Origin of the sequence: Massilia cellulosiltytica, assembly GCF_047325105.1 — a bacterium.
In the GTDB taxonomy this organism is placed as follows: Bacteria; Pseudomonadota; Gammaproteobacteria; order Burkholderiales; family Burkholderiaceae_D; genus Telluria; species Telluria orientalis.
Genome location: NZ_CP168562.1, coordinates 5,547,316 through 5,602,810, shown reverse-complemented (window position 1 = coordinate 5,602,810; position 55,495 = coordinate 5,547,316). Strand labels below are relative to the sequence as shown.

53 protein-coding genes and 2 tRNA genes (2 of these 55 running past the window's edge) are annotated in these 55,495 nt (G+C 66.5%); 31 read left to right on the top strand and 24 right to left on the bottom strand.

The window, feature by feature from the left end; genetic code table 11:
• On the bottom strand, nt 1-475 hold the 5' portion of the coding sequence (locus tag ACEN9H_RS24455) for a LysR substrate-binding domain-containing protein (protein ID WP_056123089.1). The gene continues 464 nt to the left of window position 1, outside the view; the window shows 475 of its 939 coding nt (coding positions 1-475); the start codon lies at nt 473-475; its stop codon lies off the left edge, out of view.
• Nucleotides 476-595: 120 nt separating this feature from the next.
• Between ACEN9H_RS24455 and ACEN9H_RS24450 the strand changes: the two genes are divergently transcribed.
• A complete protein-coding gene (locus ACEN9H_RS24450) occupies nt 596-1,798 on the top strand; it encodes a urate hydroxylase PuuD (protein ID WP_413672395.1) in 1,203 nt (400 codons plus the stop codon).
• Nucleotides 1,799-1,889: 91 nt separating this feature from the next.
• Here ACEN9H_RS24450 and ACEN9H_RS24445 read toward each other — a convergent pair whose 3' ends face one another.
• The 3 genes from ACEN9H_RS24445 to ACEN9H_RS24435 form a co-directional block, all read right to left on the bottom strand.
• Complete coding sequence (locus ACEN9H_RS24445; protein ID WP_413675631.1) at nt 1,890-4,250, bottom strand: prolyl oligopeptidase family serine peptidase; 2,361 nt, start codon at nt 4,248-4,250, stop codon at nt 1,890-1,892.
• Between the two features lie 217 nt (nt 4,251-4,467).
• Nucleotides 4,468-4,638 (bottom strand): hypothetical protein, encoded by a 171-nt coding sequence (locus tag ACEN9H_RS24440; RefSeq protein WP_156403645.1) that lies wholly within the window; start codon nt 4,636-4,638, stop codon nt 4,468-4,470.
• 20 nt (nt 4,639-4,658) lie between these two features.
• Nucleotides 4,659-4,916: a hypothetical protein gene (locus ACEN9H_RS24435; protein ID WP_413672394.1), complete on the bottom strand. Its 258-nt coding sequence runs from the start codon at nt 4,914-4,916 to the stop codon at nt 4,659-4,661.
• A gap of 197 nt (nt 4,917-5,113) precedes the next feature.
• Between ACEN9H_RS24435 and ACEN9H_RS24430 the strand changes: the two genes are divergently transcribed.
• The 7 genes from ACEN9H_RS24430 (at nt 5,114) to ACEN9H_RS24400 (ending at nt 15,513) form a co-directional block, all read left to right on the top strand.
• Nucleotides 5,114-5,755, top strand: a complete 642-nt coding sequence (locus tag ACEN9H_RS24430; protein WP_056123095.1) for an ANTAR domain-containing response regulator — start codon at nt 5,114-5,116, stop codon at nt 5,753-5,755.
• 16 nt (nt 5,756-5,771) lie between these two features.
• A complete protein-coding gene (locus tag ACEN9H_RS24425; protein WP_413672393.1) occupies nt 5,772-6,947 on the top strand; it encodes a CmpA/NrtA family ABC transporter substrate-binding protein in 1,176 nt (391 codons plus the stop codon).
• 412 nt (nt 6,948-7,359) lie between these two features.
• Nucleotides 7,360-8,655, top strand: coding sequence for an MFS transporter (locus tag ACEN9H_RS24420; protein WP_056123101.1), 1,296 nt, complete (start codon nt 7,360-7,362; stop codon nt 8,653-8,655).
• Nucleotides 8,656-8,684: 29 nt separating this feature from the next.
• Nucleotides 8,685-11,222 carry a nitrite reductase large subunit NirB gene (gene nirB, locus ACEN9H_RS24415; RefSeq protein ID WP_413672392.1) on the top strand — a complete coding sequence of 846 codons (2,538 nt, stop codon included), beginning with the start codon at nt 8,685-8,687 and terminating at the stop codon, nt 11,220-11,222.
• A 27-nt stretch (nt 11,223-11,249) separates the two neighbouring features.
• Nucleotides 11,250-11,597, top strand: coding sequence for a nitrite reductase small subunit NirD (gene nirD / locus ACEN9H_RS24410; RefSeq protein ID WP_160409591.1), 348 nt, complete (start codon nt 11,250-11,252; stop codon nt 11,595-11,597).
• Nucleotides 11,598-12,803: an NAD(P)/FAD-dependent oxidoreductase gene (locus ACEN9H_RS24405; RefSeq protein ID WP_413672391.1), complete on the top strand. Its 1,206-nt coding sequence runs from the start codon at nt 11,598-11,600 to the stop codon at nt 12,801-12,803.
• Between the two features lie 13 nt (nt 12,804-12,816).
• Complete coding sequence (locus tag ACEN9H_RS24400; protein ID WP_413672390.1) at nt 12,817-15,513, top strand: molybdopterin-dependent oxidoreductase; 2,697 nt, start codon at nt 12,817-12,819, stop codon at nt 15,511-15,513.
• Nucleotides 15,514-15,608: 95 nt separating this feature from the next.
• On the opposite strand, the gene ACEN9H_RS24395 is transcribed toward ACEN9H_RS24400, so the two are convergent.
• Nucleotides 15,609-16,547: a LysR family transcriptional regulator gene (locus tag ACEN9H_RS24395; protein ID WP_413672389.1), complete on the bottom strand. Its 939-nt coding sequence runs from the start codon at nt 16,545-16,547 to the stop codon at nt 15,609-15,611.
• 141 nt (nt 16,548-16,688) lie between these two features.
• Here ACEN9H_RS24395 and ACEN9H_RS24390 point away from each other — a divergent pair, with 141 nt between their 5' ends.
• Nucleotides 16,689-17,903: an MFS transporter gene (locus tag ACEN9H_RS24390; RefSeq protein ID WP_413672388.1), complete on the top strand. Its 1,215-nt coding sequence runs from the start codon at nt 16,689-16,691 to the stop codon at nt 17,901-17,903.
• 6 nt (nt 17,904-17,909) lie between these two features.
• Here ACEN9H_RS24390 and ACEN9H_RS24385 read toward each other — a convergent pair whose 3' ends face one another.
• Both ACEN9H_RS24385 and ACEN9H_RS24380 read right to left on the bottom strand, forming a co-directional pair.
• The gene (locus tag ACEN9H_RS24385; protein ID WP_413672387.1) at nt 17,910-18,980 is read right to left on the bottom strand and encodes a hypothetical protein; all 1,071 of its coding nucleotides are present in this window, start codon (nt 18,978-18,980) and stop codon (nt 17,910-17,912) included.
• A gap of 120 nt (nt 18,981-19,100) precedes the next feature.
• Nucleotides 19,101-20,000: a LysR family transcriptional regulator gene (locus ACEN9H_RS24380; protein ID WP_413672386.1), complete on the bottom strand. Its 900-nt coding sequence runs from the start codon at nt 19,998-20,000 to the stop codon at nt 19,101-19,103.
• A gap of 77 nt (nt 20,001-20,077) precedes the next feature.
• Between ACEN9H_RS24380 and ACEN9H_RS24375 the strand changes: the two genes are divergently transcribed.
• Both ACEN9H_RS24375 and ACEN9H_RS24370 read left to right on the top strand, forming a co-directional pair.
• A complete protein-coding gene (locus tag ACEN9H_RS24375; protein WP_413672385.1) occupies nt 20,078-20,761 on the top strand; it encodes a glutathione S-transferase family protein in 684 nt (227 codons plus the stop codon).
• Nucleotides 20,762-20,915: 154 nt separating this feature from the next.
• Nucleotides 20,916-23,003 carry a beta-galactosidase gene (locus tag ACEN9H_RS24370; RefSeq protein ID WP_413672384.1) on the top strand — a complete coding sequence of 696 codons (2,088 nt, stop codon included), beginning with the start codon at nt 20,916-20,918 and terminating at the stop codon, nt 23,001-23,003.
• Nucleotides 23,004-23,053: 50 nt separating this feature from the next.
• On the opposite strand, the gene ACEN9H_RS24365 is transcribed toward ACEN9H_RS24370, so the two are convergent.
• From ACEN9H_RS24365 to ispB, 3 genes are all read right to left on the bottom strand, one after another.
• Nucleotides 23,054-23,130, bottom strand: a tRNA-Pro gene (locus ACEN9H_RS24365).
• 34 nt (nt 23,131-23,164) lie between these two features.
• Nucleotides 23,165-23,241: transfer RNA gene (locus ACEN9H_RS24360), tRNA-Pro, on the bottom strand.
• 52 nt (nt 23,242-23,293) lie between these two features.
• A complete protein-coding gene (gene ispB / locus ACEN9H_RS24355) occupies nt 23,294-24,283 on the bottom strand; it encodes an octaprenyl diphosphate synthase (protein WP_371763630.1) in 990 nt (329 codons plus the stop codon).
• 230 nt (nt 24,284-24,513) lie between these two features.
• On the opposite strand from ispB, the gene rplU reads away from it, so the two are divergent.
• From rplU to proB, 5 genes are all read left to right on the top strand, one after another.
• Nucleotides 24,514-24,825, top strand: a complete 312-nt coding sequence (gene rplU, locus ACEN9H_RS24350) for a 50S ribosomal protein L21 (RefSeq protein WP_036230184.1) — start codon at nt 24,514-24,516, stop codon at nt 24,823-24,825.
• Nucleotides 24,826-24,867: 42 nt separating this feature from the next.
• Complete coding sequence (rpmA, locus tag ACEN9H_RS24345) at nt 24,868-25,140, top strand: 50S ribosomal protein L27 (protein WP_056123130.1); 273 nt, start codon at nt 24,868-24,870, stop codon at nt 25,138-25,140.
• 210 nt (nt 25,141-25,350) lie between these two features.
• Nucleotides 25,351-26,463, top strand: coding sequence for an Obg family GTPase CgtA (cgtA, locus tag ACEN9H_RS24340; RefSeq protein ID WP_056123132.1), 1,113 nt, complete (start codon nt 25,351-25,353; stop codon nt 26,461-26,463).
• Between the two features lie 4 nt (nt 26,464-26,467).
• On the top strand, nt 26,468-26,908 hold the full coding sequence (locus ACEN9H_RS24335; RefSeq protein WP_160409586.1) for a hypothetical protein: 441 nt from the start codon (nt 26,468-26,470) through the stop codon (nt 26,906-26,908).
• Complete coding sequence (gene proB, locus ACEN9H_RS24330) at nt 26,905-28,023, top strand: glutamate 5-kinase (RefSeq protein WP_413672383.1); 1,119 nt, start codon at nt 26,905-26,907, stop codon at nt 28,021-28,023. Before ACEN9H_RS24335 ends, proB begins: the two co-directional genes overlap by 4 nt.
• A 1-nt stretch (nt 28,024) precedes the next feature.
• Here the strand turns inward: proB and ACEN9H_RS24325 are convergent, their stop codons facing one another.
• Together ACEN9H_RS24325 and ACEN9H_RS24320 are read right to left on the bottom strand one after the other, a co-directional pair.
• The gene (locus ACEN9H_RS24325; RefSeq protein ID WP_056123139.1) at nt 28,025-28,639 is read right to left on the bottom strand and encodes a LysE family translocator; all 615 of its coding nucleotides are present in this window, start codon (nt 28,637-28,639) and stop codon (nt 28,025-28,027) included.
• A 12-nt stretch (nt 28,640-28,651) separates the two neighbouring features.
• Nucleotides 28,652-29,044 carry a VOC family protein gene (locus tag ACEN9H_RS24320; protein ID WP_413675630.1) on the bottom strand — a complete coding sequence of 131 codons (393 nt, stop codon included), beginning with the start codon at nt 29,042-29,044 and terminating at the stop codon, nt 28,652-28,654.
• Nucleotides 29,045-29,233: 189 nt separating this feature from the next.
• Here ACEN9H_RS24320 and ACEN9H_RS24315 point away from each other — a divergent pair, with 189 nt between their 5' ends.
• The 3 genes from ACEN9H_RS24315 to ACEN9H_RS24305 are packed head-to-tail and all read left to right on the top strand — an operon-like array spanning nt 29,234 to nt 31,777.
• On the top strand, nt 29,234-29,935 hold the full coding sequence (locus ACEN9H_RS24315; protein ID WP_413672382.1) for a MotA/TolQ/ExbB proton channel family protein: 702 nt from the start codon (nt 29,234-29,236) through the stop codon (nt 29,933-29,935).
• Nucleotides 29,925-30,344: an ExbD/TolR family protein gene (locus tag ACEN9H_RS24310; protein WP_413672381.1), complete on the top strand. Its 420-nt coding sequence runs from the start codon at nt 29,925-29,927 to the stop codon at nt 30,342-30,344. The genes ACEN9H_RS24315 and ACEN9H_RS24310 overlap by 11 nt, the downstream gene beginning before the upstream one ends.
• 2 nt (nt 30,345-30,346) lie before the next feature.
• A complete protein-coding gene (locus tag ACEN9H_RS24305; protein WP_413672380.1) occupies nt 30,347-31,777 on the top strand; it encodes a hypothetical protein in 1,431 nt (476 codons plus the stop codon).
• Here ACEN9H_RS24305 and ACEN9H_RS24300 read toward each other — a convergent pair.
• Nucleotides 31,767-32,579, bottom strand: a complete 813-nt coding sequence (locus tag ACEN9H_RS24300; protein WP_413672379.1) for an AraC family ligand binding domain-containing protein — start codon at nt 32,577-32,579, stop codon at nt 31,767-31,769. The two genes, ACEN9H_RS24305 and ACEN9H_RS24300, sit on opposite strands and share 11 nt — an antisense overlap.
• A gap of 64 nt (nt 32,580-32,643) precedes the next feature.
• On the opposite strand from ACEN9H_RS24300, the gene ACEN9H_RS24295 reads away from it, so the two are divergent.
• Nucleotides 32,644-33,000 (top strand): cupin domain-containing protein, encoded by a 357-nt coding sequence (locus ACEN9H_RS24295; protein WP_413672378.1) that lies wholly within the window; start codon nt 32,644-32,646, stop codon nt 32,998-33,000.
• Here ACEN9H_RS24295 and ACEN9H_RS24290 read toward each other — a convergent pair.
• Complete coding sequence (locus tag ACEN9H_RS24290) at nt 32,993-34,552, bottom strand: MFS transporter (protein WP_413672377.1); 1,560 nt, start codon at nt 34,550-34,552, stop codon at nt 32,993-32,995. The genes ACEN9H_RS24295 and ACEN9H_RS24290 overlap by 8 nt on opposite strands.
• A gap of 130 nt (nt 34,553-34,682) precedes the next feature.
• On the opposite strand from ACEN9H_RS24290, the gene ACEN9H_RS24285 reads away from it, so the two are divergent.
• Nucleotides 34,683-35,570, top strand: a complete 888-nt coding sequence (locus tag ACEN9H_RS24285) for a LysR family transcriptional regulator (protein WP_413672376.1) — start codon at nt 34,683-34,685, stop codon at nt 35,568-35,570.
• A 20-nt stretch (nt 35,571-35,590) separates the two neighbouring features.
• On the opposite strand, the gene nth is transcribed toward ACEN9H_RS24285, so the two are convergent.
• Nucleotides 35,591-36,238 carry an endonuclease III gene (gene nth, locus ACEN9H_RS24280; protein ID WP_259448886.1) on the bottom strand — a complete coding sequence of 216 codons (648 nt, stop codon included), beginning with the start codon at nt 36,236-36,238 and terminating at the stop codon, nt 35,591-35,593.
• Between the two features lie 7 nt (nt 36,239-36,245).
• Complete coding sequence (gene rsxB / locus ACEN9H_RS24275; protein WP_413672375.1) at nt 36,246-36,932, bottom strand: electron transport complex subunit RsxB; 687 nt, start codon at nt 36,930-36,932, stop codon at nt 36,246-36,248.
• Between the two features lie 169 nt (nt 36,933-37,101).
• Between rsxB and ACEN9H_RS24270 the strand changes: the two genes are divergently transcribed.
• Together ACEN9H_RS24270 and ACEN9H_RS24265 are read left to right on the top strand one after the other, a co-directional pair.
• Nucleotides 37,102-37,560 (top strand): RcnB family protein, encoded by a 459-nt coding sequence (locus tag ACEN9H_RS24270; protein ID WP_413672374.1) that lies wholly within the window; start codon nt 37,102-37,104, stop codon nt 37,558-37,560.
• 166 nt (nt 37,561-37,726) lie between these two features.
• Nucleotides 37,727-38,140, top strand: coding sequence for a VOC family protein (locus ACEN9H_RS24265; protein WP_371768598.1), 414 nt, complete (start codon nt 37,727-37,729; stop codon nt 38,138-38,140).
• Nucleotides 38,141-38,189: 49 nt separating this feature from the next.
• Here the strand turns inward: ACEN9H_RS24265 and ACEN9H_RS24260 are convergent, their stop codons facing one another.
• The 4 genes from ACEN9H_RS24260 to ACEN9H_RS24245 form a co-directional block, all read right to left on the bottom strand.
• Nucleotides 38,190-39,425, bottom strand: a complete 1,236-nt coding sequence (locus ACEN9H_RS24260; protein WP_413672373.1) for a polyhydroxyalkanoate depolymerase — start codon at nt 39,423-39,425, stop codon at nt 38,190-38,192.
• Nucleotides 39,426-39,660: 235 nt separating this feature from the next.
• The gene (locus ACEN9H_RS24255) at nt 39,661-40,752 is read right to left on the bottom strand and encodes an NAD(P)/FAD-dependent oxidoreductase (protein WP_056123168.1); all 1,092 of its coding nucleotides are present in this window, start codon (nt 40,750-40,752) and stop codon (nt 39,661-39,663) included.
• Between the two features lie 121 nt (nt 40,753-40,873).
• Nucleotides 40,874-41,197: a ferredoxin FdxA gene (fdxA, locus tag ACEN9H_RS24250; RefSeq protein WP_056123170.1), complete on the bottom strand. Its 324-nt coding sequence runs from the start codon at nt 41,195-41,197 to the stop codon at nt 40,874-40,876.
• Nucleotides 41,198-41,369: 172 nt separating this feature from the next.
• A complete protein-coding gene (locus ACEN9H_RS24245; protein ID WP_413672372.1) occupies nt 41,370-42,905 on the bottom strand; it encodes a hypothetical protein in 1,536 nt (511 codons plus the stop codon).
• Nucleotides 42,906-43,060: 155 nt separating this feature from the next.
• On the opposite strand from ACEN9H_RS24245, the gene ACEN9H_RS24240 reads away from it, so the two are divergent.
• Nucleotides 43,061-43,339: a polyhydroxyalkanoic acid system family protein gene (locus ACEN9H_RS24240; protein WP_371763644.1), complete on the top strand. Its 279-nt coding sequence runs from the start codon at nt 43,061-43,063 to the stop codon at nt 43,337-43,339.
• 12 nt (nt 43,340-43,351) lie between these two features.
• On the opposite strand, the gene ACEN9H_RS24235 is transcribed toward ACEN9H_RS24240, so the two are convergent.
• Both ACEN9H_RS24235 and ACEN9H_RS24230 read right to left on the bottom strand, forming a co-directional pair.
• Nucleotides 43,352-43,603: an acyl-CoA-binding protein gene (locus ACEN9H_RS24235; RefSeq protein ID WP_056123177.1), complete on the bottom strand. Its 252-nt coding sequence runs from the start codon at nt 43,601-43,603 to the stop codon at nt 43,352-43,354.
• Between the two features lie 84 nt (nt 43,604-43,687).
• Nucleotides 43,688-44,044, bottom strand: coding sequence for an FKBP-type peptidyl-prolyl cis-trans isomerase (locus ACEN9H_RS24230; protein WP_413672371.1), 357 nt, complete (start codon nt 44,042-44,044; stop codon nt 43,688-43,690).
• A 186-nt stretch (nt 44,045-44,230) separates the two neighbouring features.
• Here ACEN9H_RS24230 and ACEN9H_RS24225 point away from each other — a divergent pair, with 186 nt between their 5' ends.
• From ACEN9H_RS24225 to ACEN9H_RS24210, 4 genes are read left to right on the top strand one after another with little or no spacing between them, the layout of a single operon-like run.
• Complete coding sequence (locus ACEN9H_RS24225) at nt 44,231-45,202, top strand: cytochrome D1 domain-containing protein (RefSeq protein WP_056123179.1); 972 nt, start codon at nt 44,231-44,233, stop codon at nt 45,200-45,202.
• Nucleotides 45,202-45,960, top strand: coding sequence for a polysaccharide deacetylase family protein (locus ACEN9H_RS24220; protein WP_413672370.1), 759 nt, complete (start codon nt 45,202-45,204; stop codon nt 45,958-45,960). The genes ACEN9H_RS24225 and ACEN9H_RS24220 overlap by 1 nt, the downstream gene beginning before the upstream one ends.
• A 21-nt stretch (nt 45,961-45,981) precedes the next feature.
• Nucleotides 45,982-46,977, top strand: a complete 996-nt coding sequence (locus ACEN9H_RS24215; RefSeq protein WP_056123182.1) for a sterol desaturase family protein — start codon at nt 45,982-45,984, stop codon at nt 46,975-46,977.
• Nucleotides 46,974-47,792: an EI24 domain-containing protein gene (locus ACEN9H_RS24210; protein ID WP_371768592.1), complete on the top strand. Its 819-nt coding sequence runs from the start codon at nt 46,974-46,976 to the stop codon at nt 47,790-47,792. Before ACEN9H_RS24215 ends, ACEN9H_RS24210 begins: the two co-directional genes overlap by 4 nt.
• Before the next feature lie 6 nt (nt 47,793-47,798).
• On the opposite strand, the gene ACEN9H_RS24205 is transcribed toward ACEN9H_RS24210, so the two are convergent.
• Nucleotides 47,799-49,031 (bottom strand): WD40/YVTN/BNR-like repeat-containing protein, encoded by a 1,233-nt coding sequence (locus ACEN9H_RS24205; protein WP_413672369.1) that lies wholly within the window; start codon nt 49,029-49,031, stop codon nt 47,799-47,801.
• A 178-nt stretch (nt 49,032-49,209) separates the two neighbouring features.
• Here ACEN9H_RS24205 and ACEN9H_RS24200 point away from each other — a divergent pair, with 178 nt between their 5' ends.
• The 3 genes from ACEN9H_RS24200 to ACEN9H_RS24190 all read left to right on the top strand — a co-directional run bounded on the left by ACEN9H_RS24200 (nt 49,210) and on the right by ACEN9H_RS24190 (nt 55,231).
• The gene (locus ACEN9H_RS24200) at nt 49,210-50,010 is read left to right on the top strand and encodes a competence/damage-inducible protein A (protein WP_413672368.1); all 801 of its coding nucleotides are present in this window, start codon (nt 49,210-49,212) and stop codon (nt 50,008-50,010) included.
• Nucleotides 50,011-50,499: 489 nt separating this feature from the next.
• On the top strand, nt 50,500-53,862 hold the full coding sequence (locus ACEN9H_RS24195; RefSeq protein WP_413675629.1) for a transglycosylase domain-containing protein: 3,363 nt from the start codon (nt 50,500-50,502) through the stop codon (nt 53,860-53,862).
• A 10-nt stretch (nt 53,863-53,872) separates the two neighbouring features.
• A complete protein-coding gene (locus ACEN9H_RS24190) occupies nt 53,873-55,231 on the top strand; it encodes a TAXI family TRAP transporter solute-binding subunit (protein ID WP_413672367.1) in 1,359 nt (452 codons plus the stop codon).
• Here the strand turns inward: ACEN9H_RS24190 and ACEN9H_RS24185 are convergent, their stop codons facing one another.
• A protein-coding gene (locus ACEN9H_RS24185) for a hypothetical protein (RefSeq protein ID WP_413672366.1) crosses the window boundary here: on the bottom strand, nt 55,232-55,495 show its end. It continues 825 nt past the right edge of the window; only the last 264 of its 1,089 coding nucleotides appear in the window; its start codon lies beyond the right edge, outside the window — the gene reads right to left on this strand; its stop codon occupies nt 55,232-55,234. It lies immediately after the preceding gene.

The following is a 55,495-nucleotide window of genomic DNA, read 5'->3' as shown; positions in this document are numbered from 1 at the left end:
CGTCCCAGTTGGCGATGACGAGGTCCATCTCGCCGTCCGACAGCATGCGCAGGTAGTCCGTGCCCGGCCCCAGGTGGTGGATGGTCACGCGGCTGTTCGGCGCGCCGCGCCGGATCGACGCGACGACGCCCGGCAGGAACTGCGTGTCGAGGTAGTCGGGCGCGGCGATGTGGAACGTGCGGTCGGCCTGTTCCGGCACGAACGGCGTCTTGCGGACAAAGAGGCTCTCCGTCTCGTCGAGGATGCGCTTGGCCGGCTTGAGCAGGCTTTCGCCGTGCTGCGTCGGCACCATGCCGCGCGCGCCGCGCACGAGCAGCGGGTCGCCCGTCAGCTCGCGCAGCTTGCGCAGCGACGCCGAGATCGACGGTTGCGGCTGGTTCAGCTTGAGGGCGACGCGCGAGACGTTCTTCTCGACGAGCAGCAGATAAAGGATGCGGATCAGGTGCAGGTCGAGGTGCTGGGGCAGGCTGGACATGGGAAGGTTTTTTTATAGGATTGTTATATACGTAGTCTGATTTTAAATATACGATATTTTTCATGTTCCAGAAAATATATCGACGGCGGTGTCGCCTGCCGGTCACGCTGAGGAGTCTCGATGGAATACCTGGTCCCTTACGTTCTCGAATGGATGAACATGCTGGTGCGCTGGCTGCACGTCATCACCGGCATCGCCTGGATCGGCGCGTCGTTCTACTTTGTCTGGCTGGACAATTCGCTGCGTCCGCCGGCGGCCGGTTCCGATCTCGCGAAGAAGGGCGTGGCGGGCGAGCTGTGGGCCGTGCACGGCGGCGGTTTCTACAATCCGCAGAAATACCTCGTCGCGCCGGCCGAGCTGCCGGCGGAGCTGCACTGGTTCAAATGGGAAGCGTATTCGACGTGGTTGTCGGGCTTTGCGCTGCTCGTCATCGTGTACTGGCTGAATGCGCAGGCGATGATGGTCGACCGGTCAGTGGCCGATTTGTCGAGCTGGCAGGCGATCGGTCTCGGGCTCGGGAGCCTCGTCGCCGGCTGGGTCGCGTACGACCTGCTGTGCCGCTCGCCGCTCGGCAAGCACGATCTCGCGTTCGGCGTCGTGGTGTTCGCGCTGCTGGTCGGCGCGGCCTGGGTGCTCACGCACTTCCTCAGCGGCCGCGCGGCCTACATCCACGTGGGCGCGATGATCGGCACGATCATGGTCGCGAACGTGGCGATGGTGATCATTCCGGGGCAGCGCAAGATGGTCGAAGCGATGCGCGCGGGCTCGACGCCGGATCCCGTCCACGGTATCCGCGGCAAGCAGCGCAGCGTCCACAATAACTACTTCACGTTGCCGGTGCTGTTCATCATGATCAGCAACCACTTCGCGATGACCTACCGCCACCCGCACGCGTGGGCCGTGCTGGGCACCATCATGGCGGCCGGCGTCTTCATCCGCCACTTCTTCAACCTGCGCCACAAGGGCCGCGTGGAGTGGGTGTATCCGGCGATCGGCGTGGCGCTGCTGCTGGGGCTCGCCGTGGTGCTGGCGCCGCCGCGGCCGAACGTGTCGGCGGGGACGGTGCCGTTTGCGCGGGTGGAGACGATCCTGCGCGCGCGCTGCGTGTCATGCCACGCGGCGCATCCGACGCAGCCCGGGTTCGCGAGCGCGCCGGCCGGGGTGATGCTGGACGACGCGCATGGCATCGCGCAGAACGCGCCCCGCATCTATCAGCAGGCCGTGCAGCTCAAGGCGATGCCGCTCGCGAACATGACCAATATGACGGACGCGGAACGCGCCGAGTTGGGCGCGTGGTTCGAAGCCGGGGCGAAGACCGACTGATGAATCGTCATTCCCGCGCAAGCGGGAATCCATGCTGAGTGTCCGCAGTCAGCTCGGCATGGGTCCCCGCTTCCGCGGGGACGACAGGGGGTTACTTCAACGTCCGCTCGAACAGCTGGTAGATGCGCCGATACTCGTCATACCACGCCTCCGGCTGCACGAACGAATGCCGCTCCAGCGGGTACGGCGCCAGCTCCCAGTGATCCTTCTTCAATTCGATCAGCCGTTGGGCCATGCGTACGGAGTCCTGGAAGAACACGTTATCGTCGACCATGCCGTGCGCGATCAAGAGGTGGCCCTTCAGGTTCTGCGCGTACTCGATCGGCGACGACGTTTTATAGGCTTCCGGATCCAGGTCCGGCGTATTCAGGATGTTGGCCGTGTACTCGTGGTTGTACGTGGTCCAGTCGGACACGGGACGGAGCGCGGCGCCGGCCTTGAAGACGTCCGGTGCACGCAGCATGGCCATCAGGGTCATGAAGCCGCCGTAGCTGCCGCCGTAGACGCCCACGCGGGCCGCGTCACCCTGCTGGTTCGCGATCATCCAGTTCACGCCGTCCAGGTAATCGTCCAGTTCCGGATGCCCCATCTGGCGGTAGATCGCCGTGCGCCATTTGACGCCATATCCCTTCGACGCGCGGTAGTCCATGTCGAGGACGACGTAGCCGTTCTGCACGAGCAGGTTATGGAACATCTGCTCGCGGAAGTAGGGCGTGTAGCGCTGCGTGACGTTCTGCAGGTAGCCCGCGCCGTGCACGAACATCACCACCGGATATTTTTTGCCCGGCTCCAGCTGCGCGGGGCGGTACAGCTTGGCCCAGATCGGATCGGCGCCATGCGTCGACGGGATCGTCACGAACTGCGGCTGGATCCACTCGCGCGCCTTGAACTCGGGCGTGCGCGTGTCCGTCAGCCTGACGGCCTCGCCGCCGTGCGACGGCACCGTCGCGAGCTGCGCCGGCAGGTAAGGGCCGGAATAATGGACGAGCAGCTTGTTCTGGTCCGGCGACAGGCGGAAGTCCTGCACGCCCGCGAGGCTGCTGACTTCGCGCGTGGCGCCGTTCGCCGCGTCGACGGCGCAGACCTCGTACGTGTGCGGCGCCTTGCGGTTGCACAGCAGCCAGGCCGTGCGGCCGTCCGCCGACCATGCGACGTCGCCCGCTTCCCAACGCCCTTGCGTGAGCGCGCGCGTGCGGCCGCCCGCGTCGCGCACGTACAGGTGCGCGTAGCCGCTTTCTTCCGACAGGTACCACAGGGTCGAGCCGTCCGGCAGCCAGCCGAATTCATTGTTGTCGTAGTTGACCCACGCGTCGTCCGTCAGGCGGTGCACCGGCTGGAGCGACGCGCGCGGCAGGTCGACCGTGGCGATCCAGCGGTCCTTGTTGTCCACGGAGCGGAACATGACGGCCACGTTGGCGCCGTTCTGGCTCCACGTGATCGCTTCGCCGTCGAAGCCGATCATCACCGGACGGTTGCCCTTGAGCGGGTCGAGCTTGTGCTCCGCGCGCTGTTTGGCCAGCGGGTCGACCGCGATGCCGGGCAGGGCGTCCAGCGCCAGGTCCTTCACCTCGCGCGTCGCGAGGTTCACGAGTTTCAGGCCGTGGCCCGCGGGGTTGTTGCGGCCCACGCGCGTGCGCTCTTCCGAGAATTCCTCGTAGCCGCTTTCCGTCACGTATCGGGGCATCTTGCCGGCGCGGCCCTTGTCCGCGTTCTTCGCACCCGTGACGACGAGCAGCCAGCGGCCGTCCGGCGACAGCGCGCTGTTCAGGATCGCGACCTTGTCGCCCAGGTAGATCGGCGCGGGCGCGCGGGTCGGATCGGCGCGGCGCAGTTCCTCGGCCTGCGCGCGGGTGGCGTCGCGCTCGTCCTTCTGGCGCTTCAGGATCGTCGACAGGCGCAGCTGCATGTCGCGCAGCGCGTCGGCCTCGGTCACGTTCGGATCCTTGGCGGCGCGCGGCAGGGCGACGGGGCCGGTCACGCGGTCGTTGCGGTCCCACGCGAACCAGTCGTCGCCGATGCGGTACTGCACGCCGCGCTCGTCGGCCGTGTACTGGACGGCCTGGATCGCCACGCCGCTGCCGCGCGTGATCTGCACGAGGGCGCCCGACTTGAGGTCGCGCTCGAACAGGTCGCCGTTGCGCACGATGACGGCGCGGGTGCGGCCGCGGTTGTACAGCATTTCCGGGCTGTCCAGCTTCGCCTGCTCGGCGTCCGTCACCTGTACCGGCGTGCCGGCCTTCGCCGCGTTCACGCGGTAGGTGTCCCGTAGGGGCGACCCGGCGCGCTTCTGCTTGTAGATGACCTGCTTGCCGTCCCAGTTCCACCACGCCGCTTCCACGGGAGGTCCGATCCAGTCGGGGTTGGCCATGGCCTGGTCGAGGGTCACGGGTGTGGAGGCGGCAGCGGGTAGCGCCAGCAGTGCGGCAAGAACGGTAAGGACAGGAAGTCGCATCATCAGTCGGGTGGATAAATGAAGAACAAGAATGCTTTTCTTGGTCAGAAATTGCAAAAAAGCATTCTAGCGCAGCCGACTATGGTGCTGTGTGGATTCGCTGGCGGGAGTGGCGCGCGTGCGTAAGTACGTCGGCGACCTTAAGGAATATTGCGGCGCACAAAAGACAACGCCCGGCCAATGCCAGGCGTGTGGAGACGATGTGGTCAGTCAGCTATTACGCGGCTGCCTTCGGCTTCGCGTACTCGCCCATCCACAGTTCGGTCGGCTCTTGCGCCAGCCACAGTTCGGACGGTGCGGTCAGCGACGGGTTGCGCACGAACATCACGATACGGGTGACGACGGCGGCGGCTGCGATGGCGACGGTGAGGTATTCGAACGGGGTCATGATCTGTATCCTTGGCTTGATTAGTTGTTCGGCGTTTCGCGGACGGCTTCCGGCGCCAGCGCGGCTGCGCAGAACGGGCCCAGGATGATGATGCCAGCCTGCTGCTGCATCTTGCGGCGGGCGAGGGCGCCGCTGCCCGGCTGGGCGGCGTCCGGCACGATCAGGCCGCCGTGCGCTTCATACAGTTCGATCGCGAGGTTGCGGATCTTGCCCAGGGTGTCGGCAATGTGCTGGCGCAGAGTCTTGTTCTGTGCCTGGTTGATCGTTGCGGTGTTCATGGTCATCTCCGGTGAGAAATCTGTCGTGTTGCGATGCAGTATAGGGACAACCGCGTCATAAATGAACTTTTGATTTGTGATGCTCCCCATGCGTTTCGTGAATATTTTCTGTGCGACAACTAATGTTGATTCGCACTCCTGAAATACGGAACATGAATATCTGGTTGGCTGGCCCGGAACTTGCATATCCAAAGGGCATGAAACTGCCGTCCAAGGTCCAGCGCACCCTGCGCATCGTCGTCGTCAACACCGCGTCCAGCGATGCCGCGGACGAGGCCACGCTCGCCGCGCAGGCAAGACGCAACACGGCGCTGCGCATCGGCTTGCTGGAATCAGGCTACGACATCGTCGCTTCGCTCCCCGCCGACATCTTCCTGCCGGAGCGGATCGCCCAGATCCAGCCGGACATGATCATCATCGACAGCGAATCGGACGCGCGCGACGTCCTCGAACACATCGTGATCGCCACGCGCGACGAGCCGCGGCCCATCGTCCTGTTCACGGACGACCAGACGTCCTCCAGCATGGATGCCGCGATCGAGGCGGGCGTCACCGCGTACATCGTGGCCGGGCTGCAGGCCGAGCGCGTGAAGCCCGTGCTGGATGTGGCGATGAAGCGGTTCAACCGCGAACAGAAGCTGCTGGACGAGTTGTCCGACACGCGCCGCCAGCTCGCCGACCGCAAGCTGATCGAACGGGCCAAGGGCGTGCTCATGGCGCGCAACCGGCTGACGGAGGAAGAGGCCTACCAGCGGCTGCGCAGCATGGCGATGAACAAGAAGCTCAAGCTGGCCGAAGTCGCCCAGCGCATCCTCGACGTCGAGGATCTACTCGGCTAAAACAGCAAAGGAAACGATGGCTCACGCATTCATCGCCGGCTCGGACCGGCCGGAAAAGACCGTGATCAGGGCCGGCTTCATGCCCCTGACGGATTGCGCGTCCCTCGTGATGGCGTCCGTGCTCGGGCTGGACGACAAATACGGCATCAAGCTCGAACTCGCGCGCCAGCATTCGTGGTCGGGCATGCGCGACCGCCTGCTGCAGGGCGAGATCGACGCGGCGCATGTTCTATATGGTTTGCTTTACGGCGTGGAAAACGGCATCGGGAGTCCCCCCACGCGCATGGCCGTGCTGATGAACTTGTCGCGCAATGGCCAAGCGATTACCCTGTCGCGCGCACTGGCCAGCCAGGGCGTGACGGACCTCGGCACGCTGGCCGCCGCGATGCGCAAGGGCACGCGCCGCTACACGTTCGCGCACACGTTCCCGACCGGGAACCACGCGCTGTTCCTCTATTACTGGCTGGCGGCGGGCGGCATCGATCCGGTGCGCGATGCGCAGGTGGTGACCGTCCCGCCCAGCCAGATGGCCGTGAACCTGGCGGCCGGCCACATGGACGGCTTTTGCGCCGGCGAACCGTGGAGCGCCCGCGCCCAGCTGGACGGCAGCGGCTTCACCGTCGCGACGAGCCAGGACATCTGGCGCGACCATCCCGGCAAGGCGCTCGGCGCGACGGCCGCCTTCGTCGACGCGAACCCGCACGCGTGCCGCTCCCTGATCGCGGCCGTGCTGGAGGCGGGGCGCTGGCTCGATGAATCGCCGGCGCACCGCGACGTGGCGGCCGAGGTCCTGTCCAGCCCCGCCTACGTGAACGCGGACCGCCGCGCCATCGCCGCGCGCCTGCATGGCGACTATGACAACGGCCTGGGCAAGCGCTGGATCGATCCCGATCCGGTGCGCTTCCACGACGAGGGCGAGGCCAATTTCCCTTACCTGTCCGACGCGATGTGGTTCATGACCCAGCACCGGCGCTGGGGCCTGCTGCGCGACGACGTCGATTACGCGGCCGTGGCCGCGCGCGTGAACCGCGTGGGCCTGTACCGCGAGGCGGCCGTGCTGGCGGGCGTGCCGGCGTCGGCCAGCCTGATGCGCCGCTCCGTGCTCATGGACGGCAAGGTCTGGGACGGCCTCGAGCCCGACGCGTACATCTCATCCTTTCCCATCCGCCGCACGGCACTGGCCGGTGCGTAAAAGCCGGCTCGTCGTTCCCGCGGAGGCGGGAACCTAAGTTATTTGCAAGCCACTCGCGGCAAACGTAGTCGGTCTGCAAACAAATTGGGTTCCCGCCTCCGCGGGAACGACGTTCCATCAACTCCCGGATCGCGGTAATGCTTCATTTACGTGCGTCATAAGCGTGCATGGTGCACTGCAATGAAGCGTGCAGGGCCCGGTAAATACGATCTTCCCCCTGAAAACCATCTGGCACGGGTCTTGCAAATACGGAGGTAAAGGATCAACGGCGATCCCTGAGTAAAAAAGAGCCGGTCCAACGAAGGGCCGGCAACAGGACAACGGCGTCCGCTGCACCCGCATTCACGATTTCTGGAATCGTCTTCGCGGTCAGGCAGCGGGCGCCTTTTCGTTTTCAAGAAGGGAATAACAAATGGCCGGCAAAGCAAACAGTATCAAGCTATTTTCTTTTGATACGCCCCAGATGCGCGCGTTCCACCTGACCTGGGTGGCCTTCTTCGTCTGCTTCTTCGCCTGGTTTGCCTGCGCACCGCTGATGCCGGTGATCAAGGGCGAGTTCCACCTGTCGGTCAGCCAGATCGCCGACATCAACATCGCGGCCGTCGCCATCACCATCGTCGTGCGCCTGATCATCGGCCCGCTGTGCGACCGCTTCGGTCCGCGCAAGGCCTACACCGGCTTGCTGGCGCTGGGCGCGATCCCCGTGCTGGGCGTCGCCATGGCCCAGAGCTATGAAAGCTTCCTGCTGTTCCGCCTCGGCATCGGCGCCGTCGGCGCCAGCTTCGTGATCACCCAGTATCACACCTCCGTCATGTTCGGCCCGAAGGTCGTCGGCACCGCCAACGCGGCCTCGGCCGGCTGGGGCAACAGCGGCGGCGGCGTCGCGCAGGCCACGATGCCGCTGATCATGGGCGCCATGGTCATGCTGGGCGTGAACGAGACGATGGGCTGGCGTGCCGCCCTGGTCGTGCCGGGCGTGCTGATGCTCATCATGGCCGTCGTCTACTACAAGTTCACCCAGGATTGCCCGGAAGGTAACTTCACCGAACTGCGCGCCGCCGGCGTGCCGTTCGAAGCGGGCGGCAAGGGCGGCTGGGCGAGCTTCTTCGAAGCCTGCCGCAACTACCGCGCCTGGCTGCTGTTCATTACCTACGGCGCCTGCTTCGGCATCGAACTGTTCATCCACAACGTCGCCGCCACGTACTACGTCGACCACTTCGGCCTGTCGCTGAAACAGGCCGGCATGGCCGCCGGCAGCTTCGGCCTGCTGGCCCTGTTCGCCCGTGCCCTGGGCGGCTGGATCTCGGACAAGGTCGCGGCCCGCGGTGACCTGAATTCCCGCGTGAACCTGCTGTTCGTCCTGATGCTGGGCGAGGGCCTGGGCCTGCTGTGGTTCTCGCAGACCACGAGCGTCACGCTGGCCATCGTCGCCATGCTCGCCTTCGGCCTGTGCACCCACATGGCGTGCGGTTCGACCTACGCCCTGGTGCCGTTCGTGAGCCGCAAGGCGCTGGGCGGCGTGGCCGGCATCGTCGGCGCGGGCGGCAACGTCGGCGCGGTGCTGGCCGGCTTCCTGATGAAGGGCACGGGCGACGTGCGCCAGACCCTGATGATCCTCGGCGGCGCCGTCCTCGTCGCGGCGCTGTGCGCCATCGGCGTGCGCTTCACGCTGACCGTCCCCGAAACGCCGGCACCCGCCGCCGCCTGAACACGTTATTGCAGCATAGGAGTCGCAACATGAAACTGATCGTCATCGGCCACGGCATGGTAGGCCACAAATTCCTCGAAACCCTGTTCGCGGAAGCCAAGCAGGATGCCCATTTCCACGTCACCGTGCTGTGCGAGGAACCGCGCCCGGCCTACGACCGCGTGCACCTGTCCTCGTTCTTCTCCGGCACCACTGCCGACCAGCTGTCGCTCGTCGCACCGGGCTTCTTCGAACAGCACGCCGGCCAGGTCGACCTGAAGCTGAACGCGCAGGCCGTCGCCGTCGATCGCGACGCCAAGACCGTCACCTTGGCCGATGGCGCCGTGCTCTCGTATGACAAGCTGGTGTTCGCGACGGGTTCCTACCCGTTCGTGCCGCCGGTCCCGGGCAAGGAGCGCGACGACATCTTCGTCTACCGCACCATCGAAGACCTGGAAAAAATGACGGAATGCGGCGCCCGTTCGAAATCCGGCGTCGTCGTCGGCGGCGGCCTGCTGGGCCTCGAATGCGCCAAGGCGCTGCGCGACATGCACCTCGACACGCACGTCGTCGAATTCGCGCCGCGCCTGATGGCCGTGCAGGTCGACGACCTGGGCGGCCGCGTGCTGCGCAGGAAAATCGAAGAACTGGGCGTCAACGTCCACACGCAAAAGAACACGCTGCAGATCGTCGCCGGCGAGTCGGCCACGCACCGCATGGAATTCGCGGACGGCAGCTTCCTCGAAGCGGACATGATCGTGTTCTCGGCCGGCATCCGCCCGCGCGACGAACTGGCCAAGGCCGCCGGCCTGGTACTGGGCCCGCGCGGCGGCATCGCCATCGACGACGCCTGCCTCGCCTCCGACCCGCACATCTACGCCATCGGCGAATGCGCCTCGTGGGGCGGCCAGACGTTCGGCCTCGTCGCACCGGGCTATGAAATGGCCCGCATCGTCGCACGCGCGCTGATCGGCCAGGAAGCCGCCTTCGCCGGCGCCGACATGAGCACCAAGCTGAAACTGATGGGCGTGGACGTCGCATCGATCGGCGACGCCCACGGCAACACGCCGGGCTCGCGCAGCTTCCAGTTCACGGACGAGCGCAAGCAGGTCTACAAGAAAATCGTCGTCTCCGACTGCGGCAAGAAGCTGCTGGGCGCCGTGCTGATCGGCGACGCGGCCGAATACGGCAGCCTGCTGCAGATGATGCTGAACGATATGGAGCTGCCGGAGTCGCCGGAATTCCTGATCCTGCCGCAGCTCGAGGGCGGTGCGCGTCCGGCGCTGGGCGTCGACGCGCTGCCGGCAAGCGCGCAGGTCTGCTCGTGCAACGCCGTCACCAAGGGCACCATCGCCGACGCGGTGGCAGGCGGCGCATGCGACATCGGCGCGATCAAGTCGTGCACGAACGCCGGCACGTCGTGCGGCGGCTGCGTGCCGCTCGTCACGCAGATCATGAAGTCCGAGATGGCGAAGGCCGGCATGGCCGTCAACAACCACCTGTGCGAACACTTCCCGTACTCGCGCCAGGAACTGCACCACCTGATCCGCGTGGGCGGAATCAAGAGTTTTTCCGAACTGCTGCACAAGCACGGCACGGGCCTGGGCTGCGACATCTGCAAGCCGGTCGCCGCCAACATCCTCGCGTCGACGTGGAACGACTTCGTGCTGAAGCCGCAGCACGCGAGCCTGCAGGATTCGAACGACTACTTCCTCGGCAACATCCAGAAGGACGGCACGTATTCCGTCGTGCCGCGCATGCCGGGCGGCGAAGTGACCCCGGACGGCCTGATCGCCGTGGGCGCGGTCGCGAAGAAGTACGGCCTGTACACCAAGATCACGGGCGGCCAGCGCGTCGACCTGTTCGGCGCCCGCGTGGACCAGCTGCCGGCGATCTGGGAAGAGCTGATCGCGGCCGGTTTCGAATCGGGCCACGCCTACGGCAAGTCGCTGCGTACCGTGAAATCGTGCGTGGGCTCGACGTGGTGCCGCTACGGCGTGGGCGATTCCGTCGGCTTCGCCATCGCGCTGGAAAACCGCTACAAGGGCCTGCGCGCGCCGCACAAGATCAAGTTCGGCGTCTCCGGCTGCACCCGCGAATGCGCCGAGGCGCAGGGCAAGGACGTGGGCCTGATCGCCACCGAGAAGGGCTGGAACCTGTACGTGTGCGGCAACGGCGGCATGAAGCCTCGTCACGCGGAACTGATCGCGTCGGACCTGGATGAAGCGACCGTCGTGAAACTCGTCGACCGCTTCCTGATGTTCTACGTGCGCACCGCCGACCGCCTGCAGCGCACCAGCACGTGGCGCGAGAACCTGGAAGGTGGCCTGGATTACCTGAAGCAGGTCGTCGTCGACGACAAGCTGGGCATCGCCGCCGAACTGGAAGCCGACATGCAGCGCGTCGTCGACACCTACGCCGACGAGTGGAAGAACGCCGTCGAAGACCCGGCCGTGCGCCAGCGCTTCCGCAGCTTCGTCAACACCGAGGGCACGGACGACAACGTCGTGTTCATGGCGGAGCGCGGCCAGATCCGTCCGGCCACCATCGAAGAACGCCGCCGCACCATTCCGATCGCCGTCGCCTGATTTATTGAAACGAACAAGGAGAACACCATGCATCGCGATATCCAACTGAACCAGTGGAATGCCGTCTGCTCGCTCGACCAGATCGTCCCGGACACGGGCGTCGCGGCCCTGCTGAACGGCCGCCAGGTGGCCGTGTTCCGTGTGGGCGCCGAGGAACCGCGCCTGTTCGCCATCGATAACTACGATCCGAACTCGGACGCCGCCGTCCTGTCGCGCGGCCTGGTCGGCAGCATCGGCGAGCGCATCGTCGTCGCGTCGCCGATCTACAAGCAGCACTTCGACCTGCAGACCGGCGAATGCCTGGAAGCGCCGCACCACTCGGTGTCGAGCTACCCGGTGCGCGTCGAGGATGGCAAGGTCTGGGTGGGTGCGTAAATGAAGACCCATCCGCGCCTGGTCGTCATCGGCAACGGCATGGCGGGCATGCGCACGGTCGAGGAGCTGCTGAAGCTCGCGCCCGACATGTACCGCATCACCGTGTTCGGCGCGGAGCCGCACGGGAATTACAACCGCATCCTGCTGTCGCCCGTGCTGGCCGGCGAGAAGACCGTCGACGACATCATGCTCAACACGCGTGAATGGTACGACGCCAACGGCATCACGCTGCACGCGGGCGACCCGGTCGTGCGCATCGACCGCAAGAAGCGCGTCGTGCATGCCGCGTCCGGCCTCGTGGTGCCGTACGACCGCCTGCTGATCGCCACCGGTTCGAAGCCGTTCATCGTGCCGGTGCCGGGCCACCAGCTGCCGGGCGTGATCGGCTTTCGCGACATCAGCGACGTCGACACGATGCTGGACGCCGCGCGCGCGGGCGGGAAGGCCGTCGTCATCGGCGGCGGCCTGCTCGGCCTGGAGGCGGCCAATGGCCTGCTGCGCCAGGGCATGGAAGTCGCCGTCGTGCACGTGACGGGCAGCCTGATGAACCAGCAGCTCGACCCGCCCGCCGCGGAACTGCTGCGCGCGAGCCTGGAACAGCGCGGCCTGCGCATCCTGCTGAACCGCCAGACCGTCGCCATCGAGGGCGAGGACCGCGTGCTTTCGGTGCGCTTCGAGGGTGGCGAGACCGTGGACGCCGACCTCGTCGTGATGGCCGCCGGCGTGCGTCCGAACGTCGAGCTGGCGAAGGCCGCGGGCCTGCATTGCGAGCGCGCGATCGTCGTCGACGACACGCTGCAAACCTACGACCCGCGCGTGTACGCCGTCGGCGAATGCGTACAGCACCGCCGCGCCACGTTCGGCCTCGTGGCGCCGATCTGGGACCAGGCGCGCGTCGCCGCCGCCCACCTCGCAGGCTCGGGGCACCGCCGCTACGTGCAGCAGGCCACCGCGACGAAGCTGAAGGTGACGGGCGTGGACCTGTACTCGGCCGGCGACATCGTCGGCGGAGAGGGCAGCGAAGACCTCGTGCTGCGCGACCGCCGCGGCGGCATCTATAAACGCCTCGTCGTCGCGGGCAACCGCCTGACGGGCGCCGTGTTGTACGGGGACGTCGCGGACGGCCCCTGGTACTTCGACCTGATTCAACAGCGGACGGACATCTCGTCCATCCGCGACCAGTTGCTGTTCGGCCGAGCGGCCTGACGAGGAGTTTCACATGAAGTTGTCCGCCATCCCCACCACTGTCAAAACGACGTGCCCTTACTGCGGCGTCGGCTGCGGCGTCAGCGCCCAGGTCGGGCAGGACGGCACGCTCGCGATCGCGGGCGACGCGGCGCACCCCGCAAGCCAGGGGCGCCTGTGCGTGAAGGGTTCCGCATTGGGCGAGACGCTCGGCAACCGCGGCCGCCTGCTCGCGCCGATGCTGCGCGAAGAAGGCGCGCTGCGCGAAGCGTCGTGGGACGAGGCGCTGGACAAGGTGGCCTCGGGCTTTTCCCGCATCATCGCGGAACACGGCCCGGACGCGGTGGCGCTGTACGTCTCCGGCCAGCTGCTGACCGAGGACTACTACGTCGCCAACAAGTTCATGAAGGGCTATGTCGGCAGCGCGAACATCGACACGAACTCGCGCCTGTGCATGTCGTCCGCGGTGGCCGGCCACAAGCGCGCGTTCGGCGAGGACATCGTGCCGGGCTGCTACGAAGACTTCGAGCAGGCCGACCTGATCGTGCTCGTCGGCTCGAACGCCGCATGGTGCCATCCGACGCTGTACCAGCGCATCGCGCGCGCGAAGCAGGACCGGCCGGACCTGAAGGTGGTCGTCGTCGACCCGCGCCGCACGGCCACGTGCGACATCGCCGACCTGCACCTGCCCGTCAAGCCGGGCACGGACGTGTGGCTGTTCGACGGCCTGCTGGGCCATCTCGCCCAGCACGCGGCGGACGACAGCTTCATCGAAGCCCATACGACGGGCGTGGCCGATGCACTGGACGCGGCTGGCAAGGCGGGCACGCTGGCAGAAGTGGCGAAAGCCTGCCGCCTCGACCCGCGCGACCTGGAACGCTTCTACGACCTGTTCGCGAACACGGAGAAGGTGGTGACGGCGTTCACGATGGGCGTGAACCAGTCCACCGCCGGCGCCGACAAGGTCAACGCGATCATCAACTGCCACCTGATCACCGGCCGCATCGGCCGTCCCGGCATGGGGCCGTTCTCGCTGACTGGCCAGCCGAATGCGATGGGCGGACGCGAAGTGGGCGGCCTCGCGAACATGCTGGCCGCGCACATGGACCTCGACGATGCCGCGCAACGCGCCGCGCTGCAGGAGTTCTGGGGTTCGCCGACGGTGGCCGGCAAGCCGGGCCTGAAGGCCGTCGACCTGTTCCGCGCCATCGAGGACGGCAAGGTGAAGGCCGTGTGGATCATGGCGACGAATCCGCTCGTGAGCCTGCCCGATGCCGACCAGGCCCGGCGCGCGCTGGAAAAGTGCGAGCTGGTCGTCGCTTCCGACGTCGTGCTCGGCACCGACACGAACGACGCGGCCCACGTGCTGCTGCCGGCCCTCGGCTGGGGCGAGAAGGACGGCACCGTCACCAATTCCGAGCGCTGCATCTCGCGCCAGCGCGCGTTCCTGTCCGCGCCGGGCAGTGCGCGCGCCGACTGGGACATCATGTGCGACGTCGCGCGCCGCATGGGTTTCAAGGGCTTCGATTTCACGTCGCCGCACGAGATCTTCGATGAGCATGCGCGCCTGTCCGGATGGAAGAACGGTACCGAGGGCCAGCGCCGCCGCCTGTTCGACGTCAAAGGCCTCGCGGGCATGACGCGCGCCGACTACGATGCGCTCGACCCCGTGCAGTGGCCGGTGCGTACGCCGGAAGAGCGGACCGCACGCCTGTTCGGCGACGGCCGCTTCGCGCATGGCGACGGTCGTGCGCGCTTCGTGCCGACGGTGCCGCGCGCGCCGGCGCACCTGCCGGGCGGCGAATATCCGCTCGTGCTGAACACGGGCCGCGTGCGCGACCAGTGGCACACGATGACGCGCACGGGCCGCTCGCAGAAACTGGCCGAGCACATCCCGGAGCCGTACATCGACATGCACCCGCAGGATGCGCTGCTGTGCGGCGTGAAGGCGGGCGAACTGGCGCGCGTGACGAGCGACTGGGGCGCCGTCGTGGCGCGCGTGCAGCACGGCGGCGGCATCGCGCGCGGCAGCGTGTTCATGCCGATCCACTGGAGCGGCCAGACGGCGTCGGACGCGCGCGTGGGCACCGTCGTCAACCCGGCCGTCGACCCGGTGTCGGGCGAGCCGGAATTCAAGCACACGCCGGTGCGCATCGAACCGTTCGGCGTCACCTGGTTCGGTTTCATCCTGTCGCGCACGGAGCTGCCGCTGCGCGAGGCGTCCAACTGGACGCGCGTGCAGGGCAAGGACTTCGTCCGCTATGAACTGGCGGGCCGCAAGCCGTTCGCCGCCGCGCACGACTGGGCGCGCAAACTGCTGGACGTGCACGACGACGACGCGGACTGGATCGAAGTCGAGGACAAGAACGGCGGCATGTACCGCGCCGTGCACCTCGTCGACGGCCGCATCGAAGCGTGCCTGTTCGTGGCGCAGCGCACCGACCTGCCGGCCCGCACCTGGCTCGCCAGCATGTTCGACAAGGAGCAGTTGGAGCCGGCCGACCGTATCAGCCTCCTGGCGGGCCGCGCGAAAGAGCCGGGCATCGATCCCGGACCGACCGTGTGCTCGTGCTTCGGCGTGGGGCGCAAGACCATCGAGATTGCGATCCGCCAGAACAATCTGTGCGATGCGGCGGGCGTGACGGCGTGCACCAAGGCCGGTGGCAATTGCGGGTCGTGCATTCCCGAGATCCGGTCGTTGCTGGTCGAAGCGCAGGTGGCGGAAGCGTAAAACGTCGTTCCCGCGGAAGCGGGAACCCATGCCGAGCCCCCCGAGTCAGATCCGATAGACATACCGCACGGTCTCCGGATACCGAATTCTGTTGCTCAGTATGGTTCCCCGCTTTCGCGAGGACGACGGGTATCTGGCGGCGCCACCACGCCGTACGCCTGCGGCACCGCCACGCGCATGATGTCGATGAAGCGCCGCAGCCGGGCCGGATAGAAGCGCGCCGGCGGGTAGATCAGCCAGATCGGCAGCGGTGACGCCTGCCAGTCCGGCACGAGCTGCACGAGCCGGCCCGCGTCCAGTTCCTCGCGCAACGCCCAGCGCGACCCCAGCGCCGCGCCCACGCCCAGCGTGACGGCGCTGCGCATCGCATACAGGTTGTCCGTGTAGAGGCGCGGCTGGACGGGCACGCGCACCGTGTCGCCCGTCCGCGCATGGGTCAGGGCCACCTCGTCGCGGTAATAATGGCTGACGGCGATCCAGGGCAGCGCCGCCAGTTCATCCGGATGGGCGGGCAGGGCGCGGCCGTCGAACAGGCCGGGCGTCGCGATGACGATGCGCGGCACGTCGCCCAGCCGGATCGCTACCATCGACGGATCGGGCACCTCGCCAACGCGGATCGCACAATCGATGCCTTCGCCGATGAAGTCCGGCGTGCGGTCGTGCAGGACCCAGTCCACCGTCATGCGCGGATAGCGCGCGAGATACGCCGCGAGCGGCGCGACCAGTTGCTGCTGGCCGAACGCGTGCGGCGCGACGACGCGCAGCATCCCCACCGGTTCGTCCACGGCGCCCCGGATCTCGCTCTCGAATTCCTGCCACCCCGCGATGAGCTCTTTTGCGCGCGCATAGCAGCGCATGCCGTCGTCCGTCAGCTTCATCGCATGCGTGGACCGCTGCAGCAGGCGCACGCCCAGCGATTTTTCCAACGACTTCAAACGCCGGCTGATCGTCGGCTGCGTCGTCGCGAGTGCGCGCGCGGCGGCGGACAGGCTGCCGGCATCCACAATGCGGACGAAGGTTTCGACCAGCATCATACGGTCGGCAGATGGATTGATCGTCGAAAAGTCCGTGCTCATACGTGTGGAGTATAACAGTTCGACGTTCGCCGGTGCTACACAGCCATGTTTTGGCTCTCCATAATGCACTGCAACAACGCACCCACCATGGAGTCCAACATGAGCATCGCACACACGACGGCGACTGTCATACCGATCCGCACGACGCTGACCTCGCCCCTGATCTTCCTGCTGGCCGCAAGCACGGGCCTGTCCGTCGCCGCCCTGTACTACAGCCAGCCCACGCTGGGCGTGCTGGCGACCGACCTGCACGCCAGCAACCAGGCCGTCGGCTGGATCCCGACGCTGACGCAATTCGGCTACGCCCTCGGCCTGCTGTTCCTCGCGCCGCTGGGCGACCGTTTCGATCGCCGCACCATCATCGTCGTGAAATCGCTGCTGCTGGCCATGGCGCTGCTGGCCATCGCCGCCGCGCCGAGCCTGTCCGTGCTGCTGGGCGCCAGCCTCGCCGTCGGCCTGCTGGCCACCGTCGCCCAGGACATCGTCCCGGCCGCCGCAACGCTGGCCCCGGCCGCGCACCGCGGCCGCATCGTCGGCACCGTCATGACCGGGCTGTTGCTGGGTATCCTGCTGTCGCGCGTCGTGGGTGGACTTGTGGCGGAAGCGCTCGGCTGGCGCGCCGTGTTCGGCGGCGCGGCAGTCGTCGCGGCCTTCACGACGGCGATCCTCGTCCGCGGCCTGCCGAGCTTCAAGCCGACGAGCACCAGCCCGTATCCGGCCCTGTTGGGCTCGCTGTTCGCGCTGTGGAAAGAACACCGCGCGCTGCGCCTTGCCGCCATGGCCCAGGGCCTGCTGTCGATCGGCTTCTCGGCCTTCTGGTCGACGCTGGCCGTGATGTTGCACGGCGCCCCGTTCCACCTGGGTTCGGCCGCCGCCGGTTCGTTCGGCCTGGCCGGTGCCGTCGGCGCGCTGGCTGCCCCGTTTGCCGGCCGCCTGGCCGACCGCCGCGGTCCGCAGTTCGTGACCCGGCTCGGCGCCGGCCTGAGCGTCGCATCGTTCGGCATCATGTTCGCCATGCCGCACCTGTCGACCGGCGCGCAGCTGGTGCTGCTGGCCCTCGCCACCGTCGGCTTCGACCTGGGCGTGCAGGCGACGATGATCGCCCACCAGACCATCGTCTACGGCATCGCGCCGGAAGCCCGCAGCCGCCTGAATGCGATCTTCATGACCACGATGTTCGTCGGCATGGCAGCGGGCGGCGCGCTGGGTGCCCAGGCGCTGGCCGCATGGGGCTGGAACGGCATCGTGCTGCTCGCCGTCGCATCCAGCCTGGCCGCGCTGGCGGTACGGATCCGGGCTGCGTCGGCGCAATAACAGACATCAGGAATGACCAGCGCCAGGCCACGGCAACGCGGCCTGGCGCTGTGCTTTTCCCGGCCGCGCCGTCCGGGCGACGAGCACCGTCGTGCCCACGCAGGCGGCGGCGACGGCGACGAACGCGCCGTAGCGTGCCGGCGTCGGCTGCTGCATCAGCGCCTGGCCGGGCAGCGTCGTGCCGATTCCGACGAGCAGCATCATGACCGGGAAGTGGAAGAAGAAGGTGAACGCGGGGGCCGGGTCGTCGGGCACCGTCGTGTGCTGCGCGCCGGGCGGAGCCAGGGCCCAGGCGATGGCGGCGAAGCTCCACCCCACGAGCAGGAATTTGCAGTCGGCGAGCCAGGCGCCGAACGCCGGCGGCCCGTGTACGCCGGCACCGAGGAAGCGGGACAGCAGCAGCGTGGCGAGAAAGCCGACGATGGCGACGGGCAGCGACGGCCTGGCGCTGTGCAGCGCGCCCATGTGCGCCACCGCGACGCCGGTCAGCCAGATGGCCGACCAGATCAGGAACAGGGGCGGCGCCAGCACCACCACGGCCGTCAGCAGCACGACCCGGCCGGCGCGCGTGGCGCGCAGGAAGACGTCCAGCAGGATGGTCGACCAGAACAGGAACGACAGCAAGTACAGCATGCCGTTGCTGCCGAACGTGGGCACGACGAAGGGCTGCAGCATGAACATGTTGCCCAGCAGAGAGGCATAGCCGAGCGTGAGCGTGCTGAACGCGGGGTAGGCCGTGTACAGGGCGGACCCGTTGAAGAACCGGACGCCCGCGACGTCGGCGGCGGCCCCGAGGATCAGGCCTGGCAGGAGGAGCCCGTACAGCGCGACGGCACGCCGGCCCGGGATGGTGCCAGCCCGCAGCGCGCGTCCCGTCAGGATGCCGTCGAGGACGAGAAAGACGGCGAACGATTCATGGCCGAGTCCCGTCAGGAAATAAAAGACGTTCGTCAGCCACGTTTTCGCGTGCACGTGTTCGTAGTCGACGAACAGCAGGAAGCGGACGTGGTACATCAGCGCCACGATGACGCTGGCCCAGCGTGTCACGAGCAGGAACGACAGGTAAGGGGTGCGCATGATTACAAACAATGTCCTTGCGAACAATGCTGAAAGACATTGAGCCAGTTCAGCGGTCGGATTGCCCGTCAATGGTAGGGAACCGACGTTCAGCGGATTTGAGACTGCGCAGCCGTGGGGCTATTTTGAAGGAAGGTGGATTTCCTGCGCGAGGTACTGCAGTACCGTTGCGACGCGCCTGAGATGACGGCTTTCCGGATGTGTGAGCAACCACAGCTGAGTCACGCATTCCTCGATCTCCGGACCGACCTGACGCAGGTCCGCGCGCGGCGCCGCGAGAAACAACGGCAGCACCGCCACGCCCAGCCCGAGCGCGACGCACTCCGCCGCCGACAGGATGCTGCTCACCCGATACGCCGGTGCGATCTTCGGAAAGTGCCGGCGCCGCCACAGCACCGACGGATGGTCGGGTAGCGCATCGTCCGGCGCGACCCACGCCACGCCGCGCTCGACCGCGTCCTCGATCGAGCGCAGCCGGCTCCTGCGCGGTGCGAACAACGCGACGCGGATCGGTCCGAGCGGCCGCCCGACCAGGTGCTCGGGCGGTTCGCGCGTCGCGCGGATCGCGATGTCGGCATCGCGCCTGCCCAGGTTGACCGGGGTGTTGCTGGCATCGAGGTCGAAGTCCAGCAGCGGATGGCGCGCGCGCAGCGTCTTCAGCGACGGCGCGACCAGGGCGTGCAGGATGGTGTCCGTGGTGGTGATGCGGACCTGCCCGGAGACCTGGTCCGGCCGGGTCTGCACCAGCGAGCGTGCCGCCTCGAGCTCGCTTTCCTGCCGCTCCGCATGGCGCGCGAGGTTCAGCGCGAGTTCGCCCGGCAGGTACCCGGAACGCGTGCGCTCGAACAGCGCCTGGCCCAGGCCGCGCTCGATGCGCTGCAGGTTGCGGAAGACCGTCGAGCCGTCGACGCCCAGGCGTTCGCCGGCCTGCGCGAGGGTGCCGGCGCGGACGAGGGCCAGCACGGTCTCCAGATCGGCGCTGCCGATGCGGTAGGACGGCGATTGCGTTTTTGCAGTCATGGTTTGCAAGTGCGCGTATTCCCATTGTAATCACGCAATCATAGACTGCGCTCTCCCACCCATCAAGGAGAGTCGTCGTGAGTAATTCTTTCGTTCTCGTCAGCCACGCCCTGTGTCCCTATGTGCAGCGCGCCGCCATCGTCCTGCACGAGAAGGGCGTCCCGTTCGAGCGGCGCGACGTCGACCTGGCGGACAAGCCGGACTGGTTCCTGCGCGTATCGCCGCTCGGCAAGACCCCGGTGCTGCTGGCCGCCGGCGAAGCGATCTTCGAGTCGGCCGTGATCTGCGAATACCTCGATGAGACGACTGCGCCGCGCCTGCATCCGCTCGACCCGCTGCGGCGCGCGCGCCACCGGAGCTGGATGGAATTCGGCTCGGCGCTGCTGAACGCCATCGCCGTGTTCTACAACGCGCCCGACGATGCGGCCCTGCTGCGCGCGGTCGACGACATCCACCGGCGCTTGCGGCAGGTGGAGGAGGTGCTGCACGCGCCGCCGTACTTCGACGGCGAGCGCTTCGGCATCGTCGACGCGGTGTTCGCGCCGGTCTTCCGCTATCTCGACGTGTTCGAGCGCATCGGCGACTTCGGCATGCTGGCGGGACTGACCAAGGTGCAGGCATGGCGCGCGGCGCTGGCGCTGCGGCCATCGGTCCGGGCGGCCGCCAGTCCGTGCTATCCGGAACTGTTGACGGCCTTCCTGGCGCGGCGCGGGTCGGCACTCAGTGGGCGCATACGAGTCCGGGCAGCATCGGCAGAATAACCCACATCAGGAATGACCAGCGCCAGGCCACGACAATGCGGCCTGGCGCTGTGCTTTTGCGGGCTGCGCTGCCCACGCCACCCCGACGCCTGTCGCCGGTTGTGTTCATAGTTTTATATATATAAAATGCAATGATTAAAACAGGAGACTACACATGACTACATTCGCACGGGCTCTCGCCACGGCCGCGCTGGGCGCATTTTGCGGCGGCACCTTCGCGGCCCCGACACTGCCGGACACCATCCTGTTCGGCGTCGCCTACTACGACGAGTACACGCCCGTCGACCGTCTCGACGAGGATGCGCGCATGATGAAGGAAGCGGGCATCAACGTCGTGCGCATCGCCGAATCGACGTGGGGCACGCTCGAACGCGACGAAGGCGTGTTCGACTTCACCCACGTGGACCGCATGCTGGCCGCCTTCCACAAGGCCGGCATCAAGGTCATCGTCGGCACGCCGACCTACGCCATCCCGACCTGGCTCGCGCGCAAGCACCCGAACGTGCTGGTGGTCGCGCCGAAAGGCCGCGCGGAATATGGGCCGCGGCAGAACATGGACATTACCGACCCGGATTTCCGCGCGGCGGCGGAACGGGTGATCGTGAAGCTGGTCGACCACGTGAAGGACCATCCCGCCGTCATCGGCTACCAGGTCGACAATGAGACCAAGGCTTATGCCACGAGCGGCCCCAATGTGCAGCGGGCGTTCGTCGCGTCCATGCGCAGGAAGTTTCCCGACCTCGACCAGCTCAACAAGGCGTTCGGCCTCGATTACTGGAGCAACCGCATCAACAGCTGGGACGATTTCCCGTCCGTGAACGGATCCATCAACGCGAGCCTGTCGAATGCGTTCACTGCATTCCAGCGGGACCTGGTGACGGACTACCTCACCTGGCAGGCCGGCCTCGTGCGCGCGCATGCGCGCGGCGACCAATTCATCACGCAGAACTTCGACCTGGGCTGGAAAAACCATTCCTACGGTGTGCAGCCGGAAGTGAATCACTGGGACGCCGCACAGCCGCTCGACGTCGCCGGCATCGACATCTACCACCCGAGCCAGGACAAGCTGACCGGCGTCGAAATCGCCTTCGGCGGCGATCTGGCGCGCTCCATGCGCGACGGCCAGAACTACCTGGTCATGGAAACCGAGGCACAAGGATTCTCGCACTGGACGCCTTATCCCGGCCAGATGCGCCTGCAGGCCTTCAGCCATCTCGCTTCGGGCGCGAACATGGTCTCGTACTGGCACTGGGCGACGACGGCCAATGCGATCGAGACTTACTGGCGCGGCGTGCTGTCGCAGGATTACCAGCCGAACGAGGTCTATGCGGAGGTGAAGACCATCGGCGCCGACCTGCGGCGGCTGGGACCCAGGCTCGTGAACCTGCGCAAGAAGAACCAGGTCGCAGTCTATGTCAGCAACACGGCGCAGGCGGGGTTCAACGCGTTCAAGGTGTATGTCGACGGCAAGGCGTTCGACTACAACGATGCGATGCGGCCCTGGTACGACGCGCTGTACCGCATGAACGTGGAAGCGGACATCCTCTCGCCGGCGTCGAAGGTACCGTTGTCGGACTATAAGCTGATCGTGGTGCCGTCGTTGTACGCGGCCAGCGACGCGGAGATCGCGCGCCTGAACGATTATGCGAAGCAGGGCGGCCACGTGCTGTACACGTTCCGCAGCGGCTTTTCGGACGAGAACACGAAGGTGCGCTACGCTGTGCAGCCGGGTGCGATCAGTGCGGCGGCGGGCGTGACGTATCACCAGTTCACGAACCCGGTGGACGTGACGCTCGCGGGCGATCCGTTCAAAGTCGGCGCCGCGGACAACAAGGCACGCTGGTGGATGGAGTTCCTGAAGCCGACGACGGCAACCGTGGTCGCCCGCTTCCAGCATCCTTCGTGGCCGGACTATGCGGCCGTCACGCGCAATGCCTGGGGCAGCGGGGAGGTGGGCTACGTCGGCTTCATGCCGACCGACGCCGTCATCGAGGGGATCGTGACCGACCAGGTGAAGCGCGCCGGCATCGATCTGCCGAAGGTACGCTTCCCCCTCATCGTCCGCGGCGGCACGCTGCAGGACGGGCATCGGGTACGGTATGTGCTGAACTATTCCGCCAGGCCGCAGCGACTGAACTATGGGTATGCGAGCGGTACGGACCTGTTGTCCGGACGTAAGGTGACGCGCGGCCAGCAACTGGCACTGAAGCCGTGGGGCGTGGCGATCGTCGAAGAAGAGTAGGCGGCGGAAACGAAAACAGCGGCCATCAGCCGCTGCTTGCATGAATTCTGTGGTCGGGGTGAGAGGATTCGAACCTCCGGCCTCTACGTCCCGAACGTAGCGCTCTACCGGGCTAAGCTACACCCCGACTGGTATGGGTAATGCTGAGGGGGAAAAACAGATGGTCGGGGTGAGAGGATTCGAACCTCCGGCCTCTACGTCCCGAACGTAGCGCTCTACCGGGCTAAGCTACACCCCGACTGTTTGAGACTTCGTCACCGAAATCTCGGGAAGGCATTACTATAGTTGCCTCAATGGTTCCTGTCAACAGCGAAGCTGCATAACTGCAGGAGGCTGTCCTTGTATTCGCTCGGCGGCAGGTCGGCGATCGCGGCGGCGGCGCGGCGTGCCGCGGTCTCCGCTTCGCGGCGCGTGAAGTCCAGCGCGCCGCTGCTCGTGACGGCCGCCAGCACCGCGTCGAAATGGGTTTCGTCGCCCTGCTCGATGCAGGTGCGGATCAGCTCGCGCTGCTCGGCCGTGCCGTTTTCCATCACGTAGATGAGCGGCAAGGTCGGCTTGCCTTCGCGCAGGTCGTCGCCCACGTTCTTGCCGATTTCGGCGGCGTCGCCCGCGTAGTCGAGCACGTCGTCGATCAGCTGGAACGCGGTGCCCAGCGAGCGGCCGTATTCGCCGGCCGCTTCGATCTGCGCGTCGTTCGCGCCGGCGACGAGGGCGCCCAGTTGCGCGGCCGCCTCGAACAGTTTCGCCGTCTTCGAGCGGATCACGCGCAGATAGCTTTCCTGCGTGACGTCCGGATCGTGCATGTTCAACAGCTGCAGCACTTCGCCTTCCGCGATGACGGTCGTCGCGCGCGACAGGATCTGCATGACGCGCATGTTGTCCAGGCTCGTCATCATCTCGAACGAGCGCGAGTACAGGTAGTCGCCGACCAGCACCGACGCGGCGTTGCCGAACATGGCGTTCGCGGTCTGGCGGCCGCGGCGCATCGAGGATTCGTCGACGACGTCGTCGTGCAGCAGGGTGGCGGTGTGGATGAATTCCACGACGGCCGCCAGCTCATGGTGGCCGGCGCCCTTGTAGCCGTAGGCGTTCGCCAGCAGCAGCACCAGCACGGGGCGGATCCGCTTGCCGCCGGCACTGATGATGTACTCGGCGATCTGGTTCACCAGCGCGACTTCGGACTGCAACCGCGCGCGGATCACCGTGTTGACGGCCTCCATGTCTGCTGCGATCGTGCGGGTGATGGGGTTCTGTTGAGCGGTTTGGGTGGCGGCGGACAAGGCGGACCTGCTGACGTTGGATGCGGATAGGTTTTGTTGAGTCGCGATTATACGACATGCAAGGAAAAGACGCCCTCTTTCCCAGTGGCGCCCGAGGGGCTGCCGCGGCACCACAACCATTTTGACGCTGCGCACCATTCCATGTATAATCCTCTGTTCCCCGAATCCCCGGCTGTTTACCTCGCCAAGACGAGGGGAATATTTCTTAACAATCAATGAGGTTTCAAATCATGTACGCGGTCATAAAAACCGGTGGCAAGCAATACAAAGTTGTCGCTGGCGAAAAACTCAAAGTAGAACAGATACCGGCAGACATTGGTTCCGAACTCACTATCGATCAGGTTCTCGCCGTCGGCGAGGGCGAGAGCATCAAGTTTGGTGCTCCGCTGGTGGAAGGTGCTTCGGTTCGCGTGACTGTTGTTTCGCATGGTCGTCACGACAAAGTGCGTATCTTCAAGATGCGTCGTCGTAAGCACTACCAGAAGCGTCAGGGCCACCGCCAGAACTACACCGAAATCCAAGTGGTTGCGATCAACGGCTAATCGCCGCGCGTACCTTCTTCAGCTAATCAAGGAGCATTTGAAATGGCACACAAAAAAGGCGGCGGCACTACGCGAAACGGCCGTGACTCAGAAAGCAAACGCCTCGGCGTGAAAGTCTACGGCGGCCAGGCGATCAACGCCGGCGGCATCATCGTGCGTCAGCGCGGTACCCAGGTTCGTCCGGGCACCAACGTTGGCCTGGGCAAGGATCACACCCTGTTCGCCCTGGTCGATGGCACGGTCAAGTTCGTCAAGCAAGGCGTCGGTTCGAAGCAGTTCGTGACCGTCGTTGCTGCTGAGGCAGTCGCTGCTTAATTGCGGCGCAGCGGGGCAGGCTGAGTCAAAGCGTGCCCCGCCCGGTAAGGCGTCAAGCCTTGCAATCGATAGGCTCTGCCCTCCGGTAGGGCCTTTTTAATTTTCGGCGTTGTCACCGTTAAGTGCGGAACGTTCCGCGGCCGTTCGTCTATCATGGACGCCTGGTCCGCTTTTAACAGTGACACAGCCTTTCGTTTTGGTGGTCTCATCATGAAGTTTATCGACGAAGCACGCATCGAAGTCATCGCCGGCGACGGCGGCAACGGCTGCGCCTCGTTCCGCCGCGAGAAGTTCCGCCCGTTCGGCGGTCCGGACGGCGGCGACGGCGGCCGCGGCGGCTCGATCTGGGCGGTCGCCGACCGCAACGTCAACACGCTGGTCGACTTCCGCTTTTCCAAGGTCCACACGGCGCGCAACGGCGAGCCGGGCCGCGGTTCCGATTGCTACGGCAAGGGCGCCGAGGACGTCTACCTGCGCATGCCGGTCGGCACGCTGATCATCGACGACGTCACCGGCGAGATCATCGCCGACCTGACGGAGCACGAACAGACCGAGCTGCTGGCCAAGGGCGGCGAGGGCGGCTGGGGCAACATCCACTTCAAGACGTCGACCAACCGCGCGCCACGCCAGAAGACGGACGGCAAGGACGGCGAGCGCCGCGAGCTGCGCCTCGAACTGAAGGTGCTGGCCGACGTGGGCCTGCTCGGCATGCCGAACGCGGGAAAATCGACGTTCATCACGGCCGTGTCGAACGCGCGTCCGAAGATCGCGGACTATCCGTTCACCACGCTGCATCCGAACCTCGGCGTCGTGCGCGTGTCGCATGCGAAGAGCTTCGTCATCGCCGACATCCCGGGCCTGATCGAAGGCGCGGCGGAAGGCGCCGGCCTCGGTCACCAGTTCCTGCGCCACCTGAGCCGCACGGGCCTGCTGCTGCACATCGTCGACGTCGCGCCGATGGACGGCAAGACCGATCCGGTCAAGGAAGCCAAGGCGCTCGTGAAGGAACTCGAGAAGTACGACGAGGAACTGGTCAACAAGCCGCGCTGGCTCGTGCTCAACAAGCTGGACGTCGTGCCGGAAGAAGAGCGCAAGAAGGTCGTCAAGGACTTCGTCAAGCGCATGGGGTTCAAGGGCCCCGTGTTCGAGATCTCGGCGCTGAACCGCGAAGGCTGCGAAGACCTCGTGCACGCGATCTACAAGTATCTCGAAGAGACGCGCCACAGCGCGCAGCGCTCGGAAGAGACGCAGATGACCGAGGAAGCGCGCGGCATCTCGTCGATCGATCCGGACGATCCCCGCTTCAAGATCCTCGAAGATTAAGTCGTTGGCAGTCACCTTCGCCCCGACCGCAAGCAGCACCTGGCGCGCGCGCCTGCGCGGCCAGCTGCTGTCGGTCGCGGCGTCCGCCCATTCGCTGGCCGCGCTCGCGGCCCTGCTGGATCCGGACCGCGTGGCGGATGCGATGGGACTGTTCCCCGTGGGCGTGAACGGCTACAGCCAGTTCTTCGCCCTCTACGTCGGAGTGCGCCTCGCCACCGCGGGGCTGGCTCTGCTGGCGGCCAGGCAGGGCGACCAGCCCATCCTCGGCGACCTCGCAGCATTGTTCATCCTGGCGCAGCCGCTCGGCCGTCTCGTCGCGGCCTTCGCGATCGGCCTGCCCCAGGGCTTATTGTTCGTCGTCAGCGGGATCGAGCTGGCGGTCGGCCTGGCGCTGATCGGCCTGCGCCCGCAAGGACGCTTCCTGTCAATCCGACCGTCGCCATGAAATCCGCCCTCCAGTCTTCCAGCCGCATCATCGTCAAAGTCGGTTCCTCGCTCGTCACCAACGAAGGCCGCGGCCTCGATCACGAAGCCATCGCGCGCTGGGCCGCGCAGATCTCGTCGCTCCGTTCGCTCGGCAAGGAAGTCGTGCTCGTGTCCTCGGGCGCCATCGCCGAAGGCATGCTGCGCCTGGGCTTCACGTCGCGCCCGACCGACATCCACGAACTGCAGGCCTGCGCCGCGTGCGGCCAGATGGGCCTCGCGCAGATCTACGAGACGAGCTTCCGCAGCCACGGCGTGAAGACGGCGCAGGTGCTGCTCACGCACGCCGACCTCGCGGACCGCGAACGCTACCTGAACGCACGCTCCACGTTGACCACCCTGCTGGGCCTGGGCGTCGTCCCGATCATCAACGAGAACGACACCGTCGTCACGGACGAGATCAAGTTCGGCGACAACGACACGCTGGGCGCGCTCGTCGCCAACCTGATCGAGGCGGATGCCCTCGTGATCCTGACCGACCAGAAGGGCCTGTACTCGGCCGATCCGCGCAAGGACCCCTCCGCACGCCTGATCGAAGAAGCGCAGGCGGGCGACACGTCGCTGGAGGCGATGGCCGGCGGCGCCGGCAGCAGCATCGGCCGCGGCGGCATGCTGACGAAGGTGCTGGCCGCCAAGCGCGCCGCGCGCTCCGGTGCGCATACGGTGATCGCGTGGGGCCGCGAAGACAACGTTCTGACGCGCCTCGCGCACGGCGAAGCGATCGGCACGCAGCTGACCGCGCCGACCGCGCGCCTGACCGCGCGCCGCCAGTGGATGATCGACCACCTGCACACGGCCGGCCAGCTCGTGCTGGACGCCGGCGCGGTGCAGAAGCTGGTCAAAGAGGGGAAATCGCTGCTGCCGATCGGCGTGACGGCCGTGCGCGGCGAATTCGGCCGCGGCGCCCTCGTGGGCTGCGTGGACGACGCGGGCACCGAGATCGCGCGCGGCCTCACCAACTACACGAGCGGCGAAATCAAGCGCATCATGCGTCACGCGTCCAGCGAGATCGAGGGCATCCTCGGCTACGTCGAGGCGCCCGAGCTGGTTCACCGCGACAACCTGGTCCTGATCTGATTCACCGCGCCTGGCTGGCCAGCAGCATGCGCACGCCCGCATACGCGAACACGCCGGCCAGCACGGCATTCACCCAGCGCTCGCCCGCCCGGTAGGCGCGGCGCGCGGCGTCGGTGGAAAACGCCAGTGCATAGCAGCAGAAGATCGATGCGCTGATCGCCGCGCATGACAGCACGAACGCCAGCGCATCCGCCTGGCGCGCGCCGGCGGGCAGGGCCAGCGAGACCACCGACAGCCACACGACGATCGATTTCGGATTCGTCAGGTGCATCGCCAGGCCGCGCGCGCACGTGCGCGCATAGCCTTCGTCCACCGCCTCCGCTGCCGGCACTCCCTTCGTGCCGCGCACTTTGCGCGCGGCCTGCCAGGCCATCCACAGCAGGTACACGCCGCCGATCGCCTTCACGACGGCCAGTGCGCCGGACCACCGTTCCATCAGCGCGGCGAGACCGAACGCCGCGCACAAGCCCCAGCACAGCGACCCGCAGACGACGCCGGACGCCAGCGCGAGCGCCCGCGCGCGGCCTTGCGCCATCGCGGTGCCCATGACCGCGAGGACGCTCGGTCCGGGACTCGCGACGCCGATCGCGAAGGCGGTGTAAGCGAGGAGCATCATGTCAGTGCCTGTTCAGGCCGGATCGTGGCACACCACGCACAGCTTGTTGCCGTCGGGGTCGCGCACGTAGGCGCCGTAATAATGCTCGTGATAGTGGGGGCGCAGGCCGGGCGCGCCGTCGCCGCGGCCGTCGTGCGCCAGCGCGATCTCGTACGCCGCATCGACGGCCGCGCGGTCGGGCGCGAGCAGGGCCGTCATCTGGCCATTGCCGGGGGCGTGAGGCTGGCCGTCGTACGGCGCGCCGATGAGGAACAGCGGGCGCGCCCGGCCAGGTTGCTGCCAGCCGGCCCACGGGCGCGACCGGTCGCAGAAGCGCGCCTCCAGTCCCAGCGCTGCCAGCAGCGGTTGGTAAAACGCGAGCGCCCGGTCGAAATCGCGGACACCAATGAAGACATGGGAAAACATCGTCGCCTCGTCGTGAAAACCATCCATCATACTGAACTTCTTGTCATCAAGCGCCGTCATGCTTATCGCATACTTGATTGCCATGAGATGGCAATTTTCATTGCGATGAAAGTGTAATTTAATGATCAAACACGGAATCATGTGTGTTAAATTGGCGCATGATCCGTTGTTTCCATTGAAAGGAAGACGATGTCCCGATTGCGCCGCCTCGGCCTGTATGGCCTGCTGTTGACTGCCTTCCCGGCCCATGCGCAGGGCCTGAACATCGCTTCCGAGCTGCTGCATGGCGGCATGGGTATCGTCGCGATCGGCGCGTTGTCCGTGCTGGCGCTGGCCGTGACGTTCGAGCGGCTCGCCAACTTCCGCCTGGTGAAAGTGGCGCCGCCGGACCTGGCCGCGGAGGCGGAGATGCTGTGGCGCGCGGGACGCTTCGACCAGTTGCGCGAACGGGCGGCCGACGGCGACAGCAGCCTCGCGCGCATCCTCGGCTGGATGGTCGAACAGCGCCACCTGCCGGCCGAAAAACTGGCGGCGCGCGTGGCCGAGATGGCGGGCGTCGAACTGCGCCTGCAGCAGCAGAAGGCGTACGCGCTGAACGTCGTCGCGACGGTCGCACCGATCGTCGGCCTGCTGGGCACCGTCATCGGCATGATCGAATCCTTCCACGTCATCGCGTTCAACGGCATGGGCGATCCGACCCTGCTGGCGGGCGGCATCTCCAAGGCGCTCGTCAACACGGCGGCCGGCCTGTCGGTGGCGCTGCCGTCGTTGGCCATGCACCACGTCTTCCGCAACCGCATGGTCGGCATCGGCATCGCGCTGGAACGCCAGCTGAACCGCGTGCTGGACGGCATGCCGGCGCGCACGCTGGAGGTCGTCCATGCGCATTGATCTCGGCGACGACGAACAGCCCGAGATCGGCCTGATCGCGCTGATCGACTGCATCTTCTTCCTGCTGATGTACTTCATGGTCGCGACGTCGTTCCGGCACCCCGACGGCGAAAAGCCGGAAAAGGACATGCCCATCGTGCTGCCGACGTCGCAGGTCAGCCTCGATCGCGCCACGGCGGCGCCGGCGCCGCTGGTCATCGGCGTCGATGCCGGAGGCGGCCTGTATATCGACCGCAAGGAGGTGTCGACGCAAGCCCTGCACGACCTGCTCAAGCGCGAGGCGGCGCGCGATCCGACGCGGCCGGTCCGCATCGACGGCGACCAGTCCACGCGCTACCAGGACATCGTGCACGTGCTCGAACTGTGCCAGTTCGAGGGGCTCACCCACGTGTCGATGCACACGCGCTGACGATGTTCGCCGACGATACTGCGCGGCCCGCCCCGGCGTTCGGGCCCATACGGCGGCATCCCTTCATCTTCCTGTCGCTCGTGCTGCATGCGGTGCCGCTCGTCGCGCTGTACCACCTGGGCAGCCAGCGCATCGAGATCGCCCAGCGCGCGCGCCAGCAGCGGCAGGTCGAATCGGGCGCCCGGCTGACGGCGCAGGCGCGCCTCGAAAAGCGCGTGCACGACATGGAGCGGATCCAGTCCCTGCTGGCACAAAGCGCGGGCAAGCAACCTGCCGGGAACAAGGAAGACGAGGTGCAGTTCAGCGCGCAGCCGAAGGCGCCGGACGAATTGCTGAAGCAGGCGAAGGACCTGGCGCACAAGATCGACGAGATCGAGCGCGACACCAAGGCGGAGCGGCTGGCGCAGTTGCTCGACATCCCGAAGGAAAAGGCGTTGGAACAGGTCGCGGAGAAGGCCAGGGCGGAGGAACCGTCCGCCGCCGAACCGCAGACGCCGGCCGAAGCGGCGGCGCAGATCGAGCAGCTCGAAGCGAAGGCGCGCGACGCATTGGAACAGCGCCGCCAGCAGCTGGAGCAGCAGCAGAACGGCGTGCAGGTCGCGGCCGACGCAGGTGCGGCGCAGCGCGGCGCCGGCAAAGGCAACGGCAAGGCCAATGGCAAGGGCGACGGCGAAGGCAAGGGTGACGGCCAGGGAAACGGCCAGAGCGGACGAGGCCTCGGGAACGGAAGCGCCGGCGGCGTGGGCCGCCAGATGCTGGACCGGATCGCCGCGTTCACGAATCCCGACCTGCCGGATCGCATGACGAAGGCTTACCTCGGGGGCGCGGGCACCATGTTCGGCGGCGGCGTCGCGCACATGCCCACCGTCGATGCGGCCACCATGGTCAAGGGCGCGGGCAGGATGATCGGCGCGGGCGGCACGTACGCGAACCGCGTCTGGGTCAACCGCTGGTACCTGATCGGTCCATTCGACGGACGGCACGGCGCAGGGCTGTTCGCCAATTACCATCATCCGCCCGAGCAGGGCGTCGTGCTGGATGCCGCCTATCGGGGCAAGGGCGGGCGCCTCGTCAAATGGGACTACGTCGATATGGCGCGCTATCCCCTGGAGCCGCCCGTGCACGCGGAAGACGCCGTGTACTACGGCTATACGGAGTTGATGCTCGACGCGGCACAGGACCTGACGATCTGGGTCGGCGCCGACGACGATGCGCAGCTGTGGCTCAACGACCGGCTGGTCTGGGAAGGCGGGAACGCCAACAAGGACTCGTTCTTCGGCCAGGTCTACGAGACGCGGAATACCTTCGTGCGCGACTACAACCTGAACGAAGGCAAGCGCGTCGTGCACTTCCGGAAGGGCCGCAACAAGTTGTTCTTCAAGCTGTCGAACGGTCCGACGCGGATCTTCTTTTCGCTGGTCCTCACGAAGTGAATGCGGCGCCGCGCTGCATCCTTTGCCAGGCCGACGGCGTCACGCCCACGCTGCCCTTGAAGCGCCGCGTCAGGTGGCTCTGGTCCGCGAAGCCGCATTCCAGCGCGACGGCGGCGAGCGGCGTGCCGCGGCGGATCAGGGCCTGCGCCTGCGCGACCCGCACGGCGTTGAGGTACACGTGCGGCGGCATGTGGTAGGCGGCGGTGAAGGCGCGGGTCAGGTGCGCGCGCGACAGGCCGGCGACCAGGGCCAGGTCCGAGACGGTGATGTCGTGCGCGTAGTACGTGCGGATATGGTCCTTGACCCGGGCCAGCGTGGCGGCACCGATGGCGGCCGGCCCCGCGCCAGCCCGCGGCCGTTCGCCGTGCCGCGCCAGCATCGTGCCCAGGAACGCACGCATCAGCGTTTCCGCGCGCAGCGACTCGGCCGGCGTCTGCGCCAGGCAGGCGGACAACGCCCCGAACGCCTCGGCCAGCTGCCGGTCGGCCGCATGGGGCTTCGCAAAATACCGCTTGCCGTCCACGCAACTGGCGACGAATGCGGCGGGGACGTACCACATCGTGTAGCGGAATCCATCCGCCGTCCCGCGGCAGCCGTCATGGTCGTCGTCGGGGTTGAAGAGGACCAGGTCGCCGGGCCGGCTGTCGTACTGCCTGCCCTTGCAGCGGAAGCGCTGGATGCCGTACGTCGTCGCGCCGAGCGCGAAGCAATCGTGGCTGTGGCGCTCGAACGCGTGGTCGGAAAAGTCCGCCCGCATCAGCGTCACGCCATTGGTCAGCGCCCCGAAAATGGCCTGGTTCATGCAACGATTGTACAAGACCCGCGGTCCGGCGGCCCCTCACAATGAGGTTTTCATCGGAGGCATCATGCACGCTGCAATCGATCTGGCCGCCAAGCTGGCCACCTTTACGGAAGCCTTTCAACCCCGCACGGTGGCCTTGTTCAACGGCCACGACGTGATGGTCGCGAAGCTGCGCGGCGACTACCACTGGCACGTCCACGACGACACCGACGACTTTTTCCTGGTGCTCGACGGGCGCGTCGAGATCGATCTCGAGGACGGCTCGACGGTGACGCTCGCTCCCGGCCAGATGTTCGTCGTCCCCAAGGGCATGCGCCACCGGCCCCGCGCGCAGGGAGAAGCGCACATCCTGCTGATCGAGCCGACGGGCACGCCGAACAGCGGCGACCCGCTGACGGCGGCGCCGCGCCGGGTCATCTGATGCGATTGCCGACACCGTCGCACGGGTGGGCCGGCAAGGCCGCATCGGGCACGGCGCGGCCAAGGACCAGCAGCACGATGATCGCGCATGCCAGGGTCACGACAGTGAGCCCCTGGAGCAGCACCCCGAAGGCGTCGGCATGGATATGCATCAGGGCCGATCGGTCGAGGTGCGGCAGCAGTGCCGCCGCGCCGGCGGCATCGCCGGCCGCGAGCCGCGCCGCGGCATGCCGCGTGGCCGCGGCCGTCGGCGGCTGACCGGCGATCGCCGCGATGCGGGTGTGCATCAGCGTCGCCAGGGCCGCGTTGACGGTCGCCAGCGCGATGCATTCTCCCGCGACCCGCACGGTACCGAAGATGCCCGCCGCCATGCCGGCGCGCTCCTTCGGCACGATGCCGACGGACAGCCCGTCCATCAAGCCCCAGGGAAGGCCCGCGCCGGCACCGATCGTCAGCAATGGCGCGATCACACCGCTGTCCGCCCTGTCCCGCAATGTCGCGTTCAGCCAGTACAGGCCGGCCGCGGCGATCAGCAGACCCACCGCGGAAATGACGCCGGCCGACAGCCAGCGCGTCAGCCCGGCGGCGAGCAGCGGCACGACGAGCATCGGTGCCGACAACGCGATCATCAGGCCACCGGCCTCGATCGCGCTGAACCGGTCGATGCTCACGAAGCGCAGCGGCAGCACGACGAGCAGGACGATGTAGCAGTAGCACGTCGCGACGGGAAGCAGTTGCACGCCGATGAAGCGGGGGTAGCGGAACAGCGCCAGGTCCAGCATGGGACGTGCGGCGCCTGCCTCGACGGCCCGGAACGCCGCGGCCAGCAACGCCGTGGCTGCCAACAGGACGACGACGATGGGCGCCGTCCAGCCGCGCTCCGCCGAAAGAATCATGCCGAACGTGAAACAGGTCAACGCGCCGGTGAACGTGGCGATGCCGGCCCAGTCGATGGCGCGCGCATCCGGATCGCGCGACTCGCGCATCCGGGGGACGCCGCACGCCAGTGCCGACAGGCCGGTGACGGCACCCGCCGCAAACACGGCCCGCCAGCCCAGGCGCTCGATCAGGAAGCCGGCGAGGACCGGGCCGAACGCCAGTCCCAGGCCGAACGTGGTGCCCAGCAGGCTGAAGGCGCGCGTGCGTGCGGCGCCGTCGAACTCCTGCGCAAGCGCCGCGCTACCGCCGGCCAGCGCCGCCGCTGCCGCGATGCCCTGCAGCGCACGCAACAGGTCGAGGACGGCCAGCGACGGCGCGAGGCCGAGCAGGAGCGAGAGCAGGGTGAAGCCGGCGACGCCCGCGACGAATACCCGCTTGCGCCCGAACTGGTCGGCGCACGCTCCCGCCGCCATGAGCAGGCTGCCGAACGTCAGCATGAAGGCGTTCGTTGTCCAGGTCATGGCAGCGGGACTGCCGCCCAGTTCGAGGCCGATCGCGGGCGCCGCCAGTGCCCCGCCGGAAAAACTGAGCGGCAAGGCGAGGGCGGCGAGGCATACCGCGGCGAGAACGGATGCCGGTCTGCCGGAAGAAACCGAAAGGAAGGATTGGATCATCGATGCTCCATGACACGTTGGGCGGGAGATCAACGATAATCTGGAGGTAATCATGGAAAAAGCCCCTCTGATTCCGCGAAGTGCGGAACCAAATTCCGCAATCGCCGGCTGAGGGCCGCTTGGGAGCGCTATGGACGACCTGAAGGGCATACTGACATTCGTGCGGGCGGCGGAGACGCTCAGCTTCGTCGCGGCAGGCGAGAAACTGGGCGTGTCGGCGTCCGCGGTCGGCAAGACGATCGCGCGGCTCGAACAGGCATTGGGCGTGCGCCTGCTCCAGCGCACGACGCGGCGCATCACGCTCACGGACGAAGGCCGCCATTTCTACGATTCCTGTCATCGTGCACTCGACGATCTGGAGCGTGCCCGGGCGCTCATGGCGGCGTCCGCGCAGAAGCCGCGCGGCCGGCTGCGTATCAGCCTGCCGGCGATCGGCTACCGATTCCTGCTGCCCGTGCTGCCGGCATTCGCCGCGCAGTATCCGGACGTCGAACTCGACCTGGATTTCAACGACAGGCTCGTGGACGTCGTCGAGGGCGGTTTCGATGCCGTGATCCGCAGCGGCGCGTTGGCGGATTCGCGCCTCGTCGCGCGCCGGCTCGGCGCGTTCCGCTTCGTCCTGTGCGCGGCGCCCGGCTATCTCGCGCGTGCCGGCGTGCCCCAGGCGCCCGTCGACCTGGCGCAGCACGCGTGCGTACGCTACCGGTTCCCGGCGACGGGGAAGCTTCAGTCGTGGATCCTGGCGGCCGATGGCGCGGAGCCGGCGGGCCTGCGGACTGCGCTCACGTGCAATAACATGGAAGCCCTGCGCGAGGCCGTCATCGGCGGCCTCGGCATCGGCTACGTTCCCGATTTCCTCGTACGGGACGCACTGGCCGCGGGCGTGCTGGCGACGGTCCTCGACGCGTCGGTAACGGCGTCCGGGCAGTTTTCGATCGTGTGGCCCTCGAGCCGGTTGCTGTCGCCCAAACTCAGGGTGTTCGTCGACTTTGCGTGTGCGCGGCTGTTCTCATCGTGATGACCGGACGCCGAGGGCGTTCACGCGTCCTTCGGCGCCGGCGTCTTGTCCTTGTACTCGCACAGGTCGTTGATGATGCAGTTCCAGCACTTGGGCGTGCGCGCCACGCACGTGTAGCGGCCGTGCAGGATCAGCCAGTGGTGGGCGTCGTGCAGGAAGTCCTTCGGCACGAATTTCAGCAGCTTCATCTCGACTTCGTCGACGTTCTTGCCCGGCGCGATCTTCGTGCGGTTCGCGACGCGGAAGATGTGCGTGTCGACGGCCATCGTCGGTTCGCCGAACGCCGTGTTCAGCACGACGTTCGCCGTCTTGCGGCCCACGCCGGGCAGGGCTTCCAGCGCCTCGCGCGAGCGCGGCACTTCGCCGCCGTACTGGTTCACGAGGATCTCGCACGTGGCGATGACGTTCTTCGCCTTGTTGTTGTACAGGCCGATCGTCGAGATATAGGTCTTGAGCTCGTCCAGGCCCAGGTCGAGGATCGCCTGCGGCGTGTTCGCGACCGGATACAGCCTGCGGGTGGCCTTGTTGACGCCGACGTCCGTCGACTGCGCGGACAGCAGCACGGCGATCAAGAGTTCGAACGGCGTCGTGTATTCGAGTTCGGTGGTGGGATGCGGATTGGCGTTGCGAAAGCGCGTGAAGATCTCGAGGCGTTTGGCGGGATTCATCGATGCGTCAGTCTTTCTTGTCGGAGGCGGCTTTCTGTTTCGCGCGCTCGATGGCGGCGGCGATGATCGCGCGCTTGCGTTCCTTTTCCGCCAGCTCCTCGGCCGTATTCGTCGTTTCCGCCGTCACGGCGCGCATCTTTTCCAGCGCCTTGGCGGCCAGGCGCGCGTCGTTTTCTTCTTTTTCGCGGCGCAGGCGCTCCGTGCGGAAATCGTGGCGGGCGCGCGCGGCGTCGGCCTCTTCCTGCGACCATGCGGCCCAGCCGGTCGGCTCGCTCGCGGGATCCTCCGTGCGCGGGATCATCGCGATGCAGTCGACGGGGCAGGGCGCCACGCACAAATCGCAGCCCGTGCACAGGCTCGGAATGATGGTGTGCATCTGCTTGGCGGCGCCGAGGATCGCGTCGACGGGGCAGGCCTGGATGCACAGGGTGCAGCCGATGCACAGGCTCTCGTCGATGAACGCGACGGGGCGTGGCCGCTCGACGCCGTTGGCCGGGTTGATCGGGATGACGGGCCGGCCGGTGACCCGCGCCAGCCGCGCAACGCCTTCCATGCCGCCGGGCGGGCACTGGTTGATCTCGGCTTCGCCGCGCGCGATCGCTTCCGCGTACGGGCGACAGGCGGGATAGCCGCACTTGGTGCACTGGGTCTGCGGCAGCAGGTCTTCGATCTGGTCGGCGAGCGTCTTGGTCACGGCGGTGCTACTTCGAAACTGGATAGACCGTCATTATCCGCTAAAAGCCCCGTACAGGCGAAATGCCCTTGGGTAATGCAGATCGCATGCTTCCGTGAGGCAGCGTACCGAGTGACGGTCCAGTCCGGTGGTCTACTGGAGTCCAGGCAATGACAATCAGGAGGGTCTCATGAACACGAAGCACCTCGCCATGTCCACGCTGCTGGCCGCGCTGCTGAGCGCCGCCGGCGCATCGAGTTTTGCCCAGGATCGTTACCACGGCGACCGGCGCGACGACAGCCGGTATGGCCAGCGCGACAACGATCGCGGCGATCGGCGGGTCGACAGCCGCGATGACCGCCGCGGTGACAACCGCCGCGACGGTTACCAGGCCCGCGGCGGCGGCCGCCACGGCGACGCAGGGTACGGTGGCGATCGCCGCTGGGACGGTGCCGGACCCAACCATGATATCCGCCGCGGCGGCCGTCTGCCGTCCCGCTACCGGAATCACCAATACGTCGTGGACAATTGGCGCGACCACCATTTGCGGCCTCCGCCTCGAGGCTATCACTGGGTGCAGACGGGTGGCGATTATGTGCTGGCGGCCATTGCCACCGGCGTCATCGCAGACCTGATCATCAATCACTGACGCCGCGGGCTGCCTTCAAGGCGGCCCCGGCAGGTGAAACGCCAGGCCGTTCCCGTTCGCGCGGGGACGGCCTTCTGTTATTCTTGACGTGCCAACAACAAAAGAAAGGAGGACATCGTGTACCACGCATTCCTGGACCATACACTTCACCGAACCAGCGACCTTTATGCAAGCGATTCCAACGATCTATTTTCCCGGCCTGTGCGCCGAAGCCCTTTCTTTTTATCGTGACGTCCTGCACGCCGACGTGCTGTTCCAGCTGACGGCGATTCCCGATTCACAACCACGGTTCCTCGATCCCGGCAGTCCCGGCAAGATCATCCGCGCCGGCCTGCGCATCGGCGAGTCGACCGTCTATTTCTCCGAAGGCCATCACCCCGGCCAGGCACCGGTGTTCGCGGGCTTCTCGATGAACCTGCACGTGGACAGCGCGGACGAGGCGGTCCGCATCCTGCAAGCGCTGGGCGAGGGCGGCGACGTCCGCGTGCCGTTGCGCGCCACGGCGTGGGCGGATGCGTTCTGCGCCGTCATCGACCGCTACGGCCTGCACTGGATGATCGAAACGGGCAGTCCGCAATAAAAAATGCCGCGGTCCAGGCCGCGGCATTTCAAGGATCCACCTGCAACGCTCAGGCGTTCTTGCGGATGAACTCGCCAATCATCGGACAAATGATCTCGCGCCAGCGGCGGCCCGAGAAGATGCCGTAGTGGCCGCACTTCGGCGCCGTGAACTGCTGCTGCTTGTCGGCCGGGATGCCGCTGCACAGGTCGTGCGCGGCATGGGTCTGCCCGGCGCCGGAGATGTCGTCCAGTTCGCCTTCGATGGTGAACAGCGCCACGCTCTCGATGTCTTGCGGACGCACGAGCTGGCCGCCCACTTCCCACGTGCCTTTCGGCAGGCGGGTTTCCTGGAATACCGTTTTAATCGTTTCCAGATAATACTCGGCCGGCATGTCGAGGACGGCGTTGTACTCGTCGTAGAACTTGCGGTGCGCCTCCGCCGAATCGTCGTCGCCGCGCAGCAGGTGCTGGTAGAACTCGCGGTGGCTCTGGGCGTGGCGGCCCGGATTCATTGCGATGAAGCCGGCGTGCTGCAGGAAGCCCGGATAGACTTTGCGGCCGAAGCCCGGGTAATTGCCCGGCACGGCATAGATCACCGTGTTCTCGAACCACGAGTACGGCTTTTCGACGGCCAGGTCGTTGACGGCCGTCGGCGACTTGCGCGGGTCGATCGGACCGCCCATCATGACCATCGACTTCGGCAGCTTGGCATCCTTGTTCGTCGCCATCAGCGAGATCGCGGCGAGCACCGGCACGGTCGGCTGGCATACGGAGATCACGTGCACGTCCGGGCCCAGGTGGCGGATGAAGTCCTGCACGTAATAGATATAGTCGTCCAGGTGGAACGGACCGTCCGACAGCGGCACCATGCGCGCGTCGACCCAGTCGGTGATGAAGACGTCCTGGTCCGGCAGGAGAGCGCGGACGGTGTCGCGCAGCAGGGTCGCATGGTGGCCCGACAGCGGGGCCACGACGAGCACCGTCGGCTGCTTGAGCGCGGCAAAGTCCGTGTCGCTCATGTCTTTCTTGAAATGCAGCAGCTTGCAGAACGGCTTGCTGACTACGGGGCGTTCCACGATGCCGACCGTCTTCCCGTCGATGATGGTCGAGGTCAGGCCGAAAGCAGGTTTCTCATAGTCCTTGCCGAGGCGGTACATCAGCTCGTAGCCGGCAGCGATACGCTGCGAAAACGGGGTGTGCGCGAACGGTGAGACTGGATTCGAAAACAGTTTGGCAGAGGCATCGGCCCACTGCATCAGCGGGTTCAGGAAGGAGCGTTGCATTTCGTGCAGTTGATAAAGCATAATTTTTTTCCTTCATGACTCTGTGCGCAATTGCAATCGTTTGCGCTACGTGTTCGGTGAATTATAGGCTCATTCGGCTTGGCGTGGGGCAACATCGAGCCTGAGTCACAATCTGTTTATTACCGCATTGCACAATATGTATCACACTTGTCAGCACCCGGTTCGTTAAGTGCACTACATAAGAAAAATGCCCCGCACAGGCGGGGCATTTTCGTCGTAGCTGAGTTACGGAACGTCAGTCGAACACAGGCGTTTCGACGCCGAGGATCTTGTGCAGCTTCGGCGACGTCGTCGTGTACTGCATGTGGATCTTCTTGTCCGGGAAGATGTACGGCGCGGCGCCGAAGGCGGCCAGCGCGGCTTCGTGGAAGCCCGACAGGATCAGCTTCTTCTTGCCCGGGTAGGTGTTGATGTCGCCCACGGCGAAGATGCCCGGCACGTTGGTCTCGAACTTCTCGGTGTCCATGACCTTCAGCTGGCGGCGTTCGATATCCAGGCCCCACTCGGCGATCGGGCCCAGCTTCGGCGACAGGCCGAAGAACACCATCAGCATGTCCAGCGGCACGCGGCGGGTCACGCCGTCGGCGCCGGTCACCTTGACTTCGGACAGCTGGCCATCCTTCTCGTCGAAGCCGGTGACCTGGCCGGTGATCAGTTGCATTTCGTAGTCTTCGCACAGCTGCTTCATCTTGGCGACGGAAGCCGGGGCGGCGCGGAAGTCTTCGCGACGGTGCACCAGCACGACGGATTCGGCCTTGCCGACGAAGTTCAGGGCCCAGTCCAGCGCGGAGTCGCCGCCGCCGCAGATGACGAGGTTCTTGCCTTCGAACAGGCTCGGATCCTTCACGCGGTAGAACAGCTGGCTGTTCTCGAACTTCTCGATGCCGTCGACCTTGATCGTGCGCGCCTGGAACGAACCGACGCCGGCCGCGATGAAGATGGTCTTGGTGATGAAACGGGTACCGGTCGACGTCTCGACGTTGAAGCGGTGGTCTTCACGGCGCTGGACGGTGGTGACTTCCTGGCCCAGGTGGAAGGTCGGCTCGAACGGCTCGATCTGCTTGAGCAGGTTGTCGGTCAGTTCCTGGCCGGTGCAGACGGGCACGGCCGGGATGTCGTAGATCGGCTTGTCCGGATACAGCTCCACGCACTGGCCGCCGACGGCCGGCAGCGAATCGATCACGTGGGCCTTGATCTCCAGCAGGCCCAGCTCGAACACCTGGAACAGGCCGACCGGGCCCGCGCCGATGATCACGGCATCGGCTTCGATGGCGCCGGCAAAGGAGCTGTTGGGAGCGATGGTGCCCACTTCGGGGGTCGTAGTCATGCTGTTTTCCTGAAAATTATGAGCTGTAGATAAGCGAGGGCGATAGTGTGCCATCAATGGCGCACACCTGCAGGGACCGGCAAAGGACGCCGGCCGCAGCGGGCCGGCGTACACGAACGTATCAGCGGGCCAGTTGGTCCAGCTTGTTCTTGACGTCTTTCCACTCTTCCGCGTCGGGCAGGGCCGGCTTCGTTTTCGTGATCGACGGCCAGTTACGCGACAGGTCGGCGTTGATCTTGATGAATTGCTGCTGGTCCGACGGCACGTCTTCTTCCGCGTAGATCGCGTTGACCGGGCACTCAGCCACGCACACGGCGCAGTCGATGCACTCGTCCGGGTCAATGGCGAGGAAATTCGGGCCTTCCCGGAAACAATCTACCGGGCATACATCCACGCAATCGGTATAGCGACAACGGATGCACGATTCGGTGACAACGTGGGTCATAACAGTCCTATCAATGAGTGGAAGCGGCGGCGTGTATTGTTCGGAGAGCGGTCGCCGGACGCGGCAAAGCACTGTATTTTAGGGCAATTCTGCTTCTACGACAAATCAGGCTTATACACAATACACATAAGCAAATGTATTCGTAGTCCGCTTGCCAGGCCGCTTCCAGGGCTCACCGAAGCCTGTCCGTAGCCCCCAGGTCCACGACCGCCGTCGTCGCAACGGCCGCGCCGGAACCGTCCGTCACCGTGACCGTGGTCAGCGCCACGGCCGCCGGCGGCTCGCCCGCCGGACCGGACCGGCCGTGCGCCGCGCACCAGCGCGCGAGGGCGTCCGCCTCCGCCTGGAGCACGCGTTCGACATCGTAGTATTCGGCCAGGTTCATCGTGCCGCAGCAGGCGCGCCGGTCCTGGCGCGCGCCCGGGGCGTCGGTCACGAGCGGCGCCAGGCGCAGGCCGGCCGGGTGGTCGCCCGTGATCCCGGCCGGCACGTCGAACACCTCGCGCTGGGCGAACCGGTCGCGGATGGCGTTGACGATGGCCTGCGGTTTGCCGTCCTCGAACGCGAGGCGCAGCATCTCGTTGGCCACGTCGGCGAACGTGGCGGCCGCGTCCGGGGCGGCCATCAGCGCGCGCAGCACGAGCCCGCGCAGCCAGCCGGCCACGCGGTGCAGGACGCTGGCGCAATCTTCCAGCGCGGGATCGCGCTCGAGGGCGAACACGTCGGCCAGGATATCGTAGACGGCGCCCGTGAACACTTGCGAGATCGCGTGCACCTCGGTCCCTGCCTGGGACAGGGTGAGGTCGTTGTCGGCATTGCGCAGCCCGGTCGTGCTGCCCAGGGCGAGGCCGAACTGCTCGGCGATGTCGGCCAGGAAGGTCTTGTCGTGCAGGTGCGCCTTGGTCTGGGCGATGACAGCCTCGCACTGGTCGAGTTGGGACAGCGCGAGGAAGATCGCCGTCAGGTCGCCGAACGATTCGTGCAGGCCGCCCGTCTGCGGCGGATTGTCGGCCAGCAGCCATTGCGGCTTGAGGCCGTCCAGCACGGCGTGGCCGGTCTCGTGCGAGACGATGTCGAACGAGCGGCACGTGTACACGCGCGCGGTTTCTCCGGCGGGCACGAAGTCGCCGAATTTCAGGCAGGCCTGCGCGCGGCTGTAATACGCATTCATCACGTTCGGCAGGCCGTATGGCCAGACCTGCAGCGGCGACGTGTCCACGCTGCTGTTCCATTGCCAGGGCAGGGGCATCGCGCTGCCGGCCGTCGACAGCGCGCGCTGGTACATCGTCAGGGTCTGGCGTACGACGGCGAACGTATGGACGGCGTCGAACTGCGGCGTGTCGGGCATCGTCACGAAGTCGCCGAAGGCGTTCGGCTCGACCGGCGGGATGCCGGCATCGCTGGAGGCCAGCACGATGCGCGCGTCGCGCGGCCCCGCCAGCACGACGCCCGGCAGGAAGACCTTGCGCGTACCGATCTCGTCCACCGATGGATCCTGCTTCCACATCAGCACGCGCGCGCCGGAGGCGTAGGGCAGGGGGACGTCACCCGGCTGGCCGCCTTCAAGTGCCGACGCGCTGCCGGGACCGGATTGCGGCCGTGGCCGGCCCGGCTGGTCGAGCAGTTGCGCGGCCTTGCGGTGCTGGCGGTACGAGGCGGTGGGCGTCGGCACGAAACCGACGGGGGGCTGGGTGGGCGTCGAATCCATGGTAGTCCTCCTTGATGACACGAGGAATGGTCGCCCCTTGCCCAAGTTGGGTTTTGAGACTCATCAATTGATTATTCTCTAGGCAAGCGCTGGCCTTTGCGCCCATCAACTGGCATCATGGCGGGCTGTTTGCTTTGAATCAGTAAGGAAATCGAATGCCGGACATCAGCATCACCCAGCCGCACAGCCTGAGCCAGACCGACGCGCGCGCCGCCGCGCAAAAGGTGGCGGACAAGCTGGCTCGCGAATATGGCCTGACGTGCAATTGGGAAGGGGACGTGCTGCGTTTCGCCCGCAGCGGCGTGGAGGGGGCGCTCACCCTGGGCGAGCGCCAGGCCGCGTTGCGCATCAAGCTGGGATTTTTGATGAGTGCTTTCGCGGCCACCATCGAGCAGAAGGTGGCGGAAAGCATGCGCAAGGTATTCAGTAACTGAGTCAGCAGCTGATTACTTCAGGTCTTCGATCAGGTCGACATACTGCTGCATCGCGTCTTCCCGTGCCGTGCCTTTCAGCGCGGCCCACGCGTCGTACTTGGCGCGGCCGACCATGTCGGTGAAGCCGGGGCGTTCGCCCGTGACGTCGCCGCTCGAACCCTGCTTGAACAATGCGTAGATCTTCAGCAGGGTCATGTTGTCCGGACGCTCGGGCAGGTTCTTCGAATCGAGCTGGGCCTGGGCGAACTGTTCTTGCAAACTCATGGTAACTCCTTTGACGATGTGCGGGCATCTTAGCGCATCGTCATCGGAATCACGCCTAACTCGACCGTATTTTAGAAGAGTTGCTCAAACGTCGAGGAGTTCGACGTCGAAGACCAGCGTGGCGTTCGGCGGAATCACGCCGCCGGCGCCGCGCGCGCCATAGCCCAGGCTCGCCGGGATGATCAGGCGGCGCGCGCCGCCCACCTTCATGCCCTGCACGCCTTCGTCCCAGCCGCGGATCACGTGACCGGCGCCCAGCGGAAACTGGAACGGGTCGTTGCGGTCCTTGCTGGAGTCGAACTTGACGCCGGTGCTGCCGTCGTCGTTCTGCAGCCAGCCGGTGTAGTGCACGGTCACGTAGTTGCCGGCCTTCGCTTCGGCGCCGCTGCCGACGACGGTGTCTTCGTATTGCAGGCCGGAATTCGTGGTGGTGATGGACATGGATCTTCCCTTGTTATTCAGAGTGAAAGGCCGATTGTAGTCCATGACCTGTCAAAGCGCTATTAACGCTCTGTCCACTGTGTTGCGGCCGCGCGCCGCTTGTGTGCGATTCCATCGTTCTACGCTTCGGAGCGTTCAAGTTTCCCCGTAGAATAAAGCTTCCTTCCACTGAGCCTGTGTCGTTCCATGCTGCGTCGCCTCCACAAGTCCCTCGTCCTCGGTTTTACATTGTTTTCGGCCATCCAGGCTGCCCATGCGAACGTCGTGGTCGTGCTCAATTCGCGCGATGCCACCGTCCAGCTGCTCGACCAGAAGACGGGCGCCGACAACGGTACGTTTGCGGTCGGCAAGGAGCCTCATCACCTGATGGCCACGCCGGACAACAAGTCGGTCATCGTCGCCAGCTCCGTCGGCAACGAACTGATCTTCCTCGACCCCGTCTCGGGCAAGATCCAGCGCCGCCTGGCGGACGTGCTCGACCCGTACCAGATCGGCTTTTCGCCGGACCAGAAGTGGTTCGTGTCGGCGTCGCTGCGCCTGGACCGCGTCGACGTCTACAAGTACGAAGGCGGCAACCTGTTGCTGAGCAAACGCCTGCCGCTCGCGCGCATGCCCAGCCACATCGCGTTCGACGCGGCCAGCACGACCGCGTTCGTCACGCAGCAGGGGAGCGACCAGGTCAGCGCCATCGACCTGAAGACGCAGACCGTCAAATGGACCCTCCCGGTCGGCAAGCTCCCGGCCGGCATCGCGATGACGCCGGACGACAAGTACCTGCTCGTCGGGATCATGGGCAGCGACTACGTCGAGGTGATCGACTGGCGCGCGCAGAAGACCGTCAAGCGCATCAAGACGGGCAACGGCGCCCACAACTTCCGCGCCCTCGGCGACCGCCGCCACGTGTTCGTGTCGAACCGCGTGCAGAACTCGATCAACATCATCGACCAGACCACGCTGGAAAACGTCGGCATGATCCCCGTGCCGGGCGGCCCGGACTGCATGGAACTGACGAACGACGGCAAGACCTTGTGGGTGACGCTCCGCTGGATCAAGAAGGTCGCCGTGATCGACGTCGCCAGCCGCAAGGTCATCAAGATGATCCCCGTCGGGCGTTCGCCGCACGGTGTGTTCTTCGCCAACTCGGCGCCGCGGATGTGATGCAGCGTGCTGCTGTCGGGTTTCTGCTGGCCGTCGCCTCTGTCGCGCACGCGGGTGACGCGCCCGCGTGCAAGGGCACGATCTACCTGACGTTCGACACGGGCAGCCAGTCGCAGGCCGGGCTGATCGCCGACACGCTGCGCCGCCACCACATCAAGGCCACGTTCTTCCTCGCCAACGAGAAGACGGTGCGCGGCGACTGGTCGCTCGATCCGTCGTGGGCGGACTACTGGAAGGCCCGCGTGGCGGAAGGCCACGCGTTCGGCAGCCACACGTTCGACCACGTGTATTTCCAGCGCGACGAGGCGGACGGCCGCATCGTCGTCAAGCCGCAGTTCGGCGCGCACGCGGGGCAAAAGCAGACGTGGTCGCAGCAGCAGTACTGCGACGAACTGCGCCGCGTCGACACGCGCTTCGAACAGCTGACGGGCCGCCGCCTGGACCCGATCTTCCGCACGCCGGGCGGCCACAGCTCGCCCAACATCCTCGCGGCCGCCAGGGCATGCGGTTATCAACACGCGGGCTGGGCGCCGGCCGGCTTCTCGGGCGACGAGACGTCCAGCGACAAGTTCCCTAACGCCGTGCTGCTGAAGCGCGCCCTGGACAACCTGAAGGATGGCGACATCTTCATGGCCCACATGGGCATCTGGTCGCGCAAGGACCCGTGGATGCCCGCGAACCTCGAACCGCTGATCTCCGGTCTCGAGCGCAAAGGCTTCTGTTTCGCTACACTGAGAGCGCATCCGGACTACCGATAAAAACATGATCCAGCTAACGACATGAGCCAGCATTTCCTCGATGGTTTCGCCTTCCTGCAGGGATGGCTGTTCGAGAACGCGGTCGAACCCGCGATGTTCGCCATGGGTCTCGGCGAATACATCGAAGACGCCTTCGAAGGCGTCGAATGGTTCCTCGCCGGCCTGTGCGAAGTGGCCGCCCTGTACCTCGTGCTGCGGCCGCTGGAAGCCGTCATCCCGGCACAGAAGATGACGGACCGCCGCGCGCGCATCAACGATTTCATCTACACGCTGATCCATCGGCTCGGCTTCTTCAGCATGGCCGTGTTCTTCACGCTCGACCCGGTCATGGACAGCATCGCCGCGGCGCTGCGCATGGAAGGCGTCCGCCCGTTCAACCTGGAGAACCTGATGACGGGCTTCCACCCGCTCGCCGGCTTCCTCATGTACCTCGTCGTGCTGGACTTCTTCGATTACTGGTTCCACCGCGGCCAGCACAAGTTCCGCTGGTGGTGGGCCCTGCACAGCCTGCACCACAGCCAGCAGAACATGAACCTGTGGAGCGACGACCGCAACCACCTGCTGGACGATCTACTGCGCGACGTCTACATGGCCGTCATCGCGCTGGCGATCGGCGTGGCGCCGAGCCAGTACGTGCTGCTCGTCTCCGTCTCGCGCGCGCTGCAAAGCCTGCAGCACGCGAACGTGCGCATCCACTTCGGCCGCCTGGGCGAGCGCCTGCTCGTGTCGCCGCGCTTCCACCGCACGCACCACGCCGTCGGCATCGGCCACGAATCGCAGGGGCGCGAGCTGGGCGGCTGTAATTTCGGCGTGCTGCTGCCCGTCTGGGACCAGCTGTTCGGCACCGCCAACTTCGCGCCCGGCTGGCATGGCACGGGCGTGCGCGACCAGTTCGCGCGCACCAATCCGGACGGCACCGTCCGTCCCGCCCGCGACTACGGCCGCGGTTTCTGGCGCCAGCAGTGGCTCGGCCTCGTGCGCCTCGTCGAAGCCGGCAACCGGCGCAACGCGGCATGATGCGCCCCGTCGCCATCGCCTACGGCCGCGCGCTGCGCTCCCAGTTCTCGGGACGCATGCTGCTGTTGTCCATCGTGCCGCTGCTGCTGTCGCTCGCGTTGTGGGGCGGCCTGCTGTACGCCGGCATGCAGCCGCTGCTGGACTGGCTGCACGCGGTCTTCGCCGACTACGGCCTGTTCGAGACGAGCGGCAGCATCCTCGCCACCCTGGGTCTCGGTTTCCTGAAAACGCTCGTGATCCCGCTCGTGGCGATGCTCGTGCTGCTGCCGCTGATGATCATCACGTCGCTGCTGTTCATCGGCGTCGGCGCGATGCCCGCCATCGCGCGCCACGTCAGCCGCGTGCAGTTCCCCACGCTCGAACGGAAGGAAGGCGGCAGCTTCATGGGCAGCCTGGGCGTCAACCTGTCGGGCATCGTCGTGTTCGCGCTGCTGTGGCTCGTCACGCTGCCGCTGTACGCGCTGGCGCCCGTCGCCATCGTCGTGCAGGCCGTGCTGTGGGGCTGGCTGACGGCGCGCGTGATGGGGTACGACGCGCTCGCCATCCACGCGAGCCTGGAAGAACGCCGCACGATCGTGCACGCGCACAAGCGCTCCCTGCTGCTGATCGGCACCGTGTCCGGGCTGCTGGGCGCGCTGCCGGGTGTCGCGTGGATCGGCGGCGCGCTGTTCTCCGTCGTGCTGTTCCCGTTCCTGGCCGTGCTGTCGATCTGGCTCTACCTCGTGATCTTCATTTTCACGGGCCTGTGGTTCCAGTACTTCTGCCTGCAGGCGCTGGCCGACCTGCGGGCCGGCCAGGTAACGAAAGACGCCTGAACCGCTTCAGGGCGTGCCGAGCGTGACGAGCACGAGGCGGCCCTGCGCGCCCTGTGACTCGTTGACGGTGACGAGCACGCGTCCCTGCGGATCCTGGGCGATGGCCGTCACTTCCGCCACCGACGCATCGTCCAGGTTGCGCGCATAGCCGGGCAGCAGGGTCGAGAGGTCCGTCCACGTCGTGCCGCCATCCTTCGACCAGGCCAGGTACGGCTTCTGCGTCGCCTTGTCGAAACCGCCCGCGACGAGCGTGTCCGGCTTGCCCGCGAGGGCCAGCAGGTGCCGGATATACGGGTAGTTGTTGCCGCCGCTGAGCGGATGCTGGATCACGAACTTGAAGGACTTGCCGCCGTCCTCGCTGCGCAGCAGGCCGCCCTCGACGCCGGCGAACACGCGCTGGGCGCCTGTCGCCTGGATGAATTGCACGTTGCGGTTTTCCAGTTCCGGCAAGGCGACGGGCAGGGCGGTGCGCGATGCGAGGCTGACGCCATCCGCAGCCAGCTGGTAGGCGCGCAGGAACGCGGAATCCAGCGGGCATTCGCCGCCGACGAGCAGGCGGTCGCCGACGATCTCGAACGCGGGATGGGTGCAGATGTCCTGGTCGAAGAAGCCCGTCAACACGCGCCAATGGGCGCCGCCGTCGTTCGACGCGAGCACGTTCTGGCCGCCGCCGGCATTCGAGTACAGGCGGTCGTCCACCCGTTTCAGCTCGTCCATCGACAACGTCGTGCACACGCTGCCCACGCACGCTTTCAGGCCGGCGTCGCGCGGCACGAAGGTCGTCCGGTCCGCGCTCAACGCGCACAGAGCGTGTTCGGGGCGCGCGTCCGGGCCCTTGTCGTACCAGGGCTGGAACAGCCACAGATCGGATCCCAGCATGCGCAACGATGGTGCACGCAGGGGCCAGGTGCCGCTGTCCTCGCGCGCGAGGCCGCATTCGCCCAGCGTGACGCCGCTCCACGTGGAATCCGCCCGCAGCGGCAGGCCGGCGCGTACCACGGCCGTGTCGGTGGTCGCGGTATTCGACAGCGACAGCCAGGCAGTGTCGCCACTGAAGGCAATGCTGTCGATGCCGCCGGCCGCCGTCGCCAGCACGTCGGCGCGCGCGGGTTGGGCAACGGGGGCCGTCGGCTGGGTGGCGACCGGGGGCGCTGGGGCCGGATCGTCCGAGCCGCCGCAACCGGCAAGCAAAAGGGCCAGCGCGCACGCGCCGGCGACATGTCGTCCTGATGGAATCATCGTTCATCCTGTTCGGCGCCGCGCAGCCCGCGGCCGGCGCGCCGATTCTAGGAGGGGGCCCGTGTAGCGTCTTGGGGGCCTTTGTCACGAGTTTGTCCGCAAATGTCACACACGGTACGCGGCCACGGGCGCGGCAGGCTCCGGCGCACTGTGGCACACTGGACGCATGGAGGACTGCATGGCATTCGGCCTCATCATCATCGGCGACGAGATCCTGTCCGGGAAACGCCGCGACCAGCACCTGCCCAAGGTGATCGAACTCCTGCGCGAGCGCGGCTTGCGCCTGGCGTGGGCCGAGATCGTCGGCGACGAACCGGAACGCATCACGGCCCTGCTGCGGCGCACGTTCGCAAGTCGCGACATCGTGTTTTCCTGCGGCGGCATCGGTGCCACGCCGGACGACCACACGCGCCAGTGCGCGGCGGCGGCGCTGGACGTGCCGCTCGCACTGCATCCGCAAGGACGCGCGTTGATCGAGGAGCGCATCCGCGAGACGGCCGGTCCCGACGCCGACCTGGAAGCGCCGGAGAACCTGCAGCGCTTCAGGATGGCCGAATTCCCCGCGGGCGCGAGCCTGATCCCGAATCCGTACAACCGCATTCCCGGCTTCACGGTGGCGCAGCACCACTTCGTGCCCGGTTTTCCCGTGATGGCGTGGCCGATGATCGCGTGGGTGCTCGATACGCTGTACGCGGACAAATTCCACCGTGAGGCGCGGCTCGAAAAGTCGCTGCTGGTGGTCGAGGCGGCGGAGGCCGCGCTCACGCCGCTGATGGAAGCACTGGAAGCACGCTACCCCGCCGTGCGCGTGTTCAGCCTGCCCAGCGTGGGCGATGCGCACACGCGGCGCCATATCGAATTGGGGGTAAAAGGCGATCCCGGCCAGGTTGAAGCGGCCTGGACCGACATGTGCGTGGAGCTGGAAAAAATGGGGGCGGAGGTGCAACCGTTGCGGGCGGTGGACAGCCGTTCGAACTGAGCCGTTGTTTTTTTGCGAAAATGTCAGGACGACGTCAAAAAACTGCGTGAGCGGTTCCTGCATGTCACATTGATGTGGTGGAATGATGTCTGTGAGCAGGGGCGATCCGGAGTGAGGTCGCCGTAGCTTTGTGAACTTTTACGACCTGGATCACTCGAACCGACCAGCAGCAGGATGGCGAGCAGGTTGACGGGATTTGCAGGCGTGTTTCAAACCGGTTGAGCCATCATGGATAGTATTCGCCGTCAACGACGGCCCCGTTTCTTCTCCCGCGCGCTGCGCCGCATTCTTGGCCAGGCTGCGCCGGGCCAGCCTGCATTGGCCGGCATTCCCGCCGTGGCAGCCGAGCAGGATCTCCCTGTCCGCAACATCCCCTCGCGCCAGGAGCCGAATTTCGACTCCAGCCTCGAGCCCGCCGTGGAACCCGGCGGGGTCGGAGCGGACACGCCGCCCGAGCCGCCGCCGGCGCCGCCCAGGCGCCGCTGGCGCATGGTCAAGCGCACGTTCCTCGTGCTGCTGCTGCTCGCCGTCGCGGGTGCGGCCGGCCTGGCCGTCTACGAAAGCCGCACGTCGGCGCTCGAAGCGCACTTCTTCGCCGGCCTGACGAAGAAACTCAACTACCGCATGGCCAAGGGCCCGAGCGACGCGATCCGCTTCCCGCAGGCCAGCCCGTACGACGAGCGCCTCGGCTACTCGAACCTGCCGAACTACCTGGCCAAGCTCAAGACGCGCGATTACGTCGTCGTCGAACAGGCGCGCATGTCGCCCAAGATGCTGAAACTGGCCGACATGGGCCTGTTCGCCACGTACCACGAAAAGACGCGCGCCGGCCTCGACATCCTCGACTACAGCGGCGAGCCGCTGTTCTCGGCCCGCTTCCCCGAGCGCCTGTACGAGAAGTTCGACGCCACGCCGCAGCTGCTCGTGAAGAGCCTGCTGTTCATCGAGAACCGCGAGCTGCTCGACACGACGTATCCGAAGCGTAACCCGGCCGTCGAATGGGACCGCTTCTCGAAAGCCGTGTTCGACAAGACCTTGCACTCGATCGGCGTGGGCAGCGGCGGCCGCGTCGCCGGCGGCAGCACGCTCGCCACGCAGATCGAAAAATACCGCCACTCGCCGGAAGGCCGCACGGCCTCGCTGGGCGACAAGCTGCGCCAGATGGCGTCGGCCACGCTGCGTTCCTACCTGGACGGCGAGAACACGGGCCCGACCCGGCGCCGCATCGTGCTCGAATACCTGAACACCGTGCCGCTGTCGGCCAAGCTCGGCTACGGCGAGGTGAACGGCATCGGCGACGGCATGTGGGTCTGGTACGGCCGCGATTTCGCGGAAGTGAACCGCATCCTCTCGAGCAAGCAGGTCACGCCCGAATTCGCATTGGTGTACAAGGAAGCGCTGTCGCTGATGATCGCGCAGCGCCGCCCCGCGTACTACCTGGGCGCCGGCGAGAAGGACCTGGAAATCCTCACGAACTCGCACCTGCGCGTGCTCGCGCAGGCCGGCGTCATTTCGCCCGCGCTGCGCGACGCGGCCATCGCCACCGTGCTGCATCCGGCACTCGGTTCCGGCGTCGCCCCGCCGCCCGCGAACACGTTCGTCACGCGCAAGGCCGCCAACGCCGTGCGCAACCACCTCGCCACCCTGCTGGGCGACTCGCGCCTGTACAACCTCGACCGCCTCGACCTGTCGGTGGTGACGACCTTGAATTCGGACGCACAGAAGGCCGTGACGGCCACCTTGCGCAAGCTGACCGACAACGAAGCGGCCGCGGAAGCGGGGCTCACCGGCAAGGGCATGCTGGGCAACGGCGACCCGTCCAAGGTCGTGTACAGCTTCACGCTGATGGAGCGGGGCGACAAGGTCAACTACCTGCGCGTCCAGACCGACAACTACGACCAGCCGCTCGACATCAACGAGGGCGCCAAGCTCGACCTCGGTTCGACCGCGAAGCTGCGCACCCTGACGACCTACCTCGACATCGTCGACCAGCTGCACCAGCGCTACGAGCCGATGTCGAAAGCGGAACTCGCCCAGGTCAAGGTCGATCCGAAAGACCGCCTGACCCAGTGGGCCGTCGACTACTTCCAGACCTTGCCGGACGGCGCCGACCGCGGCCTCGTGACTATGCTGGGCGCGGCGATGGAGCGCAAGTATTCGGGCAACCCGGGCGAAGCGTTCTTCACGGGCGGCGGCGTGCACATCTTCGGCAACTTCAGCAAGCTGGATGACAGCCGCATCCTCACCGTCCAGCAGGCGCTGCAGAACTCGACCAACCTCGTGTTCGTGCGCCTGATGCGCGACGTCGTGCGCTACTACATGTTCCAGCTGCCCGGCTCGTCCGCGCAACTGCTGGCCGACGCCGACGATCCGCGCCGCGCGGAGTATCTGTCGCGCTTCGCCGACCGCGAAGGCAAGGATTTCCTGGCCCGCTTCTGGAACAAGTACCGCGGCAAGAACTGGGACGAGGTCGAGACGGCGCTGATGCAGGGCGTGCGCATCCGGGCGTCGAAGGTCGCGGCCGTGCACCGCACGATCTACCCGGACGCGTCGCTGGCCGAATTCGGCACCTTCCTCCACAAATACCTGCCGGCCGACGCCGAGGTCGACGACGAGCGCATCGCCAAGATGTACGACCAGTACGCCGTCGCGAACATGTCGCTGGCCGACCGCGGCTACGTCGCCTCCGTGCACCCGCTCGAACTGTGGCTCGTGGGCTACCTGCGCACGCATCCGAAGGCGGGCTGGGACGAAGTCGTCGGCGCGTCGACGAAGGAGCGCCAGGAAGTGTATTCGTGGCTGTTCAAGACGCACCGCAAGCATGCCCAGGACAAGCGCATCGCCGGCCTGATCGAAGTGGAGGCCTTCCTCAAGATCCACGCACAGTGGAAGAAGATGGGCTATCCGTTCGACTCGCTCGTGCCGTCGTACGCGACCACACTGGGCGCGTCGGCCGACCGTCCGATCGCGCTGGCCGAGCTGATGGGCATCCTCATCAACGGCGGCGTGCGCAAGCCCACGCAGCGCATCGACTCGCTGCACTTCGCCAAGGACACGCCATACGAGACCCTCGTCAAGCGCGGCGACGCGGAGAAGGGCGAGCAGGTGCTGAATCCCCAGGTGGCGCGCGCCGTCGTCAACGCCATCCGCGGCGTCGTGCAGGAAGGCACGGCCAAGCGCGCGAAGACGGCGTTCGTCAAGGACGACGGCAGCGTGATCGCGCTGGGCGGCAAGACGGGTACGGGCGACCAGCGCTTCGACGTCTACGGCGCCGGCCACCGCCTGATCGAATCGCGCTACGTGAACCGCTCGGCGACGTTCGTGTTCAACATCGGCGAGCGCTTCTTCGGCAGCATGACGGCGTACGTCCACGGTCCGGATTCCGCGCACTACGACTTCACCAGCGCGCTGCCCGTGCAACTGCTCGTGAAACTGGCGCCGAGCCTGATGCCGATGATCCAGCACCAGGACACGGTCACCATCCCGGGCCTGCACGTCGAACGTGCCGCGCCGGCGCCGGCGGGCCCGGCGGATGCCGTCGCGCGCGACACCGAGCAGCCCGTGCCGGCCGATGCCGCGCCGCCCGTGGAGGCTCCGGCCGTCGAGGAACCGGTCGCGAAGCCGGTTGCCAGGCCGGCGGTGAAGGCCGCCGAGAAGCCGGCCGAGAAGCCGGCGGTGAAGAAGCCGGCCGCGGAAGATCATCCGAAGGCGGTCAGTGTCCGCAAGACCGACGCCGACGTCCCGCCGAAGCCGGCGCCGCACAAGCCGGCGCTCAAGCGCGAGGGTCCGGACGCGCCGCCGCCGAAGCCCGCGCGTCCCAAGCCGGCCGCCGTGGAAGAAGTGCTGCAGTGAGCCGGGCCGCATGAAGCGGCTCCCGCTGCGTAAATTCAGTCTCGTCTCGTTGCGCGACCTGCTGGTGGCGGTCGCGCCGACGGCCGTGCTCGTGCTGGCCGCGTGCATCGTCGCGTACATCGTCGTGGACCCCGCGCCGCCGCGCCACGTGATCCTCGCGACGGGGCAGGAGAACAGCGCGTACGAGGAATTCGGCCGCAAGTACGCGACCATCCTGGCCCGCGACGGGATCAAGGTCGATCCGCAGCGCACGCTGGGGTCGGAAGACAACCTGCAGCGCCTCAACGACGGCAAGGCCGATATCGCGTTCGTGCAGAGCGGGTCGACGAGCGAGGCGCAAGCCGAACGGCGCGGCCTCGTGTCGCTGGGCAGCCTGTTCACGGAACCCGTCTGGCTGTTCCTGCGCGAGCGCGATGCGCACGGCCGCAAGCGCGACATGGACAGCATCGTGCAGCTGAAAGGCCTGCGCATCAACCTCGGGCCGGAAGGGACGGGCGTGCCGAAGCTGTTCCGCCAGGTCCTCGCCGTGAACGGCCTGGAGCCGCGCCAACTGAAGCTCTCCGCGCTCGAGAACACGCCCGCCACCGTGGAGTTGCTGGCGGGGCATATCGATGGCCTCGTGTTCAGCTCCGCGCCGGAAGCGCCGCTGATCCAGATGCTGCTGCAGACGCCGGGCATCCGCCTCTTCAATTTCCGCCAGGCGGAGGCGTACACGCGCCGGCTGCCGTTCCTCACGCACGTCGTGCTGCCGCGCGGGATCGTCGACCTCGGACGCGACATCCCGGCCCAGGATTTTCATCTGATCGCGCCGACGGCCACGCTGGTCGCGCGCGAGGACCTGCATCCTGCATTGATCGATCTGTTCGTCAAGGCGGCCACGGAGATTCATGGCGGGACGGGCTGGTTCCAGCAGCAGGGCCAATTCCCGTCTCCGCGCTACACGGAGATCCCGGTGGCGCGGGAAGCGGCGAAATACTACCGCGACGGTCCGCCGTTCCTGCAGCGCTACCTGTCGTTCTGGCTGGCGAACCTGTTCGACCGGCTGTGGGTCGTCGTGGTGGCGCTGGCGGCGCTGATCATTCCGCTGTCGAAGATCGTGCCGCCGCTGTACGTGTGGCGCATCCGCTCGCGTGTGTACCGCTGGTACGGCGAGTTGCGCGCCGTCGAGCAGGCGCTGGAAAACGCGAAGGACGAACACCGCGACGAGGCACGGGAGGAGCTGCTGCGCCGCCTCGACGGCATCGAGCAGCGCGTCAACCACATCTCGATCCCGCTCGCGTACGCCGATGCGTTATATGGCCTGCGCAGCCACATCAACTTCGTGCGCCAGCGCGTGCGGCTCACGCTGGCCGCGAAGAACGCCGCGTAATTACTGCGCCAGGACGATCTTCACGACCGCATTGCCCGACGACGCGTACAACGTGCCGCTGCCGTCGACCGCGATGCCGCGCAGCTGCGCGAAGCTGCCGGGCAGCTTGCCGGTCCGCAGCGTCGTCGACGCGGCCGTGCCGGCGGGCGTCGCGACGATGCCGTCCGGCGTCGTGATCTTGCGCACCGTGTTGTTGATGGCATCGGCGCCGTACAGATTGCCGTTCTTGTCGATGGCCAGCGCGATCAGCTGCTGGAAGCGGGC

Bases quoted from the DNA above. Each gene is read 5' to 3' on its own strand.
- ACEN9H_RS24445 (WP_413675631.1), bottom strand. From the start codon at position 4,250: ATGCGACTTCCTGTCCTTACCGTTCTTGCCGCACTGCTGGCGCTACCC.
- ACEN9H_RS24320 (WP_413675630.1), bottom strand. From the start codon at position 29,044: ATGTTTTCCCATGTCTTCATTGGTGTCCGCGATTTCGACCGGGCGCTC.
- ACEN9H_RS24380 (WP_413672386.1), bottom strand. From the start codon at position 20,000: ATGACTGCAAAAACGCAATCGCCGTCCTACCGCATCGGCAGCGCCGAT.
- ACEN9H_RS24200 (WP_413672368.1), top strand. From the start codon at position 49,210: ATGGCATTCGGCCTCATCATCATCGGCGACGAGATCCTGTCCGGGAAA.
- proB (WP_413672383.1), top strand. From the start codon at position 26,905: ATGAAATCCGCCCTCCAGTCTTCCAGCCGCATCATCGTCAAAGTCGGT.
- ACEN9H_RS24400 (WP_413672390.1), top strand. From the start codon at position 12,817: ATGAAGTTGTCCGCCATCCCCACCACTGTCAAAACGACGTGCCCTTAC.
- ACEN9H_RS24195 (WP_413675629.1), top strand. From the start codon at position 50,500: ATGGTCAAGCGCACGTTCCTCGTGCTGCTGCTGCTCGCCGTCGCGGGT.
- ACEN9H_RS24260 (WP_413672373.1), bottom strand. From the start codon at position 39,425: ATGCTTTATCAACTGCACGAAATGCAACGCTCCTTCCTGAACCCGCTG.
- ACEN9H_RS24225 (WP_056123179.1), top strand. From the start codon at position 44,231: ATGCTGCGTCGCCTCCACAAGTCCCTCGTCCTCGGTTTTACATTGTTT.
- rplU (WP_036230184.1), top strand. From the start codon at position 24,514: ATGTACGCGGTCATAAAAACCGGTGGCAAGCAATACAAAGTTGTCGCT.
- nirB (WP_413672392.1), top strand. From the start codon at position 8,685: ATGAAACTGATCGTCATCGGCCACGGCATGGTAGGCCACAAATTCCTC.
- ACEN9H_RS24385 (WP_413672387.1), bottom strand. From the start codon at position 18,980: ATGCGCACCCCTTACCTGTCGTTCCTGCTCGTGACACGCTGGGCCAGC.
- ACEN9H_RS24450 (WP_413672395.1), top strand. From the start codon at position 596: ATGGAATACCTGGTCCCTTACGTTCTCGAATGGATGAACATGCTGGTG.
- ACEN9H_RS24420 (WP_056123101.1), top strand. From the start codon at position 7,360: ATGGCCGGCAAAGCAAACAGTATCAAGCTATTTTCTTTTGATACGCCC.
- ACEN9H_RS24325 (WP_056123139.1), bottom strand. From the start codon at position 28,639: ATGATGCTCCTCGCTTACACCGCCTTCGCGATCGGCGTCGCGAGTCCC.
- ACEN9H_RS24300 (WP_413672379.1), bottom strand. From the start codon at position 32,579: ATGAACCAGGCCATTTTCGGGGCGCTGACCAATGGCGTGACGCTGATG.
- nirD (WP_160409591.1), top strand. From the start codon at position 11,250: ATGCATCGCGATATCCAACTGAACCAGTGGAATGCCGTCTGCTCGCTC.
- fdxA (WP_056123170.1), bottom strand. From the start codon at position 41,197: ATGACCCACGTTGTCACCGAATCGTGCATCCGTTGTCGCTATACCGAT.
- ACEN9H_RS24220 (WP_413672370.1), top strand. From the start codon at position 45,202: ATGCAGCGTGCTGCTGTCGGGTTTCTGCTGGCCGTCGCCTCTGTCGCG.
- ACEN9H_RS24270 (WP_413672374.1), top strand. From the start codon at position 37,102: ATGAACACGAAGCACCTCGCCATGTCCACGCTGCTGGCCGCGCTGCTG.
- ACEN9H_RS24230 (WP_413672371.1), bottom strand. From the start codon at position 44,044: ATGTCCATCACCACCACGAATTCCGGCCTGCAATACGAAGACACCGTC.
- ACEN9H_RS24240 (WP_371763644.1), top strand. From the start codon at position 43,061: ATGCCGGACATCAGCATCACCCAGCCGCACAGCCTGAGCCAGACCGAC.
- rpmA (WP_056123130.1), top strand. From the start codon at position 24,868: ATGGCACACAAAAAAGGCGGCGGCACTACGCGAAACGGCCGTGACTCA.
- ACEN9H_RS24265 (WP_371768598.1), top strand. From the start codon at position 37,727: ATGCAAGCGATTCCAACGATCTATTTTCCCGGCCTGTGCGCCGAAGCC.
- cgtA (WP_056123132.1), top strand. From the start codon at position 25,351: ATGAAGTTTATCGACGAAGCACGCATCGAAGTCATCGCCGGCGACGGC.
- ACEN9H_RS24405 (WP_413672391.1), top strand. From the start codon at position 11,598: ATGAAGACCCATCCGCGCCTGGTCGTCATCGGCAACGGCATGGCGGGC.
- ACEN9H_RS24310 (WP_413672381.1), top strand. From the start codon at position 29,925: ATGCGCATTGATCTCGGCGACGACGAACAGCCCGAGATCGGCCTGATC.
- ACEN9H_RS24290 (WP_413672377.1), bottom strand. From the start codon at position 34,552: ATGATCCAATCCTTCCTTTCGGTTTCTTCCGGCAGACCGGCATCCGTT.
- ACEN9H_RS24205 (WP_413672369.1), bottom strand. From the start codon at position 49,031: ATGATTCCATCAGGACGACATGTCGCCGGCGCGTGCGCGCTGGCCCTT.
- ACEN9H_RS24425 (WP_413672393.1), top strand. From the start codon at position 5,772: ATGGCTCACGCATTCATCGCCGGCTCGGACCGGCCGGAAAAGACCGTG.
- ACEN9H_RS24210 (WP_371768592.1), top strand. From the start codon at position 46,974: ATGATGCGCCCCGTCGCCATCGCCTACGGCCGCGCGCTGCGCTCCCAG.
- ACEN9H_RS24255 (WP_056123168.1), bottom strand. From the start codon at position 40,752: ATGACTACGACCCCCGAAGTGGGCACCATCGCTCCCAACAGCTCCTTT.
- ACEN9H_RS24295 (WP_413672378.1), top strand. From the start codon at position 32,644: ATGCACGCTGCAATCGATCTGGCCGCCAAGCTGGCCACCTTTACGGAA.
- ACEN9H_RS24305 (WP_413672380.1), top strand. From the start codon at position 30,347: ATGTTCGCCGACGATACTGCGCGGCCCGCCCCGGCGTTCGGGCCCATA.
- ACEN9H_RS24245 (WP_413672372.1), bottom strand. From the start codon at position 42,905: ATGGATTCGACGCCCACCCAGCCCCCCGTCGGTTTCGTGCCGACGCCC.
- ACEN9H_RS24190 (WP_413672367.1), top strand. From the start codon at position 53,873: ATGAAGCGGCTCCCGCTGCGTAAATTCAGTCTCGTCTCGTTGCGCGAC.
- nth (WP_259448886.1), bottom strand. From the start codon at position 36,238: ATGAATCCCGCCAAACGCCTCGAGATCTTCACGCGCTTTCGCAACGCC.
- ACEN9H_RS24285 (WP_413672376.1), top strand. From the start codon at position 34,683: ATGGACGACCTGAAGGGCATACTGACATTCGTGCGGGCGGCGGAGACG.
- ACEN9H_RS24395 (WP_413672389.1), bottom strand. From the start codon at position 16,547: ATGATGCTGGTCGAAACCTTCGTCCGCATTGTGGATGCCGGCAGCCTG.
- ACEN9H_RS24440 (WP_156403645.1), bottom strand. From the start codon at position 4,638: ATGACCCCGTTCGAATACCTCACCGTCGCCATCGCAGCCGCCGCCGTC.
- ACEN9H_RS24370 (WP_413672384.1), top strand. From the start codon at position 20,916: ATGACTACATTCGCACGGGCTCTCGCCACGGCCGCGCTGGGCGCATTT.
- ACEN9H_RS24390 (WP_413672388.1), top strand. From the start codon at position 16,689: ATGAGCATCGCACACACGACGGCGACTGTCATACCGATCCGCACGACG.
- ACEN9H_RS24315 (WP_413672382.1), top strand. From the start codon at position 29,234: ATGTCCCGATTGCGCCGCCTCGGCCTGTATGGCCTGCTGTTGACTGCC.
- ACEN9H_RS24430 (WP_056123095.1), top strand. From the start codon at position 5,114: ATGAAACTGCCGTCCAAGGTCCAGCGCACCCTGCGCATCGTCGTCGTC.
- ACEN9H_RS24435 (WP_413672394.1), bottom strand. From the start codon at position 4,916: ATGAACACCGCAACGATCAACCAGGCACAGAACAAGACTCTGCGCCAG.
- ACEN9H_RS24215 (WP_056123182.1), top strand. From the start codon at position 45,982: ATGAGCCAGCATTTCCTCGATGGTTTCGCCTTCCTGCAGGGATGGCTG.
- ACEN9H_RS24235 (WP_056123177.1), bottom strand. From the start codon at position 43,603: ATGAGTTTGCAAGAACAGTTCGCCCAGGCCCAGCTCGATTCGAAGAAC.